Here is a 41,487-nt window from a genome sequence, read left to right on the forward strand (position 1 = left end):
CGGGCCCCCGGCGCCCCACAGGCGCCGGGGGCCGGCCGTTTCGCATGTTCCGAGCCACCGCGCAACCACATCACGGGCACCTTCCCCCGCACCGGCTCCCGCCGGCCGCCCTCGCTCCGATGGGCGCAGAGAACATGCATCCCTTCCGCTTTGGGGTGATATTGATCCCTAAGTCACGCTTAGGGACATATGGGAGGCACTCCATGCGCGGAGCCACGCACGCCAAGTGGGCCGCTCTGGCCACAGCCGTCGCCCTCGCGGCGACCGCCTGTGGCGGCGGCGACGACAGCGGCGGTGGCAGCGGGGCCGACGGCATCGTGAGTTCCTCGTGGGGCGACCCGCAGAACCCGCTGGAGCCCGCCAACACCAACGAGGTCCAGGGCGGCAAGGTCCTCTCCATGATCTTCCGAGGGCTCAAGCAGTACGACCCGAAGACCGGCGAGGCCAAGGACATGCTCGCCGAGAAGATCGAGACCACCGACTCGATCAACTTCGCCATCACGGTCAAGGACGGCTGGACCTTCTCCAACGGCGAGAAGGTGACCGCCAAGTCCTTCGTCGATGCCTGGAACTACGCCGCCGATCTGAAGAACAACCAGAAGAACGCCTACTTCTTCGGCCAGATCGAGGGCTACGACAAGGTCCACCCCGAGAAGGGCGAGCCGTCGGCCACGTCCATGTCCGGCCTCAAGGTCACCGGCCCCCAGACCTTCACGGTCAAGCTCACCCAGAAGTTCTCCACCTGGCCCATCACCCTCGGCTACGCGGCCTTCTCGCCGCTGCCCCAGGCCTTCTTCGACGACCGCCAGGCCTGGCTGTCGAAGCCGATCGGCAACGGGCCGTACACCGTGGACTCGTACTCCAAGGGCTCCCAGATGGCCCTCAAGCGCTGGGACGCCTACCCCGGCGCCGACAAGGCCCAGAACGGCGGCATCACCCTCAAGGTCTACACGGACAACAACACCGCGTACACCGACCTGACGGCCGGCAACCTCGACCTCGTCGACGACATCCCCGCCTCCCAGCTCAAGAACGTCGAGGCCGACCTCGGCGACCGGTACATCAACGTCCCCGCCGGCATCATCCAGACCCTGTCCTTCCCGTTCTACGACCCGGCCTGGAACAAGCCCGGACAGGAGAAGCTCCGCCAGGGCCTCTCCATGGCGATCGACCGCAACCAGATCACCGAGACGATCTTCCAGAAGACCCGGACCCCGGCCGTCGACTGGACCTCCCCGGTCCTCGGCGAGGACGGCGGCTTCAAGGACATCTGCGGCGACTTCTGCAAGTACGACGCCGCCGAGGCGAAGAAGCTCGTCGCCGAGGGCGGCGGCATCCCCGGCGGCACGATGAAGATCTCGTACAACGCCGACACCGGCTCCCACAAGGAATGGGTCGACGCGGTCTGCAACTCCATCAACCGTGCCCTCGGCAACAACACCGCCTGCGTCGGCAACCCGGTCGGCACCTTCGCCGACTTCCGCAACCAGGTCACCCAGTCGAAGATGGACGGCCCGTTCCGGGCCGGCTGGCAGATGGACTACCCGCTCATCCAGAACTTCCTCCAGCCGCTGTACTACACCAACGCCTCGTCCAACGACGGCAAGTACAGCGACCCGCAGTTCGACAAGCTGGTGAACGAGGCCAACGCCGAGGCCGACACCGCGAAGGCCATCGGCCTCTTCCAGCAGGCCGAGGAAGTCCTCCGGGACGACATGGGCGCCATTCCGCTCTGGTACCAGAACGGAAGCGCCGGCTACTCGGAGCGGGTCGGCAACGTCTCCCTGAACCCGTTCAGCGTCCCGGTCTACGACCAGATCAAGGTCAACTGACGTCGTAGCAGGTCGGAGGCGTACGGCCCGGCCCGCGGACCCCCGCGCCGCCGGGCCGCACGTCTTCTCCGCACCCCACCGCCACGCGGAGCCACCCCTCTTCCCGGAGCCAACCCCCGGAGCCCCCCATGGGTCGATATGTGATCCGGCGGCTGCTGCAGATGATCCCGGTCTTCTTCGGCGCCACGCTGTTGATCTTCCTGATGGTGAACGTGATGGGCGACCCCATCGCCGGACTGTGCGGCGACCGCCAGTGCGACCCGGCCACCGCCGCCCAGCTGGAGAAGGAGTTCGGCCTCGACAAGCCCGTCTGGCAGCAATACCTCACCTACATGGGCAACGTCTTCACCGGAGACTTCGGCACCGCCTTCAACGGGCAGCCCGTCACCGAACTGATGGCCAGCGCCTTCCCCGTCACCATCAGGCTCACCATCGTCGCGATCTTCTTCGAGATCGTCATCGGCATCAGCCTCGGCGTGGTCACCGGACTCAAGCGCGGCCGCCCCGTCGACACCACCGTCCTGCTGCTGACCCTGGTCGTCCTCTCCGTCCCGACCTTCGTCACCGGCCTCCTCGTCCAGCTCCTCCTCGGCGTCAAATGGGGCTGGATCAAGCCGGCCGTCTCGCCCGAGGCCACCTTCAGCGAACTCATCGTGCCCGGCCTGGTCCTCGCCTCGGTCTCCCTGGCCTACGTCACCCGGCTCACCCGGACCTCCATCGCCGAGAACAAGCGCGCCGACTACGTGCGCACCGCCGTCGCCAAGGGCCTGCCCCGCCGCCGGGTCATCAGCCGGCACCTGCTCCGCAACAGCCTCATCCCCGTCGTGACGTTCATCGGTGCCGACGTCGGCGCCCTCATGGGCGGAGCCATCGTCACCGAACGGATCTTCAACATCCACGGCGTCGGCTACCAGCTCTACCAGGGCATCGTCCGCCAGAACACCCAGACCGTGGTGGGCTTCGTGACCATCCTCGTGCTGGTGTTCCTGCTGGCGAACCTCCTGGTCGACCTCCTGTACGCCGTCCTTGACCCGAGGATTCGCTATGCCTGAGCAGCCCGAGCCGCTTGAGTCGTACGAAGAGGGCCAGGCCATCGCCCCCACCGGAGCCGGCGGCGCGTCCGACCTCGCGACGGCCGAGGGCGAGACCCTGGAGAAGACGCCCGGCGGCCCCCTGGGCACCGGAGCCGACAAGAAGCCCCGCTCCCTGTGGTCCGACGCCTGGCGCGACCTGCGCCGGAACCCGATCTTCATCATCTCGTCGCTGGTGATCCTCTTCCTGGTCGTCATCTCCATCTGGCCCCAGCTGATCGCCTCCGGGGACCCCCTCGACTGCGACCTCTCCAAGGCCCAGGAAGGCTCCCAGCCCGGCCACCCCTTCGGCTTCAACGGCCAGGGCTGCGACGTCTACACCCGCACCGTCTACGGCGCCCGGACGTCCGTGACCGTCGGCGTCCTCGCCACCCTCGGAGTCGCCGTCCTCGGCGGCATCCTCGGCGGCCTCGCCGGCTTCTTCGGCGGCGCCTGGGACGGCGTCCTCTCCCGGATCACCGACGTCTTCTTCGCCATCCCCGTCGTCCTCGGCGGCCTGGTGCTCCTCTCCGTGGTGACCAGCTCCACCGTCTGGCCCGTCATCGGCTTCATGGTGCTGCTCGGCTGGCCGCAGCTCTCCCGCATCGCCCGCGGCTCCGTCATCACCGCCAAACAGAACGACTACGTGCAGGCGGCCCGGGCCCTCGGCGCCTCCAACTCCCGGATGATGCTCCGCCACATCGCGCCCAACGCCATCGCCCCGGTGATCGTCGTCGCCACCATCGCCCTCGGCACGTACATCGCTCTGGAGGCGACCCTGTCCTACCTCGGCGTCGGCCTGAAGCCGCCGACCGTCTCCTGGGGCATCGACATCTCCTCCGCGTCGCAGTACATCCGCAACGCGCCGCACATGCTGCTCTGGCCGGCCGGCGCGCTCGCCATCACCGTGCTCGCCTTCATCATGCTCGGCGACGCCGTCCGCGACGCCCTCGACCCGAAGCTGAGGTAGGCACCCATGCTGCTCGAAGTGCGCGACCTGCACGTGGAGTTCCACACCCGCGACGGCGTGGCCAAGGCCGTCAACGGCGTCGACTACTCCGTCGACGCGGGGGAGACCCTCGCCGTCCTCGGCGAGTCCGGCTCCGGCAAGTCCGTCACCGCCCAGGCCGTGATGGGCATCCTCGACATCCCCCCGGGCAGGATCAGCCAGGGCGAGATCCTCTTCCAGGGCCAGGACCTGCTGAAGCTCAAGGAGGAGGAACGGCGCAAGATCCGCGGCGCCAAGATGGCGATGGTCTTCCAGGACGCATTGTCCTCCCTCAACCCCGTCATCAGCGTCGGCGACCAGCTCGGCGAGATGTTCCAGGTCCACAAGGGCATGTCGCGCAAGGACTCCAAGGCCAAGGCCGTCGAGCTGATGGACCGGGTCCGCATCCCCGCCGCCAAGGAACGCGTCGGCCAGTACCCCCACCAGTTCTCCGGCGGCATGCGCCAGCGCATCATGATCGCGATGGCGCTCGCCCTCGAACCCGAACTGATCATCGCCGACGAGCCCACCACCGCCCTCGACGTCACCGTCCAGGCCCAGGTCATGGACCTCCTCGCCGAGCTCCAGCGCGAACTCAACATGGGCCTCATCCTCATCACCCACGACCTCGGCGTCGTCGCCGACGTCGCCGACAAGATCGCCGTCATGTACGCCGGCAGGATCGTCGAACAGGCCCCCGTCCACGAGATCTACAAGGCCCCCGCCCACCCCTACACCCGCGGTCTGCTCGACTCCATCCCGCGCCTCGACCAGAAGGGCCAGGAGCTCTACGCGATCAAGGGCCTCCCGCCCAACCTCCTCGCCATCCCACCCGGCTGCGCCTTCAACCCCCGCTGCCCCATGGCCCAGGACGTCTGCCGCACCGACGTGCCCCCGCTCTACGACGTGACCGAGTCCCCGGTGCCGCGCTCCAGCGCCTGCCACTTCTGGAAGGAGTGCCTCCATGGCTGAGGCGATTCTCGAAGTCCGGGACCTCCACAAGCACTACCCCCTCACCCGGGGCGTCGTCTTCAAGAAGCACGTCGGCTCGGTCAAGGCGGTCGACGGCGTCGACTTCGACCTCGCCGCGGGCGAGACCCTCGGCATCGTCGGCGAGTCCGGCTGCGGCAAGTCGACGGTCGCGAAGATGCTGGTCAACCTCGAACGGCCGACGTCCGGCGAGATCCGCTACAAGGGCGAGGACATCAGCAAGCTCTCCCCCCGCGCGCTCAAGGCCGTCCGCCGCAACATCCAGATGGTGTTCCAGGACCCGTACACCTCGCTCAACCCGCGCATGACCGTCGGCGACATCATCGGCGAGCCGTACGAGATCCACCCCGAGGTCGCCCCCAAGGGCTCCCGCCGGCAGAAGGTCCAGGACCTCCTGGACGTCGTCGGTCTGAACCCCGAGTACATCAACCGCTATCCGCACCAGTTCTCCGGCGGCCAGCGCCAGCGCATCGGCATCGCCCGCGGCCTCGCCCTCCAGCCCGAGATCATCGTGGCCGACGAGCCGGTCTCGGCCCTCGACGTCTCCGTCCAGGCGCAGGTCATCAACCTGATGGGGAACCTGCAGTCCGAGTTCTCCCTCTCGTACGTCTTCATCGCCCACGACCTGTCGATCGTGCGGCACATCTCCGACCGGGTCGGTGTCATGTACCTCGGCCGGATCGTCGAGATCGGCACCGACGCGCAGATCTACGACCACCCCACCCACCCCTACACCCAGGCCCTGCTCTCCGCCGTCCCGGTCCCCGACCCCGAGGCGCGGGCCCACCGCGAACGCATCATCCTCACCGGCGACGTCCCCTCCCCGGCCAACATCCCCTCCGGCTGCCGCTTCCGCACCCGCTGCTGGAAGGCCCAGGAACGCTGCGCCCTGGAGGTCCCGCTCCTCGCCGTCCCGGCCGTCTTCCGCCTCACGGACAGCCCGGCGAAGCACGACTCGGCCTGCCACTTCGCGGAGGAGAAGCAGGTGGTCCCCCCGGAGGAGGGCGCGACCTCGCCGGAGGCTCCCCCGGAGAACGGGGCGAACGGGCCCGGGACCCCTCCGGGGAACGGCTCGGACGGCACCGAAGGCCTGAACGGCTCGAACGGAATGACCAAGCCCGAATCGCCTTAACCGGCAGGCAACTCGACGGAATCGGCTCCGATATACGAACACGGCAGACTCCACGACGTACGGCCGTGCGGGTGCCGTGAACCGGGCCGGGGCGCGAGAGCGACCCCGGCCCGGCTGCTCGATCCCGCCGTGTCCCGTGGGTTCCGCGGAATCGCTTGTTTCGGTTGATGGCGACCGTGAGTATCGGGACCGTGACAGTGACACGACCGGCACGACTCACGGGCGCCGCGCTCAGCGCCGCACTCGCCCTCATCGCCGCCGTGTGGATCCTCAAGGATCTCGCCGCGCTCGGCTCACCCGTCGACCTCGCCTGGTACTGGGCCGGGGACCACCACTTCCTCATCCGGGGGCGGTCCGCCACCTCCCTGACCGACGCGGTCCTCCTCGTCGTCTCCGTCGCCGCCGTCGCCGCAGCCCTCCGCTCCCGGCACGCGGCCTCCGTGCTCGCCGCCACCGGAACCGTCACCCTCGCCCTGCGGCTGCCGGGCCTCTGGACGCCCGACAGCGGGGCCCTCGTCACCGCGTTCCTCGAACTGGCCCTCGCCGCCGCCCTGATCGTCACCGCGGCCGTCGGCCGCCGCCCCGCCACCGCCTCGTACGAGCCGCTCCCGACGCGCCCCCGTACCGGCCCCGCCGTCGCCGCCGGCGTCCTGCTCGGCGTCACCGCGCTCGTCGTGACCCTGTGGGAGCTGTACTGGTCGACGGAGCTTCCCCTGGAGATCACCGTCGACCGGTTCATCGGCGGCCGGTCCGTCATCAAGGCGGCCCTCGCGCCCCCGCCCGGCTGGCTGTCGCTGGTCCTCGTCGCCCTGTACGGGACGGCCGCCGTGTCCGCCTTCGTCCGGGCCCGCCACAGCCGGGCCCTCGGGCTGCTCGCCGGGGCGTTCCTGACGGCCGGCGGCATCGCCGAGATCGCGCGGATCTCCCGCTACGAACTGGTCGGGCACTGGGCGGACCTCCCGACCGCCGAACAGGTCGGGGTGGTGAGCGCCTTCTTCGAGCTGCTCGCCGGCATCACGGTGCTCGCCCTGCTGGCCGGGCGCGGCGCCCCCGCCGCCGCCCCCGGCCCGTACCCGCCCGTCGGGACGCTGCCCCCGGCCCCGCCCCAGCCGCCGCCGCCCGGCTGGTGACTCAGACCGTCCGCACCCCCAGGGACCGCTTCAGGAAGTCCACCTGGAGCAGGAGCAGGTTCTCCGCGACCTGCTCCTGCGGCGTCATATGAGTGACCCCGGACAGCGGCAGCACCTCGTGCGGCCGGCCCGCCGCGAGCAGCGCCGAGGAGAGCCGCAGCGCGTGCGCGACCACCACGTTGTCGTCCGCGAGACCGTGGACGATCATCATCGGCCGCGCGGGCACCTCCGGCTCGCAGAGCCCGTCGTCGGTGAGGAGCGACTGCGCCGCGTACACCTCCGGGTCGTCCTGCGGCGTGCCGAGATACCGCTCCGTGTAGTGGGTGTCGTACAGCCGCCAGTCCGTCACCGGCGCCCCGACGACGGCCGCGTGGAAGACGTCCGGCCGCCGCAGCACCGCCCGCGCCGCGAGGTAGCCGCCGTACGACCAGCCCCGGATCGCCACCCGCTCCAGATCGAGCGGAAAGCGCCCGGCAAGGCCCAGGAGCGCGTCCACCTGGTCGTCGAGGGTCGGCGAGAAGTCCCGCGCGATCGCCTTCTCCCAGGCGGGGGAACGGCCCGGGGTGCCCCGCCCGTCCGCCACGACCACCGCGAAGCCCTGGTCGGCGAACCACTGGGACGTCAGGTGCGGATTGTGCGCCGCGACCACCCGCGGCCCGTGCGGGCCGCCGTACGGATCCATCAGGACCGGCAGCGGCCCGTCGCCCTCCTCGTACCCCGAGGGCAGCAGCACCGCGCACGGGATCCGCCGGGCGCCCGCCTCCGTGAGCCGCACATGGGCGCCGAGCACCGGCCGCTGGGCGTACGAGGCCACCACCGCGACCTGTTCGCCGTCCCGCAGCACCCGCGCCACGCTCCCGGGCGTCTCCGGGCGCGCCGACACGAGCACGGTCACCGGCCCCGAGCGCACCGCCCCGTGCGTCCCGACGCCCTCGGACAGCCGCTCCGCGCCCCGGCCGGTCACCCGGTACACATGGATCTCGCCGGTCTCCGGCCGGTCCGGGTCGGCCCCGGCGCCGGCCGACGCCGACACGAGGAAGTCGTCCGCCCCGATGTCGAGCACGGCCCTGACGTGCAGGGCCCCGTCGGTGAGCGTTCGGTCGTCCACGGCCAGGGCGCGGGCGCCGCTCTCGTCGGTGAGCCGTACGAGCCGGCCGTCCGGAGTCCACCCCGGCACCCCCGGCAGCAGCTCCAGCCACACCGGGTCCCGCTCCGCCCGTACGGTCGTGGTCCGCCCGGACTCCGGATCGACCGCCAGGAACAGCTGCTCGCGCTGGTCCCGCGCTTGGACGAGAAGGAGCGGCGCCCCCGCCGCGGACCAGTGCACCCGCGCGAGGTACGGGAACCGCTCCCGGTCCCACAGCACCTCCGTACGGGCCCCTTCGAGGTCCACGACGAAGAGCCGGACCTCCGCGTTGGCGGTGCCCGCCGCCGGGTACGCCACCCGCTGCGGCTCCCGGTCCGGGTGCGCCGGGTCCGCGATCCACCAGAGCCCCACCGCACGGTCGTCCGCCCGTGCGACGAGCAGCCGGTCCGAGGAGGGGGACCACCAGAATCCCCGGTCCCTGGTCATCTCCTCCGAGGCGATGAATTCGGCCAATCCGTAGGAGACGTGCGCGTCCTCCGGAACGGCCAGCTCCCGGTCGCCCGTTCCGTCCGCGTCCACCACCCGCAGCGCGCCCTCCGTCACGTACGCCACGAAGCGCCCGTCCGGCGACGGCCGGGGGTCGATCACCGGCCCCGGAACCGGCAGCTCCCGCGCCGTCCCGGCCCGGAGCTCCGCCGTGAACAGCCGCCCCGACAGGGCGAAGGCCGCCAACTCCACGGCTCCGTCCACCGCGTACGCCACCACACCGGCCGAGCCCTCCCGGCTCCGTTCCCGGCGCGCCCGCTCCCGCGCCGACAACTCCTCGGCCGCGCCCGCGAGGAGCAGTCCGGGGTCGGCCGCCACCCGTTCCACGGGCGGTCCGCCGTCGCGCGGAAGGTCGAGCACCCAGAGCCGGTGCGACCGGTCCGTGCCCGAGGCGGACCTGACGAACACCACGCGCTCCCCGTCCGGGGAGACCGTGAACGCACGGGGGACCCCCAGGGTGAACCGCTGGGTCCGGGCGTGCTGGCGGGGGAAGGAGAGCCCGGCCGAGGGTGTGGCCGACTGCTGTCGAGACGAGGTCATGCGGCTGAAACTAGCGCCGTGCGCCCCCCTCGTGCCCCCGTCCGCCGATCGATGCGGCCGCACGGATAGTTATGATCCGTAGCGCTAGGTGGGTATGCATCCGACGGGCCTGCCCCCTGGCACATGCTGATCGACCGAACCACTCGAATATCCGACCGAAGAAGTGTGGAGGTGAACCGCCGTGGCACTCTCGATCTCCGTGGTGGTGCTGCTGGCGATCGTCGTCTTCCTTCTGATCCGGAAATCCGGGCTGAAGGCCGGACATGCGGCGGTCTGCGCGCTCCTGGGCTTCTACCTGGCCAGCTCGTCCATCGCCCCGTCCATCAGCACCCTCACCACGAACGTGGCGAACATGGTCGGCGGCCTCAAGTTCTGAGCCGCCCACGTCAGGGCCTTTCCTCCGGCCGGACCTCGTAGGGTGGGGACATGTCCGATCTCCCCGCCCGCCGTCTGCTGCTCGTGCACGCGCACCCGGACGACGAGTCGATCAACAACGGCGCCACCATGGCCAGGTACGCGGCCGAGGGCGCCCTCGTCACCCTGGTCACCTGCACGCTCGGCGAGGAGGGCGAGGTCATCCCGCCCGAGCTCGCCCACCTGGCCCCCGACCGGGAGGACCGGCTCGGCCCCCATCGTGTCGGCGAACTCGCCGCCGCGATGACCGAGCTGGGCGTCACCGACCACCGCTTCCTCGGTGGCCCCGGCCGCTTCCGCGACTCCGGAATGATGGGCGCCGAACAGAACAAGCGTGAGAACGCCTTCTGGAACACCGACGTCGACACCGCCGCCCCGTACCTCGTCGAGGTGATCAGGGAGACCCGCCCGCAGGTCCTCGTCACCTACGACCCCGACGGCGGCTACGGCCACCCCGACCACATCCAGGCCCACCGGGTCGCCATGCGCGCCGCCGAACTCGCCGCCGACCCCGCCTACCGCCCCGACCTCGGAGCGGCCCACACGATCGCCAAGATCTACTGGAACAGGGTCCCGCGCCCGGTCGCCGAGGCCGGGTTCGCCCGGCTGCGCGCCGAGGGTTCCGCCTTCCCGGCCGTCGCCGTCGTCGACGACGTCCCCGGAGTCGTCGACGAGGACCGGATCACCGCCGAGATCGACGCGGGACCGGAGCACACCGCCCGCAAGAGCGCGGCGATGGCCGCGCACGCCACCCAAGTCGCGGTCGACGGTCCCTTCTTCGCCCTCTCCAACGACCTGGGCCAGCCGATCTTCACCACGGAGTACTACGAGTTGGTGCGGGGCGCCGCGGGCGCTCCCGCCGGCGCACGCGAGACGGACCTGTTCGCGGGGGTGACCGCGTGAACCCCACGACGCCCGGAACGCTCCCCGTCTCCCGTAACGCCCGATTCGCCTGGTACGCGGGGCTGGCCGTCCTCGGTTTCCTCGTCGGCACCGCCGGTGCCCTCGTCCAAGCCGCCTGGCTGCCCCTCGGCTTGCTCCTCGCGCTCCTCGCGACCGGGGGCCTCTTCTACGGCGGCATGCGGGCCACCGGAACCCAGGTCGGCGTGGCCGCCGGCGGAGGCGGCTGGCTGATCGCCGTCATCCTGCTCAGCTTCGGACGCCCGGAGGGTGACGGTGCGTTCGGCGGAGGCGTCGGCGAGCTGCTCTTCCTCTTCGGGGGCATGGCGATCGCTGTGATGTGCACCACGCTCTCCCGGCTGCCCCGACCGACCCCGTGAACAGGACGACTTGAGACCGGGGACGTCCTGACTTCGGCCGGATTGCGCGTGGTCGGTCACCCGGGGGTCGGGTATGTGACGGCGGCGGCCAGTATGGTGGTGCGCGCCGCCGAACCGCCCGGGTTACACGAGCATCAGCAAGAGCGGGCGGTGGAGCCAACCGGGAGATCCTGCTTTGAGTCGTGAAACTGGTCGAGAGACTGACAGTTCGTCCTCCGGCGCCCAGGGGCGCGGTGGAGCAGCCGCGTACCCCTCGGGTACACCGCCGTACGGATCCCGCCAGTATCCGTCGCTCCACCCCTCGCAGGACGCGCCGGAGGAGACCGCCGCGCCCGCGCCGCCGGAGGAGCCCAAGACCGAGACGACGCTGACGACCCGGATCCGGATCAACATCCCGGGTTCGCGTCCGATCCCGCCGGTCGTGGTCCGCACCACGGTCAGCGAGACGCCCGCGTCGTCGCCGGCACCGGCGCCCGCTCCGGAGCCCGCGCCCGTCGTGGAGCCGGAGCCCGAGCCGGTGGCGGCCCCGGAGCCGCCGCAGGCCGAGGAGACGCCGAAGGCGAGGGAGACGAGCGACTGGTTCGCGCCCCGCAAGGCGGCGCCCCAGGCCCCGGCCCCCACGCCCGCGCTGCCGCCCGCCCCCGCCCCGGCCCCGAAGCCGGCTTCGCCGCTCGGCGGGCCGGACGCCCAGGGCACGGGCTTCGCGGGCTCGGCGACCTCGGGCGTCCCGACGGTCGGCAGCACCCCGTCGAGCCGCCCGGTCACGGGAGGCACCCCCGGCAACCCGCTCTACGAGAGCGGCACCCCGGCGGGCGGTACGCCGATGTACTCGGGGACGCCCGCGGGCGGAACGCCGATGTACGACGGCACCCCGTCCGGCGGAACACCGATGTACGACGGCACTCCTGCCGGCGGTACGCCGATGTACGACGGCACCCCCGCCGGAGGAACCCCGATGTACTCGGGGACCCCCGCCGGCGGTACGCCCGCGTACCCCGGCCCGGGCCGGGGCGGTCCGGGCGGGCCGACCGGACCCACCACCGGCCCGATGACCGGCACGGCGTCGCTGGGCGGCCCTCCGCCGGGCCCGTTCCAGGGTCAGGGGCAGGGGGGTCAGGGTGGCGGTCAGCGCGGCCCCGGTCAGCGTGGCCCCGGACAGGGCGGCGGCCCCGGCCAGGGCGCGGGCTCCCCGTTCCCCGGCGGTGCTCCCGGCGGTGCCCCCCGGATGTCCGACGACACCGCGATCCTCACCCCGCAGCCACCCGCGCCGGCCCCCGGACGGGGCGGACCGGGCGGACCGGGTCAGCCGGCCGACGGCAACGGCCACATCTCCGGTGACACGCTCACCAGCGGCATCCCCGTCGTCCCGTCGAAGGCGGCCCGCCCGAACCTCACCCCGCGCATCGAGGAGCGGACGGCCCCGGCCCCCGCGCCCGCACCGCGACAGGCGGCGGCGCCCGGCCGCGCCCCGGCGAAGAAGGGCCGTTCCAAGCTGGTCCTCGCCGCCGTCGGAGTCGTCGGCCTCGCCGGTGTCGCCTACGGCGCCGGACTGCTCCTGAACCACTCCGACGTCCCGAAGGGGACCACGGTCCTCGGCGTGGACATCGGCGGCGGTACGAAGGACGAGGCCGTCAACAAGCTGGACGCGGCCCTCGGCAAGCGCGCCGGGACCCCGCTCCAGCTCGGCATCGGAGGCAAGAAGGTCCAGCTGGCCCCGGACAAGGCGGGCCTGGCCCTCGACAGCCAGGAGACCGTCCGCGCCGCGGCGGGCAGCGACTACAACCCGGTCTCCGTCATCGGCTCCCTCTTCGGCGGCGAGCGCGTCGCCAAGCCGGTCTTCCCGGTCGACGAGGAGAAGCTCGCCGTCACGCTGAACGACCTGGCCGGCAAGGCGGCGTCGGCGACCGAGGGCACGATCCTGTTCGCCCCGAACAAGGTGACGCCCGTCGAGGGCAAGCCCGGCAAGGGTCTCGACATCCAGCGCTCGATGATCTCCGTGCGGGACGCGTTCCGCGCCCAGGTGGAGACCGGCCAGAGCAAGCTGGTCGAGCTGCCGGTCACGAACCGCCAGCCGAGCGTCACCAAGGCCGAGGTGGACCGGGCGATGAAGGAGTTCGCCACCCCCGCCATGTCCGGCGTGATCAGGATCTACGCGGGCCAGAAGTTCATCGACTTCGGCCCGGCGCGGTCCCTGCCGCAGATCCTCTCCATGAAGGCGGTCGACGGCCGGCTGGTCGAGGTCTACGACAAGAAGGCGATCGAGAGGCTGCTCGACGGCGCCTTCGCCGGAGTCATGATCACCAAGGGCGACGGCACCAAGCACGAGGTCTCCGCCGACGACGTGGCCTTCGTGATGCGTGACGCGCTCCTCGGCAAGACCCAGGCCGAACGCACCAAGCGGATCGACCTCAGCGGCGAAGGCTGACAGCCGGAGTCACCCACGCCCCCCCGAGCCCCCGCCCGACGCCCCGTCGGCCGGGGGCTCGGCGCGTGGGCGCCCCCGCGCGGGTGCGGGGAGCGTGGGGGTGGGGCCGGCTCGCGTTCAGTAGTGGGCGACGAGGACGGCGGAGAGGGAGAGAGCGCCGGGGAGGGCCTGGGCGAAGAGGATGCGGCGGTTGGCCGTGACGGCGCCGTAGAAGCCGGCGATCACGACGCAGGACAGGAAGAAGACCTGAGCGGCGAAGCCGGTCGGGTCGTCGGCGATCAGCCCCCAGACCAGCCCGGCGGCGAGGAAGCCGTTGTAGAGGCCCTGGTTGGCGGCCATGGCCGCGGTGTCACGGGCTGTCTTCGCGTCGAAGCCGGAGAAGCGACGGCCGGTCTCCCGCTCCCACAGGAACATCTCCATCACCAGGATGTAGGCGTGCAGCAGGGCGACGAGGGCGACGAGGATGTCTGCGGTCAGCGGCATGGCCGCATTCTGCCGCCGGCCGGGCGGACGGCCGGTGCGCGACGCGTGCCCGCCGGGTGGCCGCCTCCCGTCGTCGTAGGCTGAATGCCGTGGGCGAGGGAGGCCGATGGTGACCGGGACGACGACGGCCGGGACGACCCTGGCCGAGGTGATGGCCGAGCTGGCCGGGCTCGAGGACGCGAAGACGCGGGCGGTGAACGAGCGGCACGGTGACGACCACGGTGTGAACCTCGGGAAGCTGCGCGCCCTCGCGAAGCGGCTGAAGACCCGGCAGGACCTCGCGTACGGGCTCTGGGAGACGGACGACACCGCCGCGAGACTGCTGGCGCTCCTGATCTGCCGCCCGAAGGCCTACGGCCGTGACGAGCTCGACACCATGCTCCGCGGGGCCCGCACCCCCAAGGTGCACGACTGGCTCGTGAACTACGTGGTGAAGAAGAACCCGCACGCCGAGGAGCTGCGGGTGGCGTGGACCGCCGATCCGGATCCGGTGGTCGCGAGCGCCGGCTGGGCGCTGACCACCGAACGCGTGGCGAGGAAGCCCGAGGGCCTCGACCTCGCCGGGCTGCTCGACGTCGTGGAGGCGGAGATGAAGGACGCCCCGGACCGCCTCCAGTGGGCGATGAACCACTGCCTGGCCCAGATCGGCATCGAGCACGCCGAGCTGCGCGCACGTGCGCTCGACATCGGCGAGCGCCTGGAGGTGCTCAAGGACTACCCGACGTCCCCGGGCTGCACGTCCCCGTTCGCGCCCGCGTGGATCGACGAGATGGTGCGCCGGCGGGCCGACGCGTAGAGAGGCCGCGACCGCCGTCCCTCCGCCGAAAACCGCTCGCCCCCGGTCCTCCTCGCCTCCTAGGATCTCCTCCAAGGGCGGGGTCGTAGCACAGAGGTAATGCGCCGCGATGACATCTCGGAGGACGCCGGTTCGAATCCGGTCGCCCCGCCCCCCTCGCGCCCGCGCGGCGCGAGGGGACGGCCGGGGGACCCCTCACGGCCCCCGGGCCGAGCTAGTTCAGCCGCGCCCGCGCCGCCTGCGCCCTCCGCCGGATCGTCGTCGCCGACTCCGGGTCCACCGCGTCCATCACCTGCGCGTACGCCTCCATCTCCGTCGCTCCCGTGAGGAACTGCCCGCGCTGGACGAGCAGCTCGGCGCGCTCGTAGCGGAGCCTCGCCGGGTGGGAGGGGAGCAGCAGGGAGAGCTCCACCGCCCACAGGGCCACGTCGGAACGCTCGGGGCGCGGGGCCGCCCAGGCACGGATGTTGTTGAGCACCCGCAGCACGATCGCGCCGGGCTCGGCGGGCCTGAGCATCGAACGGTCGAGGGCCTCGCCCGTCGCGCTCGCGACCAGGAGCTCGGCGTCCGTGCCGGTCATGGCACGGCCGCCCGCGAAGGGGTCGGCGAGGTTGAGGTCGGCCGGGTCGCCGAAGCCGACGACGAAGTGGCCGGGCAGTCCGAGTCCGTACACGGGGGCGCCCGCCCGGCGGGCGACCTCCATCCAGACCACGGAGAGCAGGATCGGCAGGCCGCGGCGGCGCCGGAGCACCTCGTGCAGGAGCGAGGACTCCAGGCGCTGGTAGTCGGCGGGCACGCCCTCGAAGCCCTCACGGCTGCCGAGGAGCCCGGCGAGCGCGGTGGTCCAGTCGCCGGTGATCCGGGTGGCGTACGGCACGAGTCCGGCGAGGCGGTCGAGTTCGATCTCGGCCTCGTCGAGGGTGTGCCGGGTGACGGTGGGGTCGACCACCGCCCCGATCAGCAGACAGAGCCGGGCGAGGTCGGGCCGCTCGGACCGTGCCTCCTCCGCGAACTCCCGTCGCCAGTCGGGCGGCTCCACCGCGCCGGAGCCGCCCTCCGCGCCGCCGTCTCGCGGCTCGCCGTCCGGCCCGTTGCCCCGCCCGCCGTCCGGTTCGTGTTCCGGTCCGTCCGGTGGTGGTACGTCCTCCGTCACGCCTCCGCCCATCGGTAGTGGTGGTAGTGGTGATGGGGTGCGAAGCCCATCCCGTCGTACAGCGCCAGCGCGCCGTCGTTGTCCGCCTCCACCTGGAGCCAGGCCGCCGACGCGCCCTCGTCGAGGGCCTGTCGGGCGAGCGCCGTCATGACGGAGGTCGCCAGGCCCCGGCGCCGCTGGTCCGGGTCGACCTCGACGGCCATGAAGCCGGCCCAGCGTCCGTCGACGACGCACCGTCCGATCGCCGCCGGTACCTCTCCCGTGCCCGCCACGGACGCGAACCACACACTCGGTCCCGAGTCGAGCACCGACCGTACCGCCGGGCCCGGTTCGCCGGAGCGCCGGTAGCGGCGGAGCCACGACTCGTCGACGGTCCGGGAGAGGCGTACGGCGGAGATGTCGGCGTCCAGGTCGCCGATCGGGGCGAGCGCCCCGATCCGCACCTCGGCGGAGACCTCGCGCCGCCAGCCGTGCCGGTCGAGGGCCGCGCAGAGCAGCTCCTGGGTGCCCTCGGCGCCGGTGGCCGTCTGGATGTACGCGGGGAGCCCCCGGGCCGCGTACCAGGCGCGTACGCGCGTCAGGGCGTCTGTGACCGGCAGTCCCGGGTCACCGAGCGGGAGTACGGAGTTGGCGCGGCGGGTGAATCCGTCCGAGGCCCGCAGGGTCCATTCTCCGAGCGCTTCGCTCTCGACCGGCTGCCACGCGCGCGCGGTGGCCCGTGCCAGCTCCGGGAAGGTGGCCGAGGGGCCGCGGCGCCGGGCGGGGGCGGCGGGGACGGCCTTCCCCGCGACCAGGGTGGATTCCGCGATCCGGACGCTCTCGCCGCTCTTTCGTGTGATCAGCAGCACAGAGTTGTCCCATGATGTGAGAACTCCGACCGCGTCGGTGAACCTGGCACCCGCCGCCGGTGACTCCGTCACGTACCGAACGGAGACACGTTTTCCCACGTCAGCGCTGGTAATTCGGACCTCAAGGCGTCCTCCGCCGGTGAATTCCACAGCTTCTCCGCCCCTCCTGTTCGGATCGCCCCCAAGAACGGAGATACTAGGTGCGGGCATCGACGACGCCGCGCTCCCGCGCAGACCAGCCCTATCGAGGAGGAACGACAGCGTGACCTACGTCATCGCGCAGCCTTGTGTCGACGTGAAGGACAAGGCGTGCATCGAGGAGTGCCCCGTCGACTGCATCTACGAGGGCAAGCGGTCCTTGTACATCCACCCGGACGAATGCGTCGACTGCGGGGCCTGTGAGCCGGTCTGCCCGGTCGAGGCGATCTTCTACGAGGACGACACCCCGGAGGAGTGGAAGGACTACTACAAGGCGAACGTCGAGTTCTTCGACGAGCTCGGTTCGCCCGGTGGTGCCTCCAAGCTCGGCGAGATCGAGCGTGACCACCCCTTCATCGCCGCCCTGCCGCCGCAGAACGGCTGATCGACCGCTTCAGGTCGAATCCGGTCCCGTACGGCGTCGGCCGCCGTACGGGACCGAGGCGTTTCCCGACGCCTTCCCCGCGCACGTACAGGAAGTGAGAGCCAACCCGTGAGCGCAGTCTCTTCGCGCCTGCCCGTCTTCCCCTGGGACAAGCTGGAGCCGTACAAGAAGACGGCCCTGGCGCACCCGGACGGAATCGTGGACCTCTCGGTCGGCACGCCGGTCGACCCGGTCCCCGCGCTGATCCAGGAGGCCCTGGTCGCGGCGGCGGACTCGCCGGGCTATCCCACGGTCTGGGGCACCAAGGAGCTGCGGGACGCGCTCACCGGCTGGTGCGAGCGGCGTCTGGGCGCGGTGGACTTCGCGCACGAGAACGTGCTGCCGGTGGTGGGCTCCAAGGAGCTGGTGGCGTGGCTGCCGACGCAGCTGGGACTCGGCGCGGGCGACCGGGTGGCGTACCCGCGGCTCGCGTACCCGACGTACGAGGTCGGCGCGCGGCTCTGCGGAGCCGAGGCCGTGGTCTACGACGACCCGACGGAGCTCGACCCGGCGGGGCTCAGGCTGCTCTGGCTGAACTCCCCGTCCAACCCGACCGGCAAGGTCCTGGGCAAGGACGAGCTGACCCGGATCGTGGCCTGGGCCCGCGAGCACGGCATCCTCGTCTTCTCCGACGAGTGCTACCTGGAGCTGGGCTGGGAGGCCGACCCGGTCTCCGTCCTGCACCCGGACGTCTGCGGCGGTTCGTACGAGGGGATCGTCGCCGTCCACTCGCTGTCCAAGCGCTCCAACCTGGCCGGCTACCGCGCCGCGTTCGTCGCGGGCGACGCGGCCGTGCTCGGCGAGCTGCTCCAGATCCGCAAGCACGGCGGCATGATGACCGCGGCGCCGGTGCAGGCGGCGACGGTCGCGGCGCTCGGCGACGACGCGCACGTGGCCGAGCAGCGGGAGCGGTACGCGGCCCGCCGGGCGGCGCTGCGGGCGGCCCTGGAGGCGCACGGCTTCCGGATCGAGCACAGCGAGGCGAGCCTGTACCTGTGGGCGACCCGGGACGAGCCCTGCTGGGAGACCGTGGCCTACCTCGCGGAGAAGGGCGTCCTGGTGGCTCCGGGCGACTTCTACGGCGAGGCGGGGGAGCGGTTCGTGCGGGTGGCCTTCACGGCGACGGACGAGCGCGTGGAAGCGGCGGTCAAGCGGCTCGGCTGAGCCTCGGAGACAGCGGGAAGGGCCCGGGAGCTTTCGCTTCCCGGGCCCTTCGCCGTGTGCGCCGCGCCTGCCGCGCGGTGCGTGCCGTGCCGTGCGTGCGGGTCAGCCGCCGAGGGGCAGCCCGCCCAGCGTCTGGCCGGTCGGCAGGCTGCCGAGGCCGCCGCCCAGGGCGCCGTCGGCCGGGCCCTCCGCGCTCTCCGCGGCGGCGCCGGCCGTCTTGCCGACGACCTCGCCCGCGCTGCCGGCGGTGTCGCCGGCGACCTTCTGGGCGGCCGGGGTGGCGGTCTTGCCCGCCGCGCCGACGGTCTTGCCCGCGGCGGGGACGGCCGTGCCGACGGCCTGGCTGCCGGCACCGCCGACGACGCCGGTGGCCGTCTGCGAGGCGCCGTCGACGGCGGTGCCCGCTCCGGCGGCGTCCAGGGTGGAGAGACCGGTGAGGGCGCCGGTCGGCGCGATGTTGTGGTCCAGGGCGCTCGCGGAGCCGGCCGCACCGACCACGGGGGCTGCTCCGGCCGCGATGAGGAGGGCGGCGCGGGCGATCCGACGGGTCAGGGGGAGGGTCATGGTGCTCCTTCGACGAGGTGCGAGGTGTTGTTCGGACGCAGTGACAACCGGCCCCGGGGCGGGGGAGGTTGCGGAGGCCGAAGGTAAAGAATTGGCAATGCGTCGTATTGTCGGGTGGGGAGGAAAACGGACGAACGCGTCATTGCGCAGACGTCTGCCGAACCGTCACTTCCCTTGCCGGGCAAGGGAATTGGCGGGGTGGGGCGCAGTGCGGAAAAGGCGGCGCGGAAGGGTCGCGAATTTCTCCGGACGCGAGCCGGTCCCATGCCACGGGCGAGTGAATCGCCGTACGGGTGATCGGCTACTTCGCGAGGCGCATACGGACGGTCTCCCCGCCCCGGGCCGGTGCGCCGGAGGATTCCGGGGCCCCCTCCGGCGAGCCCGAGGCCCTCGGCCCCGAGACCTTCGACCAGCCGCCGCCGGCCTCGCCCGCGCGCCACACCCGGTCCCGGTACGCGACCTCGGTGATGCGCAGCGTGTCCGCCCGCGCCACCGCCCACTGCGCCAGCTCCCAGCCGCGCCGCTCGTCCGCCCCGGCGCCCTGCGCCGCCCCGGACCCGGCCGTCGCCCGCACCGGCACCACGAGCGCCGGCGGCTCGCCGGCCGACCGGCCCGCGCTCGGGCCACCCGTCACGGCCTTCGGCGCCGCCTTCTCGCCGAAGGCGCGGACCAGCTCGGCGCGGACCTTCTCCGGATCGCCCGGCCGGCCCTCCGCCGTGTTCGCCGTGCAGGAGAGCGCCGCGGGAGACCGGCCCGTCAGCGCCGCCGACAGCAGCGTGGCGTCCGGCTCGTGCTTCGCGTACGCCTGCGGGAAACCGCTCTTCTGCACCTTCTGCGCCGCCACCGTCAGCGGCAGCCGCGAATATCCCCGGACCTTCTCCAGGCCCTCGTAGAACTTCCCCGCCGAGTACACCGGGTCCATGATCTGCGCCGGCGTCCCCCAGCCCATCGAGGGCCGCTGCTGGAACAGGCCGAGCGAGTCCCGGTCGCCGTGCTCGATGTTCCGCAGCGCCGACTCCTGGAGGGCCGTCGCGAGGGCGATCGTCACCGCACGCTCCGGCAGGCCCCGGCTCGTCCCCACGGCGGAGATCGTCGCGGCGTTCGACGCCTGCTCGGGAGTGAACTCGTACCGGTTGTCGCCGCTGCCCACGCTGCACCGGGGCGTGCCCGTACTCCCCGTCACCTGGTGGAAGGCCACGTACGAGGCGAGGCCGAGGAGCGCGGCGAAGGCGGCCGCGGAGCGGGCGAGGCGGCCGCGACGGGCGGGGCGGGTGGGCTCGGACACGGGGCCCACCGTACTGGAGGCCGCGTTAGGGTCGGCACATGGCTGACATCACCCCGCTCGACGCGCCCCTCGACCTGTCCCAGGACGGGGCCGCGCTCACCGCGGCCCTCGTCGACTTCCCGTCCGTCAGCGGGACCGAGCAGCCGCTCGCGGACGCCATCGAGCAGGCGCTGCGCGCCCTGCCGCACCTCACCGTCGACCGGTACGGCAACAACGTCGTCGCCCGCACCCGGCTCGGCCGCGGCGAGCGGGTCGTCCTCGCCGGCCACATCGACACCGTGCCGATCGCCGACAACGTGCCCTCGCGACTCGACGAGAACGGCATCCTGTGGGGCTGCGGCACCTCCGACATGAAGTCCGGGGTCGCCGTCCAGCTGCGGATCGCCGCCACCGTCCCCGAGCCCAACCGCGACCTCACCTTCGTCTTCTACGACAACGAGGAGGTCGCCGCCCACCTCAACGGCCTCGGGAAGATCGCCGCCGCGCACCCCGACTGGCTGGAGGGTGACTTCGCGGTCCTCCTGGAGCCCTCCGACGCCCAGGTCGAGGGCGGCTGCCAGGGCACCCTGCGCGTCATCCTGCACACCGCCGGCGAGCGCGCCCACTCCGCGCGCTCCTGGATGGGCTCCAACGCCATCCACACCGCCTCCCCGATCCTCGCCCGCCTCGCCTCGTACGAGCCGCGCAAGCCGGTCATCGACGGCCTGGAGTACCACGAGGGACTCAACGCGGTGGCGATCCAGGGCGGCGTCGCCACCAACGTCATCCCCGACGCCTGCACGGTCACCGTCAACTACCGGTACGCCCCCGACCGCTCCCCGGCCGAGGCCCTGGCCCATGTCCGCGAGGTCTTCGCCGACTGCGACATCGCCGAGTTCGTCGTCGACGACGAGAGCCCCGGCGCCCTGCCCGGCCTCTCCCACCCGGCCGCGGAGGCCTTCATGAAGGCCGTCGGCGGCAGCGCCCAGCCCAAGTTCGGCTGGACCGACGTGTCCCGCTTCAGCGCGCTCGGGGTGCCCGCGGTGAACTACGGCCCCGGCGACCCCATCTACGCGCACAAGCGGGACGAGCACGTTCCCGTCGACCGGATCCACCACTGCGAGGCACGGCTCCGCGACTGGCTGACCGCCTGACCGCCTGACTTCTCCCCTCCCGACTTCCGTAATTTCGCGTTTCGTCACCTCTGTCGTCCTAGGCTGACCGGACCAGAAGATCAGTTGGCGGCCGACAACGGGCCGCCGATCGGCGGAGGGAGCAGGCCATGGGCATTCCCGAGGGAATGGCGAAGCCCGAGGAGCAGCGACTCGGTCCGGTGCTCAGGCGGCGGGATCAGGTCCAGCCGGGCACCACGGACCAGCGGCTGCTCGACACCGAGGGTGACTCGGAGTGGGTGCACACCGACCCCTGGCGGGTCATGCGCATCCAGTCCGAGTTCGTCGAGGGCTTCGGCGCCCTCGCCGAACTGCCGAGCGCGATCAGCGTCTTCGGCTCGGCCCGCACGAAGCCGGACTCGCCCGAGTACGAGGCGGGCGTACGGATCGGCCGGGCGCTCGTCGAGGCCGGCTTCGCGGTCATCACGGGCGGCGGCCCCGGCGCCATGGAGGCGGCCAACAAGGGGGCCAGGGAGGCCAAGGGCGTCTCGGTCGGCCTCGGCATCGAGCTCCCCTTCGAGCAGGGACTCAACCCGCACGTCGACATCGGCGTGAACTTCCGCTACTTCTTCGTCCGCAAGACGATGTTCGTGAAGTACGCGCAGGGCTTCGTCGTCCTGCCCGGCGGCCTCGGCACCCTCGACGAGCTCTTCGAGGCGCTGACCCTGGTCCAGACCCGGAAGGTCACCCGCTTCCCGATCGTCCTCTTCGGCACGGAGTACTGGAAGGGCCTCGTCGACTGGCTCCGCGACTCGGTCGTCGCGGGCGGCAAGGCCTCGGAGCGCGACCTGCTCCTCTTCCACGTCACGGACGACGTGGACGAGGCGGTCGCGCTGGTGACGAAGGAGACGGGCAAGTAGCGGCCCACGGGGCGGGGGCGACGGTCATCCGTCGCCCCCGCCCCGTTCCGCCCGGCCTGTGCCGGTTCGTTCCGTCTTCCGCGGGACTACGCCAGCCCGCGCCGTGCCACGGCCGGCGCCCGGTGACCCGCGATGGACGCCACCATGTCCAGCACCTGCCGGGTCTCGGCGACCTCGTGCACCCGGTACACCCGCGCTCCCAGCCAGGCGGACACGGCGGTCGTCGCCAGGGTCCCGAGGACCCGTTCCTTCACCGGCCGGTCCAGCGTCTCCCCGACGAAGTCCTTGTTGGACAGGGACACCAGCACCGGCCACCCCGTCTCCGCCATCTCCCCGAGCCGCCGCGTCGCCTCCAGGCTGTGCCGGGTGTTCTTCCCGAAGTCGTGGCCCGGGTCGATCATGATGGCGTCGCGGCGGACCCCCAGCGAGGCCGCCCGCTCGGCGAGCCCCACGGTGACCCGCAGGATGTCGGCCATCACGTCCTCGTACGCGACCCGGTGCGGCCGCGTCCGCGGCTCGGCGCCGCCCGCGTGCGTGCACACCAGCCCCGCGCCGTACTTCGCGGCGACCTCGGCGAGCCCCGGGTCGACCCCGCCCCAGGCGTCGTTCAGGACGTCAGCCCCGGCCTCGCAGACGGCCTCGCCGACGTCCGCCCGCCAGGTGTCCACGCTGATGACCACATCGGGATGGCGTCTGCGGACCTCCGCGACGAAGCCGACCGTGCGCCGCGCCTCCTCCTCGGCCGTCACCTCCTCGCCGGGGCCCGCCTTCACCCCGCCGATGTCGATGATCGCCGCCCCTTCGGCCACGGCCTGCTCGACCCGGGCGAGCGCCGGCTCGTCCCGGAAGGTGGCGCCCTGGTCGTAGAAGGAGTCCGGCGTCCGGTTCACGATCGCCATGATCACCGGCTCGTGCGGCCCGAATTCACGCCGTCCCAAGCGCAGCATCCCTTTTGTCCTCCCTCGTGTCCGTTCGCCTGCGACCCTAGCTGTCGGTGGCGCATGGCACGATCGGCACGGGACGATTTCCACTCCGGGGAGAGGCGCGCAGGTGTTCTGGTTTCTGCTCATCACGATGGTCGTGGTCGTGGCCGCGGTGACCCTGGCCGTGGTCGGCGGCGGCGACAGCGAGGTGTTGCCCGACGTGGCGCCCGAGCAGCTCGTCGACCCCCTTCCGGAGGCCCGGCCGGTCGACCGCGCCGACGTCGAGGCGCTCCGCCTCCCCGTCGGGGTCCGCGGCTACCGCATGGCGGACGTGGACGACGTCCTGGTCCGCCTCGGCGCCGAACTCGCCGAGCGGGACGCCCGGATCGCCGAGCTGGAGGAGGCCCTCGCGGGGGCGGCCGCGGACGGCGACGGAGAGGGTGGCCGGGCATGAGCCCCGGCGGGGCGGTCCCGGGACCGGACGGGCTGCTGCGCTGCCCCTGGGGCCTTTCGACCGAGGACTACGTGGCGTACCACGACGAGGAGTGGGGCCGCCCGGTCCACGGCGACGACGAGCTCTTCGAGCGGCTCTGCCTGGAGGCCTTCCAGTCGGGCCTGTCGTGGATCACGATCCTGCGCCGCCGCGAGACCTTCCGGACCGCCTTCCAGGGCTTCCGGATCGCCGACGTGGCGGCCTTCGGCGACGAGGACCGCGAGCGGCTCCTCCTCGACGAGGGCATCATCCGCAACCGGGCCAAGATCGACGCGACCCTCGCCAACGCGAAACTGCTCGCGGGCTGGTCCCCGGGTGAACTCGACACCCTGATCTGGTCGTACGCCCCCGATCCGGCGGACCGGCCGGTCCCGCGTACGGTCGCGGACGTTCCGGCGGTCACGGACGCGTCCACGGCCCTCTCGAAGGCCCTCAAGAAGCGGGGCCTCCGGTTCATCGGCCCGACCACGGCCTACGCCCTGATGCAGGCGTGCGGTCTGGTCGACGACCACGTGGAGGGGTGTGTGGCCCGGGGCGGCGGAGCGGCCCCGGACCACTGATCCCGAAGAACTGCCGGCCGGTCTAGAAGACGTGCACCCGGTCGGCGGTGTCCCAGCCCATGTCGGCCTGCGGGCCGCCGAGGCCGCCGCGGCCGTTTCCGGCGTAGACGTACAGCTGGTTCCAGTCGATCGGCCGCATCACGTCCGAGTTGCCGTCGCCGGTCACGTCGCCGACGGAGAGGACGGGCGCGTCCGACGGCCAGGCGTACGGCAGCTTGGTGCGGGCGCCGAAGGCGCCGCGGCCGTTGCCCGGGTAGAGCCAGAGTCCGCGCGAGCCGTCCCGCGCGACGAGGTCGGACCTGCCGTCGCCGTTCATGTCACCGGGCGCCACGAGCCGGTTCATGGTGTTCCAGCCGCCGCCGACCTTCTTGCGGGCGCCGAACCAGCCCTTGCCGTTGCCCGGGTAGGTCCAGAGCACGCCCGCGGTGTCGCGCGCGACCAGGTCGCGGCGGCCGTCACCGGTGATGTCACCGACCGCCTTGAGCTCCTTCATGGAGTTCCAGCCGCCGCCGATCTTGACGCGCGGCTTGAACCAGCCCTTGCCGTTGCCCGGGTAGAGCCAGAGGACACCGGCCCTGTCACGCGCGAAGACGTCCTCGTTGCGGTCGCCGTCGTAGTCGCCGTGCCGGACGATCTGCGTCATGGCGTTCCAGCCGCCGCCGATCAGTACGGCCTTGGGCGCGACGTCCCAGCGGGAGCTGTAGCCGTGCAGGTACCACAGCCGCCCGTCGTCGGCCCGCTCCAGGAGGTCGGGCCGGGAGTCGTTGTTCAGGTCGCCGAACTGCGCGGCGGCGGGGAGGCCGGTGGGGCGCTTCTCCTGCGGCCACCAGTCCATGTACGGGATGCCGCGGTTCGCCTCCCAGTGGGTGGTGGCCACGCGGACCGAGCTCAGCCTGTTGTCGAGCTGGCCCATCACCGAGCCGTCGAGGCTGCTCCCGCGGTTGTACGGGTCGACCACGAGGGAGTCGTTGCCGGCGAAGTTGGGGTCGACGTTGAAGAGGGCGTGCAGGCCCGAGTTGTTGACCAGCGAGGAGATCGTGTTGTCCCACGCCCCGAGGGAGCTCTGGGAGGACGTGATGATCTTCATCTCGCCCTTGAAGTCGTGGTACTGGAAGACGCAGAGCCGGCCCGAGGGGCAGCGCTCCTCGCCCGCGGCGGCGGGGGGAGCGGCGGTCATCAGCGTCGCCAGGGAGGCCGCCGTGGTCACGGCCGCGGCCAGGGCGCGGCGGCCCCGGACGGTGCGGATCATCGAGTGGGAATCCGTTCGTGAAGTGGGTCAGAAGACGAAGTGCGTGGAGCGGACCTGGGCGAGGTCGCGAGGCGCCTGGAGGCGCCCGTCGGCGGTGCCGGGGTAGACGCGGAGAAGGTAGTGGCCCTCTCCGACGTAGCTGCCCCAGGCGTGGGCGACCAGGTCGGGGCGGCCGTCGCCGGTCACGTCGCCGAGGCCCGCGAGCTCCTTGTGGCCGTTCCAGCCGCCGGTGCCGATGAGCTTGCGGGCGCCGAACCAGCCCCTGCCGTTGCCCGGGTAGAGCCAGAGCTTGCCCGCCGTGTCGCGGGCGACCAGGTCGGCCTTCTTGTCGGAGTTCATGTCCCCGGCGCCGACCAGCTCGTTGATCGACTTCCAGCCGCCACCGACCTGCTTGCGGGCGCCGAACCAGCCCTTGCCGTTGCCCGGGTACGTCCACAGGACGCCCGCGCCGTCGGAGGCGAGCAGATCGGCCTTGCCGTCGCCGGTGAGGTCGCCGGCCGCGGCCAGGTCCCGCATGGTGTTCCAGCCGCCGCCGATCTTGACGCGGGGCTTGAACCAGCCCTTGCCGTTGCCGGGGTAGAGCCAGAGGACGCCGGCCTTGTCGCGGGCGAGGACGTCCTCGTTCAGGTCGCCGTCGAAGTCCCCGTGGCGGGTCAGCTTGGTCATGGTGTCCCAGCCGCCGCCGACGAGCACGGTCCGGCCGGGGCTGGTGTAGGCGTGGGACGTCCAGAGCTGGCCGACCATGTTGCGGCTGAGGACGTCGGCGTAGCCGTCACGGTCCATGTCGCCGAACGCGCCGGCCGCGGGCAGCGTGGTGGGACGCTTCTTCACCACGTCCCAGAGCATCGGGTAACGGCTCTCGCTGCCGCAGAAGTCGTCGGCGTCGGGGCCGACGTCCACGGAGCTGACGGCCCGGTCCAGCTCGGGGTGGGAGCTCTCGTCCAGGGACTCCGAGAAGTAGGAGTGGGTCGCGCCCTCCGGGTCGAGTCCCGGCTTGGGGTGAAGGCAGACCGCGCTGCTGTATCCGGACAGCTTGACGACGTACGACCGGATGCGGTTGTCCCAGGAGCCGAGCGACAGCATCGGCTTCCGGATCACGATCATGTCGCCCTGGTACTCGGGCTGGCTGAAGCCGCACACGGCGTTGTCGGGACAGCGGTCCCAGCCGTCGGCGGCCACGGACGGCTGCGCCAGGACGGTGGCGGAAAGGCCGAGGGCCAGAACCGCCGTGAGCGCGCCGCGAAGAAGACGCGCGGGTGGAGCGGAACGCACGGAACCCCCCAGGTATGTGCGTACGAATGGTGAGCGGATCCTATAGACACGCCCACCACCCGTACGAGCGGGTTACGTTCCGGCCCCCGGCCCGGGTGCGTCAGCGGCCCAGGTACTTCGGCTTCTCCTTGGCGATGAAGGCGCGGACCGCGATCGTGTGGTCCTCGGAGGAGCCCGCCAGGCTCTGGAGTTCCTCCTCCTTGTCGAGGGCCTCGGCGAGCGAGTGGTCCGCCCCGTAGGCGAGGGACTCCTTCAGGGCCGCGTACGCCACCGTCGGGCCCTCCGCGAGGGTGCGGGCCACCTTCTCGGCCTCGGCGGCGAGGTCGGCGGCCGGGACCAGACGGTTCGCGATGCCGAGCTCGTACGCCTCCTGGGCGCCGATCGAGCGCGGGAAGAGCAGCAGGTCGGACGCCCGGCTCGCGCCGATCAGCCGGGGCAGCGTCCAGGACACGCCCGAGTCGGCGGTCAGCGCGACCCCGGCGAACGAGGTGTTGAACGAGGCCGTGTCCGCGACCACCCGGTAGTCCGCCGCGAGCGCGAAGCCGAATCCGGCGCCCGCAGCGACACCGTTCACGCCGGCCACCACGGGCTTGCGCATCCCCGCGAGCGCCTTGGTGATCGGGTTGTAGTGGTCCCGGACCGTGTTCATGGTCTCGCGGGTGCCGTTCTCGTGGTCCGCCATGAGCAGCCCCACGTGCTCCTTGAGGTCCTGACCGACGCAGAACGCCCGCTCGCCGGCCGCGGTGAGCAGCACCGCCCGTACGGCGGGGTCCGCGGAGGCCGTCTCGGCGGCGTCCCGGAGGGCGACCTTGGTCGCCACGTTCATGGCGTTCATGGCCTCGGGGCGGTTGAGCGTAATGGTGGCGAGTCCGTCGCTCACCTCGTACAGCACCGTGTCGGCCATGGGGTTCCCTTCGCCTCTTTGCGTGGTTGACCAGCACAGCATGGCGGACATCACCCGCCCCGCCCATGTGAGCTGCGTCAAAGATTGAAGGGGTCCGGCCGGACGCCGAGCGGCGAAGTATCGCAGGCCGATCGCCGAAATGTGGGGTTTTGAGAGAGCGCGTTGCGCAAGCGATGCCATTCGATGTTGGTCATCGGGTCCTGCCATGCGGGATAATGACCTGGAAGCAATGTGTTCGAAGCCGGTGACGCGTGCTCCACATCATGGAGCTGCCCGGCTGACAAAGAGCTGGTTTCAGGAAGGGGAACAAGCATGGCGGCCATGAAGCCGCGGACGGGTGACGGCCCGCTCGAGGTGACCAAGGAGGGGCGGGGCATCGTCATGCGCGTTCCGCTCGAAGGCGGCGGTCGGCTTGTCGTCGAGCTGACCCCGGACGAGGCCGAGGCGCTGGGCGATGCCCTGAAGAAGGTCGTCGGCTGACCCCTTCCCTCGCATCCTGACCACTGCCCCGGCACGGCTTGCCCGTGCCGGGGCAGTGGTGTGTACAAGGGGGGTACGGGAGGAAGGGCCGTGTTCCGGCCCCGGCGTACCGGGCCGGGAGAGCGGTGCTTCGGCCCCGGCGTACCGCGCGGGGGAGGCGTTCAGCCCCGGCGTACCGCGCAGAGCAGGCCGTCGCCGACCGGAAGCAGGGAGGGGATGAGCTCCTGGCTCTCCCGCACCGTGCGCAGCAGTTCACGGACGCGCTGGACCTCGGGCGGCTGGGCCGCCGAGTCGACCGTGCGGCCGTCCGCGAAGACGCCCTCGAAGCAGACGAGACCCCCCGGTCGCAGCAGGCGCAACGATTCAGCGAGGTAGTCCAGGTACTCGAGCCGGTCGCCGTCGCAGAACACGAGGTCGTATCCGCCGTCCGCGAGCCGCGGCAGCACGTCCAGGGCCCGGCCGGGGATGAACCGCGCCCGGTTGCCCGCGAAGCCCGCCGCGCGGAACGCCGTCTTGGCGAGCTGCTGCCGCTCCGGCTGGAGGTCCACCGTCGTCAGGACGCCGTCCGGCCGCATCCCGAGCAGCAGATAGATGCCCGACACGCCCGTGCCGGTGCCGATCTCCGCCACCGCCTTCGCGTCCGCCGTGGCCGCGAGCAGGCGCAGCGCACCACCGGTGCCCGGGGACACCGAGGGCAGCCCTGCCTCCCGGGCCCGCTCCCGGGCCCAGCGCAGAGCGTCGTCCTCGGCGACAAAGGCGTCGGCGAACGACCAGCTCGTCTGCCGGTTGGCGGTAATGGCCCTCTCCTGTCCCCGTAGTTGACGCAACGGTGACTGTATCCGCTGTCAGCGGGAACCCGCAGATGGGACCGGGCGTTCACCAGGGGAAGGACGCGGCAGGAGGAAGCCGGGGCACCCGGTTCCAAATTCGCGTAAAGATTCTTATCCGGAGCTAACGGGCGAGGTGGCTATGGTAGGGGCTCCACTGGACACCACCAGAGCCGACAGGGGAGGTGCGGCTGCGCCTGGGGATCGGGGAGGAGTGCTTCGGCGTCTTCTCAGGTCGGCGGGTGAGCCGAAATCCGTGACCGACACAGCTGACCGTTCCCGCTCCACCGACTCCGCTCCCACCACCGCGACCTTCGCATCGGATGCGGAATCGCAGGCGTGGACTCCGCCCACCTGGGAGGAGATCGTCAGCACGCACAGTGGCCGGGTCTACCGCCTCGCCTACCGCCTCACGGGCAATCAGCACGACGCCGAGGACCTGACGCAGGAGGTCTTCGTCCGCGTCTTCCGTTCGCTGTCGACGTACACGCCGGGCACCTTCGAGGGCTGGCTCCACCGCATCACGACCAATCTCTTCCTCGACATGGTCCGCCGCAAGCAGCGCATCCGTTTCGACGCGCTCGCCGACGACGCCGCCGAGCGGCTGCCCAGCCGTGAGCCCTCGCCGCAGCAGGTGTTCAACGACACCCACTTCGACGCCGACGTGCAGCAGGCCCTCGACACCCTCGCGCCCGAGTTCCGCGCCGCGGTCGTCCTCTGCGACATCGAAGGACTGTCGTACGAGGAGATCGCCGCGACCCTCGGTGTGAAGCTCGGCACCGTCCGCAGCCGGATCCACCGCGGGCGCTCCCACCTGCGCAAGGCCCTGAAGCACCGCTCGCCCGAGGCACGGGCGGAGCGTGCCCTGGCCTCCGTCGGATGGGAGGCAGGGACAGCGTGAGCGGCACTCGTCCCTCGTCACCGACCCCCGCGGAACACCACCTCGGGGACCGGCTGGCCGCACTCGTCGACGGCGAACTCGGCCATGACGCCCGCGAGCGGGTCCTCGCCCACCTCGCGACCTGCGCCCGCTGCAAGGCCGAGGCCGACGCGCAGCGCACCCTCAAGAGCGTCTTCGCGTCCGCGGCGGGCCCGTCGCCCTCGGAGGGTTTCCTCGCCCGGCTCCAGGGACTACCCGGGGGCCCCGGTGACCCCGGAGGCCCCGGCGGACCCAGAGGCCCCCTCGAAGAACTTCTCGGCGCGAGCGGAGTGAAGTCCGACGGCTTCGCCACGGCCGCCGTCGTCACCCCGCACCCTCCGGGCACCGGCTTCCGCATCCACGACGTCGGCGACCGCGGCTCCGGCACGTCCTGGCGCGGGCGGCGCTTCGCCTTCGCGGCGGCCAGCGCCGTCTCGTTCGCGGCGATCGCCCTCGGCGGCACCCTGCCCCTCGAAGCCTCGGTGAACGCGAGCGGGCGCGGCACCCAGGGCACCGGCACGGCGGTCACCCCGCTGCGTGCCACCGCCACGGGTCCCGGCGGCGGCACGGCGGTCGGCCGGGGCACGCGCTCCGGCGAGCGCGGCGCGCAGTCCTTCGACGGCACACAGGTGACCGCGGCGGCTCCGCTCTCTCCCGGGGCTCCGGCGGCGCTGCCGCACGGGCCGGTGGCGGGCCGGGGCACGGTACCGGCGGGAGCGGTCCCGCCGGACGCGGTGCGCTCCGCCGCGGCTCCTCTGGTGGCGGTGCGCTTCCAGAACCCGGCCGCGCAGTCGCTGCTCGCCCTCTCGCCGTTCATACGACCGACGGGTCCGGCCCTCCAGCTGGCCCTCGGCCCCGGTCCCAGCCCGGCGCCGAGCCCGACGACCGCAACGCTCGGCTCCCACCGCTGACCCGCGACCTGGTTGAATCCAGGGACAGGGGCGCCCGAGCCAAGGGGCGCGGACGGGCCAGCGGGTTGCGGGGAGAGCATGAACAACGGAAAGCCGAACTGGTGGAGTCGGCCTTCGAGCACGCCGGAGGCGGCGCGGATACCCTCGCCGCCTCCGTCCGGCGACGCCGACGGCGACGGTGACTTTCCCCTGCCCGCGCCGCAGCCGGCGGCCGGGGCCGAGGCGAGCGACCTGACGGATCCGGCGGGCCCGACGGTGCCGGTGGACACGACGGACGGGGCGGCGAGGCACGAGGCCGCCGCCGACGCGCCCGCGGCACCCGCCGAGCCCACCGTGCTGCTGACCAAGAGCGAGCCTCCCGCCCCGGCGGACGAGGCTCCGACGGCGCACCTCCCGGTGACCGGCGGCCGCCCGGCCGACGCCCCTCCGGCCGACGCCCCTCCCGCCCCGGTGTCCGAAGGCCCCGGGGTCGACACCACGCACGCCGCGCAGCCCGCGCCGCAGCCCCTGCACGCACCCGACGAGTACCGGACGCCGCCCTACGGCGAGCCCGGCCCCTGGGCGCCCGCGCCGCCCGTACAGCGCCCCCCGGCGCCCGTACCGCCGCAGCAGGCCCAGGTGCCTCCCGTACCGCCGCACCCCCAGCCCCACCCCCAGACACAGCCCCACCCCCAGACGAACGGTCAGGGCGCCGGCCTGCCGCCGCAGGCCGGTGCGCCCTGGGTGCAGTACGACCCCTGGGGAGCCGGCGGCGCCGGACTCCCGCCCGCGCCCGCGAAGAAGTCCCGCAAGGGGCTCGCCGTCGCGGGAGCGCTCGTCTTCGCCCTCGTCACCGGTGTCATCGGCGGCGGCATCGGCGCGTACGTCGAGCGCAACGGCGGCCTCACCACCGTCGAACTGCCGCAGGCGGAGGGCGGGGACACCGACCGCGCCCCGGACAGCGTGGCCGGGATCGCGGCCGGCGCCCTGCCCGGCGTCGTCACCCTGCACGTCAAGGGCGGCGGTTCGTCCGGCACCGGCACCGGCTTCGTGCTGGACGCCAAGGGCCACATCCTCACCAACAACCACGTGGTCGACGGCGCCGAGTCCTCCGAGGACATCACGGTGACCTTCTCCAGCGGTGAGACCGCCCGCGCCAAGGTCGTCGGCAAGGACACCGGCTACGACCTGGCGGTCGTCCAGGTCACCGGAGTCTCCGGCCTCAAGCCGCTGCCGCTCGGCAACTCCGACAACGTCCGCGTCGGCGATCCCGTCGTCGCCATCGGCGCGCCCTTCGACCTCTCCAACACGGTCACCTCCGGCATCATCAGCGCCAAGGAGCGCCCGATCACGGCGGGCGGCGAGAAGGGCGACGGCAGCGACATCAGCTATGTCGACGCCCTCCAGACCGACGCCCCCATCAACCCGGGCAACTCCGGCGGCCCGCTCCTCGACTCCAAGGGCCGGGTCATCGGCATCAACAGCGCGATCCGCGCGGCCGGCGGCGGCTCCGGCGACGGCGAGGGCGGCAGCGCCTCCCAGCCCGGTTCCATCGGCCTGGGCTTCGCCATACCCATCAACCAGGGCAAGCGCGTCGCCGAGGAGCTCATCAACACCGGCAAGGCCACCCACCCGGTCATCGGTGTGAGCCTCGACATGCAGTTCAACGGCGACGGCGCCCGCGTCGGCGAGAAGGGCAAGGACGGCACCGCCTCCGTCACGCCCGGCGGCCCGGCCGCGAAGGCGGGTCTCCGGCCCGGCGACGTCATCACCAAGGTCGACGGCCAGCGGGTGCACAACGGCGAGGAGCTGATCGTGAAGATCCGCGCGCACCGCCCCGGCGACCGGCTGGAACTCACCCTGACCCGCAACGGCAAAGAGCTGACAAAGACGTTGACGCTCGGTTCCTCGCAGGGCACCTGAGTGCCATGTGACGGACGCCGGGAGGTACCCGTCCGACAGTTTCGGCGGGTACCGTGGACCGGGCCCTTGACCGGCATGAAGGAGCTACTAGGTGTTCAGCGACATAGGCGCACTCGAGCTGGTGACGCTCGTGGTCCTCGCCGTGCTCGTCTTCGGGCCGGACAAGCTCCCGAAGGTCATCCAGGACGTCTCGCGCTTCATTCGGAAGGTCCGTGACTTCTCCGACAGCGCGAAGGAGGACATCCGCAGCGAGCTGGGCCCGGAGTTCAAGGACTTCGAGTTCGAGGACCTCAACCCCAAGACGTTCCTCCGCAAGCAGATGGAGCAGAACGAGGACCTCAGGGAGCTCAAGGAGCTGCGCGGCAGCTTCGACCTCAAGAAGGAGATGAACGAGGTCGCCGACGCGGTCCACAGCCGCGAGCCGCAGACCTCCGCCGTCAACGGCTCCCCGGGCGCCGTGCCCGCCGTCAACGGCACCCCGGACCTGCTGAAGAAGCAGGACAAGCCGGACACTCCGGAGCGTCCGCCGTACGACTCCGACGCGACCTGACGACGGGCTGTCACCGACCCGACGCGTCCCGGTGGCTATCCTCCCTCTGTTGACGCAACGAGGAGGCGGCCGAGATGGAGACCACGAGTCGGGTGGAGGGCGTACCCGCGGCCCGGCGGACCGCCGAGGGCTATCTGCGGGCGTCCTTCGCCTGGTACGGCCTCGACGAGGCCTTCACCGGGCCGCGCTGGCTGATGCAGGTCGGCACGGCGGCGGACGGCAGTGTGCAGCACGGGTCGACCGGGCACGGTGACACGCCGTCCATAAAGTCCGACGCGAGCGCCGCGGAGAAGGAGCGGTTCGCGGTGGTCGTGACGGTGGCCGCGAGCCCCGTACGACGGACCGGCGACGGCACGGGCGTCCTGGACGCCACCACCGTCTCCTCGGCCGCCTGGCTGGCCGGTTCCGGGCTGCTCGTCCACACCTGGCCCGCCTCGCTGGACCACGGGATGCGGGACAACTGGCTGGACCAGCAGACCGAGACGGCCTTCGAGCTGGCCGACGACCTCGACGGCCCGGAGTGGTCGACGCTGTCGCTGCCCGTGGACGGGGTGCCGATGCCGTTCCACTACCGCGAGTCGGAGTTCGGCTGGGTGCTGGCCGGGTCTGCCGCGGGGGTGCACCTCGGGGCGTACGGGCGGGGGATGAGCGCCTACGGGCTCGGCTTCTCGCAGATCAAGGACCTGGAGACGTACGCCTGACGACACGAGAAGGGCGCCCTCGATCGAGGGCGCCCTTCACGCTGTGCGGCCGCCGAGGGCCGGTGCCGGGTGCGTCCGCCCGCTCCGCCCCGCGGAACGACCGCCCACACCCGGGTGGCTAGAACTTGTTGCGCGGGGTGATGCCCAGGCTCATGCCCGAGAGGCCGCGCTGGCGGCCGCCGAGCTTGCCGGCGATCGCCCGGAGGGCCGCGCCCGCCGGGGAGTCCGGGTCGGACAGGACGACCGGCCTGCCCTCGTCGCCGCCCTCACGGAGCCGTACGTCGATCGGGATCGAGCCGAGGACCGGGACCGTCGCGCCCGTGGTCTGGGTCAGACCGTCCGCGACCCGCTGGCCGCCGCCCGTGCCGAACACGTCGACCATCTCGTCGCAGTGCGGGCACGGCAGGCCCGCCATGTTCTCGACCACACCGACGATCTTCTGGTGGGTCTGGACGGCGATCGAGCCGGCCCGCTCGGCGACCTCGGCCGCCGCCTGCTGCGGGGTGGTGACGACCAGGATCTCCGCGTTCGGGACGAGCTGCGCGACCGAGATCGCGATGTCGCCGGTGCCCGGGGGCAGGTCGAGCAGGAGGACGTCCAGGTCGCCCCAGTACACGTCCGCGAGGAACTGCTGGAGCGCGCGGTGCAGCATCGGGCCGCGCCACACCACCGGGGCGTTGCCCGGGGTGAACATGCCGATGGAGATGACCTTCACACCGTTCGCCGACGGCGGCATGATCATGTTCTCGACCTGGGTCGGTCGCCCGTCCGCGCCCAGCATCCGCGGCACGCTGTGGCCGTAGATGTCGGCGTCGACGACACCGACCTTGAGACCGTCGGCGGCCATCGCCGCGGCCAGGTTCACGGTGACGGAGGACTTGCCGACGCCACCCTTGCCGGAGGCGACCGCGTACACCCGGGTCAGCGAGCCCGGCTTCGCGAACGGCACCTCGCGCTCGGCGCTCGTGCCGCGCAGCGCCGCCGCGAGCTCCTTGCGCTGCTCGTCGCTCATCACGTCCAGCGAGACGTCGACGCCGGTGACGCCCTCGACGCCGGAGACGGCGTCGGTCACCCGCTGGGTGATGGTCTCGCGCATCGGGCAGCCGGAGACGGTCAGGTAGACCGTGACGGCGACCTTGCCGTCCGGTTCGATCTCCACCGACTTGACCATGCCGAGCTCAGTGATCGGTTTGTTGATCTCGGGGTCGTTCACCGTCGCCAGTGCTTCGAGCACCGCGTCTTCCATAGCCATACCGACGATGGTACGGCGCCGACCACCGGCCCATGAAAGGCCTGTCAACGGTCGGGTACGTCACTTCCGTGGGTGTCGGCCGACGGGAATAGATCCCGGCGCTCCTCCAGCTCCTTGATCAGGTCCTGGAGCTCGGAGCGGATCCAGTCGCGGGTGGCGACCTCGCCGAGCCCCATCCGCAGCGCGGCGATCTCCCGGGTGAGGTACTCGGTGTCCGCGATCGACCGCTCGTTCTGCTTCCGGTCCTGTTCGAGATTGACCCGGTCCCGGTCGTCCTGGCGGTTCTGTGCGAGCAGGATCAGCGGCGCCGCGTACGAGGCCTGGAGGGACAGCGCGAGCGTCAGGAAGATGAAGGGGTACTCGTCGAACTTGAGCGAGCCCGGCGCGAAGATGTTCCACAGCACCCAGACGATGATCGTCAGGGTCATCCAGACGAGGAACCGTCCCGTCCCCAGGAACCGGGCGATCCGCTCCGAGAGCCGGCCGAACGCCTCGGGGTCGTACTCCGGCAGCAGCCGGGCGCGCCGCTCCCGGGGCAGATCGAGCCGGATACGGGGACCCGACCGCTCGCGCTCCCGCTCGCGGTCCTGGGTGCGTTCAGCCATGCCCCGTCCCCTCCTCGTGGAACTCGGTCTCCCGCCAGTCGTCCGGCAGCAGATGGTCGAGCACGTCGTCGACGGTGACCGCGCCGAGCAGCGAACCGCTCTCGTCCACCACGGGCGCCGCGACCATGTTGTACGCGGCGAGATAGCTGGTGACGGCGGGCAGCGGGGTGTCCGGGCCGAGCGGCGGGAGATCGCTGTCCACGAGCGAGCTGACCAGCGTGAACGGCGGATCCCGCAGCAGCCGCTGGAAGTGCACCGTGCCCAGGTACTTGCCCGTCGGCGTCTCGTCGGGCGGCCGGCACACGTACACCTGCGCGGCGAGCGCCGGGGACAGGTCCTGCTGCCGGACCCGCGCCAGCGCGTCCGCGACCGTCGCGTCCGGCCGCAGCACGATCGGCTCGGTCGTCATCAGGCCGCCCGCCGTGCGCTCCTCGTACGCCAGGAGCCGGCGTACGTCGGCCGCGTCGTCCGGCTGCATCAGGGTCAGCAGCCGCTCCTGGTCCTCCTCGGGCAGCTCGGAGAGCAGGTCGGCCGCGTCGTCCGGGTCCATCGCCTCCAGGACGTCGGCCGCGCGTTCCTCCTTCAGCTTGCCGATGATCTCGATCTGGTCGTCCTCCGGCAGCTCCTCCAGGACGTCGGCGAGCCGGTCGTCGTCGAGCGCCGCGGCCACCTCGACGCGCCGCTTGGGGGAGAGGTGGTGCAGTGCGTTGGCGAGGTCGGCCGGGCGCAGCTTCTCGAAGGTGGCGAGCAGGCTCTCGGCGCCCTGCCCGTGCTCCTCGAGGGAGAAGCCGGTGACCGCCGACCACTCGACGGTCAGCGTCTCGCCCTTGCGGCTCAGCACCCCGCCCTTGCCCTTGCGGACGAAGACCTTGTCGATCTCCCAGTCGCGGCGGGCGGGCAGCTGCTGGATGGCGACGTCGAGGACGGTGACCTCCTCGCCCTCCTGCCCGCCGGGCCCCACGAGCCGGACGCGCCGGTCGAGGAGTTCGCCGAGGACGAGCCGCTCGGTGGGGCGCCGTTCGAAGCGGCGCATGTTGACCACGCCGGTGGTGATGACCTGGCCGGACTCGACGCCCGTGATCCGGGTCATCGGGACGAACACCCGGCGACGGCTGAGGACCTCCACGACCATGCCGAGCAGCCGCGGCGGACGCCGGCCGACCCGCAGCATGGCCACCAGGTCGCTGACCCGGCCGACCTGGTCGCCGACGGGGTCGAAGACCGGGACCCCGGCGAGGTGGGAGACGAAGATCCGGGGGGCGCCTGCCGCCATGCCACGCGCCTCCTCGGTGTCGCACGATTCGAGTCATTGCAGAGCTTTGCCGGGTTCAGGCTAGCCCGTGCCGTTCCGCCCTGCCCCGGTAGCGCCTCCGTACGGCTGCCGCCGGGTCCGTCACACGGCCCGGGTACGCTGCGGTCTGCCGTCCCCACCGGCACGCCGGCCCTCCCGCCCGGCAGAACAGACGGCCGCCGCCCCGCCATCCCGGACGGGCCGCGGCCCGGCAGCCCCCCACGATCCCGAGAGGCATCGCAGGTGACCGTTCGCACCCCGTCATCGCGTACTCCGTCCGCAGCACGTGTCCCGTCGCCCCGTACGCCCGCCGAGGCCCGTACGCCGTCGTCGGGCCCCACGGCGGCGGTCCACCGCACCCCGGCCGGGCGCCTCCGCAGAGCCGCCCTGCCGCTGGCGCTCTGCGCAGGTCTCACCGTGGGACTGACCGCCTGCGCGGCCGACCCGGACGAGGGGACGAACGGGGTCGGGAAGCTCTCCGCGCCCGAGATCGAGGGCAAGGCACGGTCCGCCGCGGGCACGGCGAAGGCGGTACGGCTCTCCGGCACCCTGGTCAGCAAGGGCGGCACCTTCAAACTGAACATGCGCCTCAGGCAGGACGGCGCCAGCGGCTCGGTGACCACGAAGAACAGCACCTTCGAGCTGCTGCGGGTCGGCGACGCGCTCTATCTGAAGGCCGACGCGGGCTTCTGGACCCACGACAGCAAGGGCGGCGCCACACCGTCGAAGGCGGACGCCGAGGCCGCCGACAAGCTCGACGACATGTACGTGAAGGTGCCGCAGGGCGACCCCTCGTACAAGCAGCTGCGCGGTTTCACCGACATGGGACCGCTCCTCGGCGGACTGATCGGCCTGCACGGCGAGAAGGTCAAGGGCGACCGGGACCAGATCGGCGGGGTCAGGACGATCAAGGTGAAGGGCGGCGCGGACGGCGAGGGCGGCACCCTCGACGTGGCCCTGGTGGGCTCCCCGTACCCGCTGCAGTTCGCGCGGGGCGGGGGAGGGGGCGTCGTGGTGCTCTCCGAGTGGAACAAGGACTTCCTGCTCACCGAGCCGTCGAAGGAGGAGACCCTCGACTACGGCAAGCAGCTGCCCAGGACCTGACCGGGTGCGGCGGGGTGGTCGTCCCCGACCGGGTCCGGTGCGGCGGGCGGTCGTCCCGGGCCCTGACCGGAGCCCGGGCTCAGCGCCGCTTGCGGCGCTTGAGCAGCAGTTTCGGCAGGCCGTGCGGCACGGGGTCGCGGGTCGTGGCCCCCGAGGGCAGCGGCACGGCGGCCAGGGAGCCGTCCGGCAGCTCCGTGGTCGAGGACCGGGGGTCGAGCCGCAGCACCCGGCACTCGCGCCCCCAGCGGCCCGTCATGGCCTCGCCGTCGGGCGCGTTGAGCCGCTTGCCCTTCAGTTCGGCGACCGCCGCGTCCCACTCCTCGGAGCCGTGGGCGAGCTCGCGCACGGTGGCCGTCCAGGCGACGAGCCGACCGCCCTTGTCCTTGCTGCGGACCGTCACCTCGGCCGTCCCGCCGTCCACCAGGCCGGGCAGCGGCTGCTCGCCGGGGCCGTCGCCGACGACGAACGCGGCGCCGTCGTGCCAGACGTGCCAGAGAGCCCGGGCCGGACCGGTGCCGCGGACCCACACCAGGCCGGACTTCTTGGTGGCCTCCTCGACGAGGGCGGACCCGAGCAGCTCTTCAGTCATGGCCCGAAGCCTAGCCGCAGAGCCGCTACAGCCAGCCGTTGCGCTTGAGCGTGCGGTGGATGGTGAAGCAGACCGCGATGATGCCGGTCAGCACCATCGGATAGCCGTACTTCCAGTGCAGCTCGGGCATGTGGTCGAAGTTCATGCCGTAGACGCCGCAGACCGCCGTGGGGACGGCGACGATCGCCGCCCAGGAGGTGATCTTGCGCATGTCCTCGTTCTGCGCGACGGTCGCCTGCGCCAGGTTGGCCTGGAGGATCGAGTTGAGGAGTTCGTCGAAGCCGACGACCTGCTCCTGGACGCGGGCGAGGTGGTCGGCGACGTCCCGGAAGTACTTCTGGATGTCGGGGTCGACGAGCCGCATCGGCCGCTCGGAGAGCAGCTGCATCGGGCGGAGCAGCGGAGTGACGGCCCGCTTGAACTCCAGCACCTCGCGCTTCAGCTGGTAGATCCGGCCGGTGTCCGTACCGCGCGTCGAACCCTTTGCGGCCGGCGAGAAGACGTCGATCTCCAGCTGGTCGATGTCGAGTTCGACCGCGTCGGCGACCGCGATGTAGCCGTCGACGACGTGGTCGGAGAGGGCGTGCAGCACGGCCGAGGGGCCCTTGGCGAGCAGTTCGGGCTCGCCCTGGAGGCGGTGCCGGAGGTTGCGCAGGGAGCCCTGGCCGCCGTGCCGGACGGTGATGACGAAGTCGGGGCCGGTGAAGCACATGACCTCGCCGGTCTCGACGACCTCGCTGGTCGCGGTGAGTTCGGCGTGCTCGACGTAGTGGATCGTCTTGAACACGGTGAAGAGGGTGTCGTCGTACCGCTCCAGCTTGGGCCGCTGGTGGGCGTGGACGGCGTCCTCGACGGCGAGCGGGTGCAGTCCGAACTCGGCCGCGATACCGGCGAATTCGGCCTCGGTCGGCTCGTGCAGGCCGATCCAGGCGAAGCCGCCGCTCTCCCGTACCTGGCTCATGGCGCCGCGCGGGGTGAGGCATTCGCGGTCGTCGACGCGGCGCCCGTCGCGGTAGACGGCGCAGTCGACCACGGCGCTGGAGGCCGTGTGGTCGCGGGTGGGGTCGTACGAGGTGTACGTGGTCGGGGTCTTGCGCAGGGGGTGCCGCAGGCTCGGGCGGACGGCGGCGCGCAGGTCACGGATCATCGACATGGGCATGCTCCTTCACGGAGAGGCCGTCGGCGAGCGTGGCACAGCCCGGAATGGGGACGTGGAGCTACGTCGTCCACAAAGCGGGCGGCACCGAGAGATCGCGGTGACGGCGTTCGCTACAGACAGGCAAAGGCGAGATGCTCTTCCGTCGTGCGAGATGCCGGGGAGGCGGGCCCCTACGGACAAGGGCCGGGAATCACCGGAGGTACGTACGCACCGGGCTCGGGTGCGGGGCGGAAGAGCGGCTGGTACTGCCCGATCGACTTCGGTCCATCGCAGCCCCACCTCCTCCGGCCGGTCCCTCGTGAGGGATGACGTGTGACGAGTAGTCGGGAGTTCGGGACTCCCGACCAGCGGCCAAGACTATCAGCCGACTGAGGGTCAATCCCTTCCTTTGCCCGTTCCATACGCGCTTTATGCTCAACCCATGGGAGAAGTTCTTGCTCTGGTCGAGGCTCGGTTGCGGACGGCGCTCGGAGAACCGGACGCGCGGGCCGCGGTGACGTTCCTCGGCACGGACCGGATCGAGGTGCTCCGCTTCATCGACGGCGACCTCGTGCGATACGCGACCCTCGGCATGTCCGCACAGCCGATGGCCGACCCGACCGCCGCGCTCGCCGACCCCGTCAAGGGGCCGCGCGCCGAGCTCGTCCTGACCGTACGGGCCGGCCTCGCCGACACCGACAAGGTGCTGCGCCCGCTCGCCGTGCTCGCCGCGACCCCGCAGGTCGAGGGCGTGATCGTGGCGGCGGGCGCCTCGCTCGACGTCGGCGACCCGCTCTGGCCCGGCGCCGCCTTCAGCTCGGTCCTGGTCGCCGAGTCCGGCGGACTGGTCGAGGACCTGGAGCTCGACGAGCCCATGGACCCGGTGCGCTTCCTGCCGCTGCTCCCGATGACCTCGAACGAGGCGGCGTGGAAGCGGGTGCACGGGGCGCAGGCCCTGGAGGAGCGCTGGCTGACGCAGGGTACGGACCTGCGCGATCCGCTGCGCAGGTCCGTGAACCTGGACTGACGGAAACCAGGCCGACAGGCGTTCCGCCGGCCGGGCCCCCGGGTTCAGGCGCGGGCGGCGGTCCTGCTGGCGATCAGGTTGGCGATCACCACGTAGACGATCGCCGGAATGCCGTAGTCGAGCAGCACCTGGAAGGTGTCCTGGGACACGCTGAAGAGCCCGATCGACCAGGCGGCGAGCCAGTCGGCGGCGCTGTGGAACCAGCCGACGACGGTGTTTCCCCGGTTGGCGTCGAGCAGGTCCAGGGCGATCCAGACGACCAGGATGCCCGCGAGGACGTGGGCCACGGTTCTTACGGCGGAGTCGATGCCTCTCATGGGGTCCGTCTTGCCCGAGCTCCCGGGGGCAAACCGACCCGCGGCGTCCGTGCCGCCCGCAGGCCGGGCGGCGTTCGTCCGGCCCGCGGCCCGCGGCCCGCGGCCCGCGGCCT

Annotated in this window: 42 protein-coding genes and 1 tRNA gene; 26 read left to right on the plus strand and 17 right to left on the minus strand. The window is 72.0% G+C overall.

Features of this window, described 5'->3' with window-relative positions; translation table 11 throughout:
• Positions 1–203 precede the first annotated feature (203 nt).
• The 6 genes from IE311_RS34125 (at position 204) to IE311_RS34150 (ending at position 7,142) form a co-directional block, all read left to right on the plus strand.
• Positions 204–1,832 carry a peptide ABC transporter substrate-binding protein gene (locus IE311_RS34125; protein WP_189835767.1) on the plus strand — a complete coding sequence of 543 codons (1,629 nt, stop codon included), beginning with the start codon at positions 204–206 and terminating at the stop codon, positions 1,830–1,832.
• Between the two features lie 128 nt (positions 1,833–1,960).
• Entirely contained in the window at positions 1,961–2,884 is a 924-nt protein-coding gene (locus IE311_RS34130) for an ABC transporter permease (protein ID WP_187622344.1), read from the plus strand.
• Positions 2,877–3,872, plus strand: a complete 996-nt coding sequence (locus IE311_RS34135) for an ABC transporter permease (RefSeq protein ID WP_189835768.1) — start codon at positions 2,877–2,879, stop codon at positions 3,870–3,872. The genes IE311_RS34130 and IE311_RS34135 overlap by 8 nt, the downstream gene beginning before the upstream one ends.
• Before the next feature lie 6 nt (positions 3,873–3,878).
• A complete protein-coding gene (locus IE311_RS34140) occupies positions 3,879–4,862 on the plus strand; it encodes an ABC transporter ATP-binding protein (RefSeq protein WP_189835769.1) in 984 nt (327 codons plus the stop codon).
• Positions 4,855–6,012 carry an ABC transporter ATP-binding protein gene (locus tag IE311_RS34145; RefSeq protein ID WP_229902345.1) on the plus strand — a complete coding sequence of 386 codons (1,158 nt, stop codon included), beginning with the start codon at positions 4,855–4,857 and terminating at the stop codon, positions 6,010–6,012. Before IE311_RS34140 ends, IE311_RS34145 begins: the two co-directional genes overlap by 8 nt.
• Positions 6,013–6,203: 191 nt before the next feature.
• Positions 6,204–7,142: a hypothetical protein gene (locus IE311_RS34150; protein ID WP_189835770.1), complete on the plus strand. Its 939-nt coding sequence runs from the start codon at positions 6,204–6,206 to the stop codon at positions 7,140–7,142.
• Between the two features lies 1 nt (position 7,143).
• On the opposite strand, the gene IE311_RS34155 is transcribed toward IE311_RS34150, so the two are convergent.
• The gene (locus tag IE311_RS34155) at positions 7,144–9,315 is read right to left on the minus strand and encodes a S9 family peptidase (RefSeq protein ID WP_189835771.1); all 2,172 of its coding nucleotides are present in this window, start codon (positions 9,313–9,315) and stop codon (positions 7,144–7,146) included.
• A gap of 181 nt (positions 9,316–9,496) precedes the next feature.
• Here IE311_RS34155 and IE311_RS34160 point away from each other — a divergent pair, with 181 nt between their 5' ends.
• From IE311_RS34160 to IE311_RS34175, 4 genes are all read left to right on the plus strand, one after another.
• Positions 9,497–9,691, plus strand: coding sequence for a hypothetical protein (locus IE311_RS34160; RefSeq protein WP_030207665.1), 195 nt, complete (start codon positions 9,497–9,499; stop codon positions 9,689–9,691).
• A gap of 50 nt (positions 9,692–9,741) precedes the next feature.
• Positions 9,742–10,632 (plus strand): N-acetyl-1-D-myo-inositol-2-amino-2-deoxy-alpha-D-glucopyranoside deacetylase, encoded by an 891-nt coding sequence (gene mshB, locus IE311_RS34165; protein WP_189835772.1) that lies wholly within the window; start codon positions 9,742–9,744, stop codon positions 10,630–10,632.
• Positions 10,629–11,009, plus strand: a complete 381-nt coding sequence (locus IE311_RS34170; protein ID WP_189835773.1) for a DUF6113 family protein — start codon at positions 10,629–10,631, stop codon at positions 11,007–11,009. The genes mshB and IE311_RS34170 overlap by 4 nt, the downstream gene beginning before the upstream one ends.
• A 175-nt stretch (positions 11,010–11,184) precedes the next feature.
• Positions 11,185–13,434 (plus strand): peptidoglycan binding domain-containing protein, encoded by a 2,250-nt coding sequence (locus tag IE311_RS34175; protein ID WP_189835774.1) that lies wholly within the window; start codon positions 11,185–11,187, stop codon positions 13,432–13,434.
• Positions 13,435–13,551: 117 nt separating this feature from the next.
• Here the strand turns inward: IE311_RS34175 and IE311_RS34180 are convergent, their stop codons facing one another.
• Complete coding sequence (locus IE311_RS34180; RefSeq protein WP_189835775.1) at positions 13,552–13,917, minus strand: DUF1304 domain-containing protein; 366 nt, start codon at positions 13,915–13,917, stop codon at positions 13,552–13,554.
• A gap of 106 nt (positions 13,918–14,023) precedes the next feature.
• Here IE311_RS34180 and IE311_RS34185 point away from each other — a divergent pair, with 106 nt between their 5' ends.
• Together IE311_RS34185 and IE311_RS34190 are read left to right on the plus strand one after the other, a co-directional pair.
• Positions 14,024–14,713, plus strand: coding sequence for a DNA alkylation repair protein (locus IE311_RS34185; RefSeq protein ID WP_189835776.1), 690 nt, complete (start codon positions 14,024–14,026; stop codon positions 14,711–14,713).
• Positions 14,714–14,790: 77 nt separating this feature from the next.
• Positions 14,791–14,865, plus strand: a tRNA-Val gene (locus IE311_RS34190).
• A gap of 62 nt (positions 14,866–14,927) precedes the next feature.
• On the opposite strand, the gene IE311_RS34195 is transcribed toward IE311_RS34190, so the two are convergent.
• Both IE311_RS34195 and IE311_RS34200 read right to left on the minus strand, forming a co-directional pair.
• Entirely contained in the window at positions 14,928–15,752 is an 825-nt protein-coding gene (locus IE311_RS34195; protein ID WP_189835801.1) for a transglutaminase family protein, read from the minus strand.
• A gap of 110 nt (positions 15,753–15,862) precedes the next feature.
• Positions 15,863–16,864 carry a GNAT family N-acetyltransferase gene (locus IE311_RS34200; protein WP_189835777.1) on the minus strand — a complete coding sequence of 334 codons (1,002 nt, stop codon included), beginning with the start codon at positions 16,862–16,864 and terminating at the stop codon, positions 15,863–15,865.
• A gap of 112 nt (positions 16,865–16,976) precedes the next feature.
• On the opposite strand from IE311_RS34200, the gene fdxA reads away from it, so the two are divergent.
• Both fdxA and IE311_RS34210 read left to right on the plus strand, forming a co-directional pair.
• On the plus strand, positions 16,977–17,297 hold the full coding sequence (gene fdxA / locus IE311_RS34205) for a ferredoxin (protein WP_015035968.1): 321 nt from the start codon (positions 16,977–16,979) through the stop codon (positions 17,295–17,297).
• A gap of 108 nt (positions 17,298–17,405) precedes the next feature.
• Positions 17,406–18,500 carry a bifunctional succinyldiaminopimelate transaminase/glutamate-prephenate aminotransferase gene (locus tag IE311_RS34210; protein ID WP_189835778.1) on the plus strand — a complete coding sequence of 365 codons (1,095 nt, stop codon included), beginning with the start codon at positions 17,406–17,408 and terminating at the stop codon, positions 18,498–18,500.
• A gap of 102 nt (positions 18,501–18,602) precedes the next feature.
• Here the strand turns inward: IE311_RS34210 and IE311_RS34215 are convergent, their stop codons facing one another.
• Entirely contained in the window at positions 18,603–19,064 is a 462-nt protein-coding gene (locus IE311_RS34215) for an ATP-binding protein (RefSeq protein ID WP_189835779.1), read from the minus strand.
• Between the two features lie 301 nt (positions 19,065–19,365).
• A complete protein-coding gene (locus IE311_RS34220) occupies positions 19,366–20,358 on the minus strand; it encodes a hypothetical protein (protein ID WP_189835780.1) in 993 nt (330 codons plus the stop codon).
• A 29-nt stretch (positions 20,359–20,387) separates the two neighbouring features.
• Here IE311_RS34220 and dapE point away from each other — a divergent pair, with 29 nt between their 5' ends.
• Both dapE and IE311_RS34230 read left to right on the plus strand, forming a co-directional pair.
• A complete protein-coding gene (gene dapE / locus IE311_RS34225; RefSeq protein WP_189835781.1) occupies positions 20,388–21,482 on the plus strand; it encodes a succinyl-diaminopimelate desuccinylase in 1,095 nt (364 codons plus the stop codon).
• A 128-nt stretch (positions 21,483–21,610) separates the two neighbouring features.
• A complete protein-coding gene (locus tag IE311_RS34230; RefSeq protein ID WP_189835782.1) occupies positions 21,611–22,360 on the plus strand; it encodes an LOG family protein in 750 nt (249 codons plus the stop codon).
• Positions 22,361–22,446: 86 nt separating this feature from the next.
• On the opposite strand, the gene folP is transcribed toward IE311_RS34230, so the two are convergent.
• Positions 22,447–23,307: a dihydropteroate synthase gene (gene folP, locus IE311_RS34235; protein ID WP_189835783.1), complete on the minus strand. Its 861-nt coding sequence runs from the start codon at positions 23,305–23,307 to the stop codon at positions 22,447–22,449.
• A 103-nt stretch (positions 23,308–23,410) separates the two neighbouring features.
• Between folP and IE311_RS34240 the strand changes: the two genes are divergently transcribed.
• The gene (locus tag IE311_RS34240) at positions 23,411–23,737 is read left to right on the plus strand and encodes a hypothetical protein (RefSeq protein ID WP_189835784.1); all 327 of its coding nucleotides are present in this window, start codon (positions 23,411–23,413) and stop codon (positions 23,735–23,737) included.
• Entirely contained in the window at positions 23,734–24,336 is a 603-nt protein-coding gene (locus IE311_RS34245) for a DNA-3-methyladenine glycosylase I (RefSeq protein ID WP_189835785.1), read from the plus strand. Before IE311_RS34240 ends, IE311_RS34245 begins: the two co-directional genes overlap by 4 nt.
• A gap of 22 nt (positions 24,337–24,358) precedes the next feature.
• Here the strand turns inward: IE311_RS34245 and IE311_RS34250 are convergent, their stop codons facing one another.
• The 3 genes from IE311_RS34250 to chcB form a co-directional block, all read right to left on the minus strand.
• Positions 24,359–25,585 carry an FG-GAP-like repeat-containing protein gene (locus IE311_RS34250; RefSeq protein WP_189835786.1) on the minus strand — a complete coding sequence of 409 codons (1,227 nt, stop codon included), beginning with the start codon at positions 25,583–25,585 and terminating at the stop codon, positions 24,359–24,361.
• A 27-nt stretch (positions 25,586–25,612) separates the two neighbouring features.
• Positions 25,613–26,857 (minus strand): FG-GAP-like repeat-containing protein, encoded by a 1,245-nt coding sequence (locus IE311_RS34255; protein WP_189835787.1) that lies wholly within the window; start codon positions 26,855–26,857, stop codon positions 25,613–25,615.
• 100 nt (positions 26,858–26,957) lie between these two features.
• The gene (chcB, locus tag IE311_RS34260; RefSeq protein WP_189835788.1) at positions 26,958–27,761 is read right to left on the minus strand and encodes a 2-cyclohexenylcarbonyl CoA isomerase; all 804 of its coding nucleotides are present in this window, start codon (positions 27,759–27,761) and stop codon (positions 26,958–26,960) included.
• 312 nt (positions 27,762–28,073) lie between these two features.
• Between chcB and IE311_RS34265 the strand changes: the two genes are divergently transcribed.
• Entirely contained in the window at positions 28,074–28,241 is a 168-nt protein-coding gene (locus tag IE311_RS34265) for a DUF3117 domain-containing protein (protein WP_009997451.1), read from the plus strand.
• Positions 28,242–28,402: 161 nt separating this feature from the next.
• On the opposite strand, the gene IE311_RS34270 is transcribed toward IE311_RS34265, so the two are convergent.
• Entirely contained in the window at positions 28,403–29,068 is a 666-nt protein-coding gene (locus tag IE311_RS34270) for an O-methyltransferase (protein ID WP_189835789.1), read from the minus strand.
• A 142-nt stretch (positions 29,069–29,210) separates the two neighbouring features.
• Between IE311_RS34270 and sigE the strand changes: the two genes are divergently transcribed.
• From sigE to IE311_RS34295, 5 genes are all read left to right on the plus strand, one after another.
• On the plus strand, positions 29,211–29,969 hold the full coding sequence (sigE, locus tag IE311_RS34275) for an RNA polymerase sigma factor SigE (RefSeq protein ID WP_189835790.1): 759 nt from the start codon (positions 29,211–29,213) through the stop codon (positions 29,967–29,969).
• Positions 29,966–30,898, plus strand: coding sequence for an anti-sigma factor family protein (locus IE311_RS34280; protein WP_189835791.1), 933 nt, complete (start codon positions 29,966–29,968; stop codon positions 30,896–30,898). The genes sigE and IE311_RS34280 overlap by 4 nt, the downstream gene beginning before the upstream one ends.
• 78 nt (positions 30,899–30,976) lie before the next feature.
• Positions 30,977–32,800 (plus strand): S1C family serine protease, encoded by a 1,824-nt coding sequence (locus IE311_RS34285; RefSeq protein WP_229902347.1) that lies wholly within the window; start codon positions 30,977–30,979, stop codon positions 32,798–32,800.
• Positions 32,801–32,891: 91 nt separating this feature from the next.
• The gene (locus IE311_RS34290; RefSeq protein ID WP_189835793.1) at positions 32,892–33,350 is read left to right on the plus strand and encodes a sec-independent translocase; all 459 of its coding nucleotides are present in this window, start codon (positions 32,892–32,894) and stop codon (positions 33,348–33,350) included.
• A gap of 74 nt (positions 33,351–33,424) precedes the next feature.
• Entirely contained in the window at positions 33,425–34,051 is a 627-nt protein-coding gene (locus tag IE311_RS34295; RefSeq protein ID WP_189835794.1) for a hypothetical protein, read from the plus strand.
• 118 nt (positions 34,052–34,169) lie between these two features.
• Here IE311_RS34295 and IE311_RS34300 read toward each other — a convergent pair whose 3' ends face one another.
• The 3 genes from IE311_RS34300 to IE311_RS34310 are packed head-to-tail and all read right to left on the minus strand — an operon-like array spanning position 34,170 to position 37,181.
• Positions 34,170–35,303, minus strand: coding sequence for an Mrp/NBP35 family ATP-binding protein (locus IE311_RS34300; protein ID WP_189835795.1), 1,134 nt, complete (start codon positions 35,301–35,303; stop codon positions 34,170–34,172).
• Positions 35,304–35,347: 44 nt separating this feature from the next.
• Entirely contained in the window at positions 35,348–35,908 is a 561-nt protein-coding gene (locus IE311_RS34305) for a DUF1003 domain-containing protein (protein ID WP_189835796.1), read from the minus strand.
• Positions 35,901–37,181: a magnesium transporter MgtE N-terminal domain-containing protein gene (locus IE311_RS34310; protein WP_189835797.1), complete on the minus strand. Its 1,281-nt coding sequence runs from the start codon at positions 37,179–37,181 to the stop codon at positions 35,901–35,903. Before IE311_RS34310 ends, IE311_RS34305 begins: the two co-directional genes overlap by 8 nt.
• Positions 37,182–37,616: 435 nt before the next feature.
• Between IE311_RS34310 and IE311_RS34315 the strand changes: the two genes are divergently transcribed.
• A complete protein-coding gene (locus IE311_RS34315; RefSeq protein WP_229902348.1) occupies positions 37,617–38,303 on the plus strand; it encodes a hypothetical protein in 687 nt (228 codons plus the stop codon).
• Between the two features lie 79 nt (positions 38,304–38,382).
• Here IE311_RS34315 and IE311_RS34320 read toward each other — a convergent pair whose 3' ends face one another.
• Both IE311_RS34320 and IE311_RS34325 read right to left on the minus strand, forming a co-directional pair.
• A complete protein-coding gene (locus IE311_RS34320) occupies positions 38,383–38,892 on the minus strand; it encodes a hypothetical protein (RefSeq protein ID WP_189835798.1) in 510 nt (169 codons plus the stop codon).
• A 25-nt stretch (positions 38,893–38,917) separates the two neighbouring features.
• Complete coding sequence (locus tag IE311_RS34325) at positions 38,918–40,045, minus strand: magnesium and cobalt transport protein CorA (RefSeq protein ID WP_189835799.1); 1,128 nt, start codon at positions 40,043–40,045, stop codon at positions 38,918–38,920.
• Between the two features lie 427 nt (positions 40,046–40,472).
• Between IE311_RS34325 and IE311_RS34330 the strand changes: the two genes are divergently transcribed.
• Positions 40,473–41,057, plus strand: coding sequence for a suppressor of fused domain protein (locus IE311_RS34330; protein WP_030320716.1), 585 nt, complete (start codon positions 40,473–40,475; stop codon positions 41,055–41,057).
• Positions 41,058–41,101: 44 nt separating this feature from the next.
• Here the strand turns inward: IE311_RS34330 and IE311_RS34335 are convergent, their stop codons facing one another.
• Positions 41,102–41,344: a hypothetical protein gene (locus IE311_RS34335; RefSeq protein ID WP_229902349.1), complete on the minus strand. Its 243-nt coding sequence runs from the start codon at positions 41,342–41,344 to the stop codon at positions 41,102–41,104.
• Between the last annotated feature and the right edge of the window lie 143 nt (positions 41,345–41,487).

The sequence above is a fragment of the Streptomyces zaomyceticus genome (assembly GCF_014656215.1).
Lineage (GTDB): Bacteria > Actinomycetota > Actinomycetes > Streptomycetales > Streptomycetaceae > Streptomyces > Streptomyces zaomyceticus.

Coding starts and splice junctions, on each gene's coding strand:
- IE311_RS34215 (WP_189835779.1), bottom strand. CDS start 19,064: ATGACCCTCCCCCTGACCCGTCGGATCGCCCGCGCCGCCCTCCTCATC.
- IE311_RS34310 (WP_189835797.1), bottom strand. CDS start 37,181: ATGGCGGCAGGCGCCCCCCGGATCTTCGTCTCCCACCTCGCCGGGGTC.
- IE311_RS34285 (WP_229902347.1), top strand. CDS start 30,977: ATGAACAACGGAAAGCCGAACTGGTGGAGTCGGCCTTCGAGCACGCCG.
- chcB (WP_189835788.1), bottom strand. CDS start 27,761: ATGGCCGACACGGTGCTGTACGAGGTGAGCGACGGACTCGCCACCATT.
- IE311_RS34320 (WP_189835798.1), bottom strand. CDS start 38,892: ATGACTGAAGAGCTGCTCGGGTCCGCCCTCGTCGAGGAGGCCACCAAG.
- IE311_RS34300 (WP_189835795.1), bottom strand. CDS start 35,303: ATGGCTATGGAAGACGCGGTGCTCGAAGCACTGGCGACGGTGAACGAC.
- IE311_RS34325 (WP_189835799.1), bottom strand. CDS start 40,045: ATGTCGATGATCCGTGACCTGCGCGCCGCCGTCCGCCCGAGCCTGCGG.
- IE311_RS34265 (WP_009997451.1), top strand. CDS start 28,074: ATGGCGGCCATGAAGCCGCGGACGGGTGACGGCCCGCTCGAGGTGACC.
- sigE (WP_189835790.1), top strand. CDS start 29,211: ATGGTAGGGGCTCCACTGGACACCACCAGAGCCGACAGGGGAGGTGCG.
- IE311_RS34180 (WP_189835775.1), bottom strand. CDS start 13,917: ATGCCGCTGACCGCAGACATCCTCGTCGCCCTCGTCGCCCTGCTGCAC.
- IE311_RS34305 (WP_189835796.1), bottom strand. CDS start 35,908: ATGGCTGAACGCACCCAGGACCGCGAGCGGGAGCGCGAGCGGTCGGGT.
- IE311_RS34145 (WP_229902345.1), top strand. CDS start 4,855: ATGGCTGAGGCGATTCTCGAAGTCCGGGACCTCCACAAGCACTACCCC.
- dapE (WP_189835781.1), top strand. CDS start 20,388: ATGGCTGACATCACCCCGCTCGACGCGCCCCTCGACCTGTCCCAGGAC.
- IE311_RS34250 (WP_189835786.1), bottom strand. CDS start 25,585: ATGATCCGCACCGTCCGGGGCCGCCGCGCCCTGGCCGCGGCCGTGACC.
- IE311_RS34125 (WP_189835767.1), top strand. CDS start 204: ATGCGCGGAGCCACGCACGCCAAGTGGGCCGCTCTGGCCACAGCCGTC.
- IE311_RS34185 (WP_189835776.1), top strand. CDS start 14,024: ATGGTGACCGGGACGACGACGGCCGGGACGACCCTGGCCGAGGTGATG.
- IE311_RS34230 (WP_189835782.1), top strand. CDS start 21,611: ATGGGCATTCCCGAGGGAATGGCGAAGCCCGAGGAGCAGCGACTCGGT.
- mshB (WP_189835772.1), top strand. CDS start 9,742: ATGTCCGATCTCCCCGCCCGCCGTCTGCTGCTCGTGCACGCGCACCCG.
- IE311_RS34140 (WP_189835769.1), top strand. CDS start 3,879: ATGCTGCTCGAAGTGCGCGACCTGCACGTGGAGTTCCACACCCGCGAC.
- IE311_RS34135 (WP_189835768.1), top strand. CDS start 2,877: ATGCCTGAGCAGCCCGAGCCGCTTGAGTCGTACGAAGAGGGCCAGGCC.
- IE311_RS34130 (WP_187622344.1), top strand. CDS start 1,961: ATGGGTCGATATGTGATCCGGCGGCTGCTGCAGATGATCCCGGTCTTC.
- IE311_RS34295 (WP_189835794.1), top strand. CDS start 33,425: ATGGAGACCACGAGTCGGGTGGAGGGCGTACCCGCGGCCCGGCGGACC.
- IE311_RS34155 (WP_189835771.1), bottom strand. CDS start 9,315: ATGACCTCGTCTCGACAGCAGTCGGCCACACCCTCGGCCGGGCTCTCC.
- folP (WP_189835783.1), bottom strand. CDS start 23,307: ATGCTGCGCTTGGGACGGCGTGAATTCGGGCCGCACGAGCCGGTGATC.
- IE311_RS34245 (WP_189835785.1), top strand. CDS start 23,734: ATGAGCCCCGGCGGGGCGGTCCCGGGACCGGACGGGCTGCTGCGCTGC.
- IE311_RS34330 (WP_030320716.1), top strand. CDS start 40,473: ATGGGAGAAGTTCTTGCTCTGGTCGAGGCTCGGTTGCGGACGGCGCTC.